Source organism: Streptosporangium lutulentum, assembly GCF_030811455.1.
Taxonomy (GTDB): Bacteria; Actinomycetota; Actinomycetes; order Streptosporangiales; family Streptosporangiaceae; genus Streptosporangium; species Streptosporangium lutulentum.
In genome coordinates, this window is the sequence record NZ_JAUSQU010000001.1 from 2,969,195 (window position 1) to 3,025,996 (window position 56,802).

Annotated in this window: 55 protein-coding genes and 2 pseudogenes (1 of these 57 running past the window's edge); 25 read left to right on the forward strand and 32 right to left on the reverse strand. The window is 67.9% G+C overall.

Going from position 1 to position 56,802, the window contains the following annotated elements:
• Together J2853_RS13230 and J2853_RS13235 are read right to left on the reverse strand one after the other, a co-directional pair.
• A protein-coding gene (locus J2853_RS13230; protein ID WP_307557750.1) for a class I SAM-dependent methyltransferase crosses the window boundary here: on the reverse strand, positions 1–508 show its 5' portion. It extends 95 nt beyond the left edge of the window; the window shows 508 of its 603 coding nt (coding positions 1–508); it begins with the start codon at positions 506–508; the stop codon falls past the left edge of the window.
• 403 nt (positions 509–911) lie between these two features.
• Positions 912–1,100, reverse strand: coding sequence for an FAD-dependent oxidoreductase (locus J2853_RS13235; protein ID WP_307557752.1), 189 nt, complete (start codon positions 1,098–1,100; stop codon positions 912–914).
• An 89-nt stretch (positions 1,101–1,189) separates the two neighbouring features.
• Here J2853_RS13235 and J2853_RS13240 point away from each other — a divergent pair, with 89 nt between their 5' ends.
• The 4 genes and pseudogenes from J2853_RS13240 to J2853_RS47865 form a co-directional block, all read left to right on the forward strand.
• A complete protein-coding gene (locus J2853_RS13240; protein ID WP_307557754.1) occupies positions 1,190–1,792 on the forward strand; it encodes a helix-turn-helix domain-containing protein in 603 nt (200 codons plus the stop codon).
• A 260-nt stretch (positions 1,793–2,052) separates the two neighbouring features.
• Positions 2,053–3,534, forward strand: coding sequence for an alpha/beta hydrolase (locus J2853_RS13245; protein WP_307557756.1), 1,482 nt, complete (start codon positions 2,053–2,055; stop codon positions 3,532–3,534).
• Between the two features lie 200 nt (positions 3,535–3,734).
• The gene (locus J2853_RS13250) at positions 3,735–3,998 is read left to right on the forward strand and encodes a hypothetical protein (RefSeq protein ID WP_307557758.1); all 264 of its coding nucleotides are present in this window, start codon (positions 3,735–3,737) and stop codon (positions 3,996–3,998) included.
• Positions 3,999–4,889: 891 nt separating this feature from the next.
• Positions 4,890–5,114, forward strand: a pseudogene (locus J2853_RS47865) (transposase); the annotation flags it as partial.
• Positions 5,115–5,159: 45 nt separating this feature from the next.
• On the opposite strand, the gene J2853_RS13255 reads toward J2853_RS47865, so the two are convergent.
• Entirely contained in the window at positions 5,160–6,284 is a 1,125-nt protein-coding gene (locus tag J2853_RS13255; protein ID WP_307557760.1) for an IS30 family transposase, read from the reverse strand.
• Between the two features lie 97 nt (positions 6,285–6,381).
• On the opposite strand from J2853_RS13255, the gene J2853_RS13260 reads away from it, so the two are divergent.
• The 3 genes from J2853_RS13260 (at position 6,382) to J2853_RS13270 (ending at position 11,118) form a co-directional block, all read left to right on the forward strand.
• A complete protein-coding gene (locus J2853_RS13260; RefSeq protein WP_307557762.1) occupies positions 6,382–7,266 on the forward strand; it encodes an IS3 family transposase in 885 nt (294 codons plus the stop codon).
• A gap of 200 nt (positions 7,267–7,466) precedes the next feature.
• Positions 7,467–10,406, forward strand: a complete 2,940-nt coding sequence (locus tag J2853_RS13265; RefSeq protein WP_307557764.1) for a M20/M25/M40 family metallo-hydrolase — start codon at positions 7,467–7,469, stop codon at positions 10,404–10,406.
• Positions 10,407–10,797: 391 nt separating this feature from the next.
• Positions 10,798–11,118 (forward strand): site-specific integrase, encoded by a 321-nt coding sequence (locus tag J2853_RS13270; protein ID WP_307557766.1) that lies wholly within the window; start codon positions 10,798–10,800, stop codon positions 11,116–11,118.
• Positions 11,119–11,376: 258 nt separating this feature from the next.
• Here J2853_RS13270 and J2853_RS13275 read toward each other — a convergent pair whose 3' ends face one another.
• From J2853_RS13275 to J2853_RS13295, 5 genes are all read right to left on the reverse strand, one after another.
• Positions 11,377–11,739: a nuclear transport factor 2 family protein gene (locus J2853_RS13275; protein WP_189143089.1), complete on the reverse strand. Its 363-nt coding sequence runs from the start codon at positions 11,737–11,739 to the stop codon at positions 11,377–11,379.
• Positions 11,740–12,161: 422 nt separating this feature from the next.
• Positions 12,162–13,568 carry a hypothetical protein gene (locus J2853_RS13280; RefSeq protein WP_307557769.1) on the reverse strand — a complete coding sequence of 469 codons (1,407 nt, stop codon included), beginning with the start codon at positions 13,566–13,568 and terminating at the stop codon, positions 12,162–12,164.
• A 224-nt stretch (positions 13,569–13,792) separates the two neighbouring features.
• Entirely contained in the window at positions 13,793–13,996 is a 204-nt protein-coding gene (locus tag J2853_RS13285) for a hypothetical protein (protein ID WP_307557771.1), read from the reverse strand.
• A gap of 809 nt (positions 13,997–14,805) precedes the next feature.
• Positions 14,806–15,036 (reverse strand): hypothetical protein, encoded by a 231-nt coding sequence (locus J2853_RS13290; protein WP_307557773.1) that lies wholly within the window; start codon positions 15,034–15,036, stop codon positions 14,806–14,808.
• Positions 15,037–15,372: 336 nt separating this feature from the next.
• Positions 15,373–16,038 carry a maleylpyruvate isomerase family mycothiol-dependent enzyme gene (locus J2853_RS13295; protein ID WP_307568667.1) on the reverse strand — a complete coding sequence of 222 codons (666 nt, stop codon included), beginning with the start codon at positions 16,036–16,038 and terminating at the stop codon, positions 15,373–15,375.
• A gap of 148 nt (positions 16,039–16,186) precedes the next feature.
• Here J2853_RS13295 and J2853_RS13300 point away from each other — a divergent pair, with 148 nt between their 5' ends.
• Positions 16,187–16,360: a hypothetical protein gene (locus tag J2853_RS13300; RefSeq protein ID WP_307557775.1), complete on the forward strand. Its 174-nt coding sequence runs from the start codon at positions 16,187–16,189 to the stop codon at positions 16,358–16,360.
• A gap of 9 nt (positions 16,361–16,369) precedes the next feature.
• Positions 16,370–17,104 carry a hypothetical protein gene (locus tag J2853_RS13305; protein ID WP_307557777.1) on the forward strand — a complete coding sequence of 245 codons (735 nt, stop codon included), beginning with the start codon at positions 16,370–16,372 and terminating at the stop codon, positions 17,102–17,104.
• 229 nt (positions 17,105–17,333) lie between these two features.
• Here J2853_RS13305 and J2853_RS13310 read toward each other — a convergent pair whose 3' ends face one another.
• Positions 17,334–17,756 (reverse strand): integrase core domain-containing protein, encoded by a 423-nt coding sequence (locus tag J2853_RS13310; RefSeq protein WP_307557779.1) that lies wholly within the window; start codon positions 17,754–17,756, stop codon positions 17,334–17,336.
• A 144-nt stretch (positions 17,757–17,900) separates the two neighbouring features.
• On the opposite strand from J2853_RS13310, the gene J2853_RS13315 reads away from it, so the two are divergent.
• The gene (locus J2853_RS13315) at positions 17,901–19,088 is read left to right on the forward strand and encodes an ISAs1 family transposase (protein WP_307557781.1); all 1,188 of its coding nucleotides are present in this window, start codon (positions 17,901–17,903) and stop codon (positions 19,086–19,088) included.
• Here J2853_RS13315 and J2853_RS13320 read toward each other — a convergent pair.
• From J2853_RS13320 to J2853_RS13330, 3 genes are all read right to left on the reverse strand, one after another.
• Positions 19,064–19,396: a DDE-type integrase/transposase/recombinase gene (locus J2853_RS13320; RefSeq protein ID WP_307557783.1), complete on the reverse strand. Its 333-nt coding sequence runs from the start codon at positions 19,394–19,396 to the stop codon at positions 19,064–19,066. The genes J2853_RS13315 and J2853_RS13320 overlap by 25 nt on opposite strands.
• 326 nt (positions 19,397–19,722) lie before the next feature.
• Positions 19,723–20,958, reverse strand: coding sequence for an IS701 family transposase (locus J2853_RS13325; protein ID WP_307554052.1), 1,236 nt, complete (start codon positions 20,956–20,958; stop codon positions 19,723–19,725).
• A gap of 70 nt (positions 20,959–21,028) precedes the next feature.
• Positions 21,029–22,126, reverse strand: coding sequence for an IS630 family transposase (locus J2853_RS13330; protein WP_307554255.1), 1,098 nt, complete (start codon positions 22,124–22,126; stop codon positions 21,029–21,031).
• Between the two features lie 150 nt (positions 22,127–22,276).
• Between J2853_RS13330 and J2853_RS13335 the strand changes: the two genes are divergently transcribed.
• Positions 22,277–23,512 carry an IS701 family transposase gene (locus J2853_RS13335; protein ID WP_307554052.1) on the forward strand — a complete coding sequence of 412 codons (1,236 nt, stop codon included), beginning with the start codon at positions 22,277–22,279 and terminating at the stop codon, positions 23,510–23,512.
• A gap of 153 nt (positions 23,513–23,665) precedes the next feature.
• On the opposite strand, the pseudogene J2853_RS13340 reads toward J2853_RS13335, so the two are convergent.
• Positions 23,666–23,950 (reverse strand): annotated as a pseudogene (locus J2853_RS13340) (transposase); the annotation flags it as partial.
• Positions 23,951–24,678: 728 nt separating this feature from the next.
• Complete coding sequence (locus tag J2853_RS13345) at positions 24,679–26,052, reverse strand: IS1380 family transposase (protein WP_307556262.1); 1,374 nt, start codon at positions 26,050–26,052, stop codon at positions 24,679–24,681.
• 631 nt (positions 26,053–26,683) lie between these two features.
• Here J2853_RS13345 and J2853_RS13350 point away from each other — a divergent pair.
• A complete protein-coding gene (locus J2853_RS13350) occupies positions 26,684–27,166 on the forward strand; it encodes a molybdopterin-dependent oxidoreductase (RefSeq protein WP_307557785.1) in 483 nt (160 codons plus the stop codon).
• A gap of 236 nt (positions 27,167–27,402) precedes the next feature.
• Complete coding sequence (locus J2853_RS13355; RefSeq protein WP_307557787.1) at positions 27,403–28,176, forward strand: SDR family NAD(P)-dependent oxidoreductase; 774 nt, start codon at positions 27,403–27,405, stop codon at positions 28,174–28,176.
• 61 nt (positions 28,177–28,237) lie between these two features.
• On the opposite strand, the gene J2853_RS13360 is transcribed toward J2853_RS13355, so the two are convergent.
• Both J2853_RS13360 and tal read right to left on the reverse strand, forming a co-directional pair.
• The gene (locus tag J2853_RS13360; RefSeq protein ID WP_307557789.1) at positions 28,238–28,480 is read right to left on the reverse strand and encodes a hypothetical protein; all 243 of its coding nucleotides are present in this window, start codon (positions 28,478–28,480) and stop codon (positions 28,238–28,240) included.
• 81 nt (positions 28,481–28,561) lie between these two features.
• On the reverse strand, positions 28,562–29,665 hold the full coding sequence (gene tal / locus J2853_RS13365; RefSeq protein WP_307557791.1) for a transaldolase: 1,104 nt from the start codon (positions 29,663–29,665) through the stop codon (positions 28,562–28,564).
• Between the two features lie 591 nt (positions 29,666–30,256).
• On the opposite strand from tal, the gene J2853_RS13370 reads away from it, so the two are divergent.
• A complete protein-coding gene (locus J2853_RS13370) occupies positions 30,257–30,430 on the forward strand; it encodes a hypothetical protein (RefSeq protein ID WP_307557793.1) in 174 nt (57 codons plus the stop codon).
• Positions 30,431–30,450: 20 nt separating this feature from the next.
• Here the strand turns inward: J2853_RS13370 and J2853_RS13375 are convergent, their stop codons facing one another.
• Together J2853_RS13375 and J2853_RS13380 are read right to left on the reverse strand one after the other, a co-directional pair.
• Positions 30,451–30,687 carry a GNAT family N-acetyltransferase gene (locus tag J2853_RS13375; protein WP_307557794.1) on the reverse strand — a complete coding sequence of 79 codons (237 nt, stop codon included), beginning with the start codon at positions 30,685–30,687 and terminating at the stop codon, positions 30,451–30,453.
• 45 nt (positions 30,688–30,732) lie between these two features.
• A complete protein-coding gene (locus J2853_RS13380) occupies positions 30,733–31,068 on the reverse strand; it encodes an ArsR/SmtB family transcription factor (RefSeq protein WP_307557796.1) in 336 nt (111 codons plus the stop codon).
• 288 nt (positions 31,069–31,356) lie between these two features.
• Here J2853_RS13380 and J2853_RS13385 point away from each other — a divergent pair, with 288 nt between their 5' ends.
• From J2853_RS13385 to J2853_RS13410, 6 genes are all read left to right on the forward strand, one after another.
• Positions 31,357–31,998, forward strand: coding sequence for a protoglobin domain-containing protein (locus tag J2853_RS13385; RefSeq protein ID WP_307557798.1), 642 nt, complete (start codon positions 31,357–31,359; stop codon positions 31,996–31,998).
• Between the two features lie 159 nt (positions 31,999–32,157).
• The gene (locus J2853_RS13390; protein WP_307557799.1) at positions 32,158–32,907 is read left to right on the forward strand and encodes a haloacid dehalogenase type II; all 750 of its coding nucleotides are present in this window, start codon (positions 32,158–32,160) and stop codon (positions 32,905–32,907) included.
• Between the two features lie 292 nt (positions 32,908–33,199).
• Complete coding sequence (locus J2853_RS13395; RefSeq protein WP_307557800.1) at positions 33,200–33,493, forward strand: putative quinol monooxygenase; 294 nt, start codon at positions 33,200–33,202, stop codon at positions 33,491–33,493.
• On the forward strand, positions 33,490–34,260 hold the full coding sequence (locus J2853_RS13400; protein WP_307557802.1) for a DNA-3-methyladenine glycosylase family protein: 771 nt from the start codon (positions 33,490–33,492) through the stop codon (positions 34,258–34,260). The genes J2853_RS13395 and J2853_RS13400 overlap by 4 nt, the downstream gene beginning before the upstream one ends.
• 113 nt (positions 34,261–34,373) lie before the next feature.
• Positions 34,374–34,772, forward strand: coding sequence for a RidA family protein (locus J2853_RS13405; protein ID WP_307557804.1), 399 nt, complete (start codon positions 34,374–34,376; stop codon positions 34,770–34,772).
• Positions 34,766–35,161: a carboxymuconolactone decarboxylase family protein gene (locus tag J2853_RS13410; protein WP_307557806.1), complete on the forward strand. Its 396-nt coding sequence runs from the start codon at positions 34,766–34,768 to the stop codon at positions 35,159–35,161. Before J2853_RS13405 ends, J2853_RS13410 begins: the two co-directional genes overlap by 7 nt.
• Before the next feature lie 480 nt (positions 35,162–35,641).
• On the opposite strand, the gene J2853_RS13415 is transcribed toward J2853_RS13410, so the two are convergent.
• The 3 genes from J2853_RS13415 to J2853_RS13425 form a co-directional block, all read right to left on the reverse strand.
• On the reverse strand, positions 35,642–36,829 hold the full coding sequence (locus J2853_RS13415) for an ISAs1 family transposase (RefSeq protein ID WP_307557808.1): 1,188 nt from the start codon (positions 36,827–36,829) through the stop codon (positions 35,642–35,644).
• Positions 36,830–37,043: 214 nt separating this feature from the next.
• On the reverse strand, positions 37,044–37,205 hold the full coding sequence (locus J2853_RS13420) for a hypothetical protein (protein WP_307557810.1): 162 nt from the start codon (positions 37,203–37,205) through the stop codon (positions 37,044–37,046).
• On the reverse strand, positions 37,202–37,606 hold the full coding sequence (locus J2853_RS13425) for a hypothetical protein (RefSeq protein ID WP_307557811.1): 405 nt from the start codon (positions 37,604–37,606) through the stop codon (positions 37,202–37,204). Before J2853_RS13425 ends, J2853_RS13420 begins: the two co-directional genes overlap by 4 nt.
• 239 nt (positions 37,607–37,845) lie before the next feature.
• Between J2853_RS13425 and J2853_RS13430 the strand changes: the two genes are divergently transcribed.
• Positions 37,846–38,925: a hypothetical protein gene (locus J2853_RS13430; RefSeq protein ID WP_307557813.1), complete on the forward strand. Its 1,080-nt coding sequence runs from the start codon at positions 37,846–37,848 to the stop codon at positions 38,923–38,925.
• Between the two features lie 425 nt (positions 38,926–39,350).
• On the opposite strand, the gene J2853_RS13435 is transcribed toward J2853_RS13430, so the two are convergent.
• Both J2853_RS13435 and J2853_RS13440 read right to left on the reverse strand, forming a co-directional pair.
• Positions 39,351–40,364, reverse strand: coding sequence for a histidine kinase dimerization/phospho-acceptor domain-containing protein (locus J2853_RS13435; protein WP_307557815.1), 1,014 nt, complete (start codon positions 40,362–40,364; stop codon positions 39,351–39,353).
• Position 40,365: 1 nt separating this feature from the next.
• The gene (locus tag J2853_RS13440) at positions 40,366–41,046 is read right to left on the reverse strand and encodes a response regulator transcription factor (protein WP_307557817.1); all 681 of its coding nucleotides are present in this window, start codon (positions 41,044–41,046) and stop codon (positions 40,366–40,368) included.
• Between the two features lie 76 nt (positions 41,047–41,122).
• On the opposite strand from J2853_RS13440, the gene J2853_RS13445 reads away from it, so the two are divergent.
• A complete protein-coding gene (locus tag J2853_RS13445) occupies positions 41,123–41,539 on the forward strand; it encodes a hypothetical protein (protein ID WP_307557819.1) in 417 nt (138 codons plus the stop codon).
• 151 nt (positions 41,540–41,690) lie between these two features.
• Here J2853_RS13445 and J2853_RS13450 read toward each other — a convergent pair whose 3' ends face one another.
• Both J2853_RS13450 and J2853_RS13455 read right to left on the reverse strand, forming a co-directional pair.
• Positions 41,691–42,395: a phosphatase PAP2 family protein gene (locus J2853_RS13450; protein ID WP_307557821.1), complete on the reverse strand. Its 705-nt coding sequence runs from the start codon at positions 42,393–42,395 to the stop codon at positions 41,691–41,693.
• A 13-nt stretch (positions 42,396–42,408) separates the two neighbouring features.
• On the reverse strand, positions 42,409–45,039 hold the full coding sequence (locus J2853_RS13455; protein ID WP_370879526.1) for an FtsX-like permease family protein: 2,631 nt from the start codon (positions 45,037–45,039) through the stop codon (positions 42,409–42,411).
• Between the two features lie 70 nt (positions 45,040–45,109).
• Between J2853_RS13455 and J2853_RS13460 the strand changes: the two genes are divergently transcribed.
• A protein-coding gene (locus tag J2853_RS13460; protein WP_307568558.1) for an IS3 family transposase occupies positions 45,110–46,320 on the forward strand; the annotation gives its coding sequence in 2 pieces (ribosomal slippage) (positions 45,110–45,419 and positions 45,419–46,320; 1,212 coding nt in all).
• Here J2853_RS13460 and J2853_RS13465 read toward each other — a convergent pair.
• From J2853_RS13465 to J2853_RS13475, 3 genes are all read right to left on the reverse strand, one after another.
• Positions 46,281–46,697 carry a hypothetical protein gene (locus J2853_RS13465; protein WP_307557824.1) on the reverse strand — a complete coding sequence of 139 codons (417 nt, stop codon included), beginning with the start codon at positions 46,695–46,697 and terminating at the stop codon, positions 46,281–46,283. The genes J2853_RS13460 and J2853_RS13465 overlap by 40 nt on opposite strands.
• Positions 46,698–47,113: 416 nt before the next feature.
• Positions 47,114–47,908 carry a phosphoenolpyruvate carboxykinase (ATP) gene (locus J2853_RS13470; RefSeq protein WP_307557825.1) on the reverse strand — a complete coding sequence of 265 codons (795 nt, stop codon included), beginning with the start codon at positions 47,906–47,908 and terminating at the stop codon, positions 47,114–47,116.
• Complete coding sequence (locus J2853_RS13475; protein WP_307557827.1) at positions 47,883–48,251, reverse strand: hypothetical protein; 369 nt, start codon at positions 48,249–48,251, stop codon at positions 47,883–47,885. The genes J2853_RS13470 and J2853_RS13475 overlap by 26 nt, the downstream gene beginning before the upstream one ends.
• Positions 48,252–49,038: 787 nt before the next feature.
• On the opposite strand from J2853_RS13475, the gene J2853_RS13480 reads away from it, so the two are divergent.
• Positions 49,039–51,015: a WD40 repeat domain-containing protein gene (locus tag J2853_RS13480; RefSeq protein WP_307557828.1), complete on the forward strand. Its 1,977-nt coding sequence runs from the start codon at positions 49,039–49,041 to the stop codon at positions 51,013–51,015.
• On the opposite strand, the gene J2853_RS13485 is transcribed toward J2853_RS13480, so the two are convergent.
• Positions 50,994–53,009, reverse strand: coding sequence for a PQQ-binding-like beta-propeller repeat protein (locus J2853_RS13485; protein WP_307557830.1), 2,016 nt, complete (start codon positions 53,007–53,009; stop codon positions 50,994–50,996). The two genes, J2853_RS13480 and J2853_RS13485, sit on opposite strands and share 22 nt — an antisense overlap.
• A 72-nt stretch (positions 53,010–53,081) precedes the next feature.
• Between J2853_RS13485 and J2853_RS13490 the strand changes: the two genes are divergently transcribed.
• Complete coding sequence (locus tag J2853_RS13490) at positions 53,082–54,101, forward strand: hypothetical protein (RefSeq protein WP_307557832.1); 1,020 nt, start codon at positions 53,082–53,084, stop codon at positions 54,099–54,101.
• 73 nt (positions 54,102–54,174) lie between these two features.
• Here the strand turns inward: J2853_RS13490 and J2853_RS13495 are convergent, their stop codons facing one another.
• The 3 genes from J2853_RS13495 to J2853_RS13505 are packed head-to-tail and all read right to left on the reverse strand — an operon-like array spanning position 54,175 to position 56,773.
• Positions 54,175–55,323 carry a DegT/DnrJ/EryC1/StrS family aminotransferase gene (locus J2853_RS13495; RefSeq protein WP_307557834.1) on the reverse strand — a complete coding sequence of 383 codons (1,149 nt, stop codon included), beginning with the start codon at positions 55,321–55,323 and terminating at the stop codon, positions 54,175–54,177.
• Positions 55,320–56,066, reverse strand: a complete 747-nt coding sequence (locus J2853_RS13500; protein WP_307557836.1) for an amidohydrolase family protein — start codon at positions 56,064–56,066, stop codon at positions 55,320–55,322. Before J2853_RS13500 ends, J2853_RS13495 begins: the two co-directional genes overlap by 4 nt.
• Positions 56,063–56,773, reverse strand: coding sequence for an amidohydrolase family protein (locus J2853_RS13505; protein ID WP_307557838.1), 711 nt, complete (start codon positions 56,771–56,773; stop codon positions 56,063–56,065). The genes J2853_RS13500 and J2853_RS13505 overlap by 4 nt, the downstream gene beginning before the upstream one ends.
• Positions 56,774–56,802 lie beyond the last annotated feature (29 nt).

Sequence of the window (56,802 nt, forward strand, 5' to 3'; positions counted from 1 at the left end):
CGTCCCAGATGGGGTCGAGGAGTTGGGCGATGTCGTCCGGCTGGTAGTAGTCGGCGGGGTCGAAGCCGTCCTCCTGGCGCGAGGCCAGATCCGAGAGGGCGTGGGTGGCGAAGAGCAGCGTACCGCCGGGGGCGACAGCATCCACAAGGCCGCGCAGCGCCGCGTGGCCTGGCTGGCGACGGAGCGGGAAGTAATGGATGGACACCAGGTCGAAGGCATCTGCGGGGGGCGGCGTGGTGGTGAGGTCGGCCCGTGCCCACGCCACGCGGCCCTTGATGTCGGTGTCAGCGGCGGCGGCACGTTGCAGGGCGGTCTCGGAGACATCGACTGCGGTGACCTGCCAGCCGCGCCGGGCGAGCCAGAGTGCGTCGACGCCTTCACCGCATCCGACGTCGAGCGCTAGGCCCGGTGGCAGGTCGTTGACCTCGGCGACGAGCACTCCGTTGGGGTTGCCGCTGAATACCTGGTCGTGGCTGCGGTACATCTCGTCCCAGCACTGGACATCCATGGCGCTCAGTCCTCTCGTTGGTTGCTTGGTGACGGTCAGCGTGGGGTGCGCTCAGGCGGCTGTCGTCGGCGTGGGTTCGCTGCCGGGGTACGGCGGCCGACGCCGGCTCGCCGCTCGGCCTGGCGATCGGGTGCGAAGTACACCGCGGCCAGGAGACTGACCGGGGGGATCCGCGCGGTGCCGGCCCCCGGCGTGCCAGAGCCGTTGGTCAGAGCGTGGTACCCGCCGCGGGGGGTCACAGGCCGTGACGCCGGTCGCCCATGATCTGTTCGCAGACGCGAGTTCGAGTCGACGAGGTTGCCTGCGACCCACACGCCGGGAACCGGAGTAAGACCGGTCGCATCGGCGGCGATGTACGCGCCGAGCCCGCTCGGATGCGGGGTGGGCGCAAGACCGAGCGCGGTCAGGAACTCCGCACGCGGCACCGGCCGGGGCGCCACAGCCGGCGCCCGCAACGGGAGCCGTTGTCGATCACCAGCACCGACCTTCGGGCGCGCCCGAGCATGAGCGCCGCGCTCAACCCGGACGGGCCTCCGCCGACCACCACTACGTCGTACTGATCATCGTTGTTGACCTGGGAATCCAGGGTCATCGTGACCACCTCCGAAGCCAAGGTGCACCCATATCGGCAATCGGGCAAAGTTCTTTGCAGAAAATGCAAAACGCAGGCATAGTGAACGAATGAGCGACGACTTCGACGCCGTGCTGGCCGCAGTCGGCCCCCGGCTGCGCGAATTGCGCCGTCGCCGCGGCGCCACCCTGACCGCCCTGTCAGAGACCACCGGCATCCCGATCAGCACCCTGTCCCGACTGGAATCCGGGCAGCGCAAACCGGGCCTGGAACTCCTGCTGCCCCTGGCCAGGGCCTACCAGGTGCCGGTCGACGAGTTGATCGGCGCTCCGGCCGATCTCGACCCCCGGATCTATCCGCAGCCCTTCACCCACAACGGCATGACCGTCGTGCCGCTGACGCGCAAACCCGGCGGGCTGCAGGCGTTCAAGCACATCCTGCCCGCCGGCCTGACCGACGGCCGCGAACCCGACCCCCGCTCACACGAGGGCTACCACTGGCTGTACGTCCTACGCGGCCGCCTACGCGTCGTCCTCGGCGACAAGGACTTCATCCTCGCCGAAGGCGAAGTCGCCGAATTCGACACCCACCTCCCGCACTGGTTCGGCAACGCCGACGAACACCCCGTGGAATTCCTCAGCATCCTCGGCCCCCAGGGCGAACGCGTCCACATCAAAGCCAGCTACCGCCCCGACAACCCCCATCCCCTCTGAACAACCCCCGCAGGCACCTACCACCTAGGGCGGGACCACAGCTCATTGCTCCACGCCATTGCCTGCCTCCCCCGTCGTCTTCAGGCTGCGGGCTTTCCACCACGCGTCCCTGACACAAGTCCACACCATGACGTAGGGACACAGTCAAAGCGCGTGACGTCTCGAACCGCTCGGTGGCCGGATCGCGTGGCGCTTCTTGACCGTGTCCCGAGGACACGCTGTTAGCTCGGTGTCGCAAACGGCACGATGAGGGGAGTTACATGACCATGCATCGCAGCGCGGCACGAAATCTGGCGGTGATGGCCGTGATCGGCGTCGCCAGTGCGTTGACTGCGGCGCCCGCCACGGCCAAGCCCACGACGCAGGTGAAGTGGGGTGCGTGTCCGAAGGAGGTCGTCGCCGAGGCCGCACCGTCCACGTTGGACTGTGCCACCGTGCCGGTGCCGGTGGACTACGCCGATCCGGCGAGCGGCAAGATCGACATTATGATCTCCCGGCTGGCCAGCAAGAATCCGGGCAAGCGGCGTGGAGTCCTGCTGCTCAACCCGGGTGGTCCGGGCGGGCCCGGATTGGCGTTCGCCGGGTTCCTGGTGAAACGGGGGCTGCCCACGAGTGTGACGGACAGCTACGACCTGATCGGCATGGACACCAGGGGGATCGGGCATTCGGCACCGGTGAGCTGCGGATTCACCACCAACGGGCCGTACCTCGGCAACGTCCCGCCGTACGCGGTCGACGATGCGGCGGTCGTCAAGCAGGCGAAGGTCGTCAAGGGAGTGGCAGAGCAGTGCGCGAAGAACGACCGCAAAGGCTACCTTCGCCACTTGACGACGGCGAACACGGCTCGCGACCTGGACCGGATCCGCGCCGCGCTCGGTGAAGAGAAGACCAACTTCCTCGGATACTCCTACGGCTCGTCGCTGGGGGCCGCCTACGCGTCGCTGTTCCCGGAGCGCTCCGACCGGATCCTGCTCGACAGCAACTACGGCGACACCCACCTCGACTCCGACGACATGCGCCGCTACGCCCTGGGCATGGAGCAGACCTTCCCTGCCTTCGCGAAGTGGGCGGCGAGGCGGCACGACAGCTACGGCCTGGGCCGCACGCTGGAGGAGGTGCGGGCGACATACTTCAAGATCGCCGAATACCTCGACAAGAAGCCGACGCCGGGCGGCGACGGCGGCACCTTCCGGGCCGCCACGTTCGCCGCTCTCTACACGGAGTCGCAGTACGCCCCGACGGCGCAGCTCTGGCAGACCCTGCTCACCGGCGGTCAGCCAGCAGTCCAGCCCAGCCGGCCGGGCCCGTCGCCCTTTGACAACACCTGGACGGTGTTCCTGGCCGTGACCTGCAACGACGTCGACTGGCCCGAGGACGTGAAGACGTATCGCCGCGCCGTGGCCCAGGACCGCGAACGGTACCCGCTGTACGGCGCGGCCGCCGCGAACATCACGCCGTGCGCCTACTGGCCCCACGAGCCGGCCGAGGCCCCGGTCAAGATAACCGACGAGGGCCCGACCAACATCCTGCTCGTCCAGAACGAGCGCGACATTCCCACCCCCCACCACGGCGCTGAGATGCTCCGCGAGAGGTTCGGCGACCGCGCCCGCTTGGTGAGCGTCGACGGCAGCGGCCACGGCGCCTACGTCCTCGGCGACAACGCCTGCGCGTGGAACACCGCCACGAGCTACCTGGTCGACGGCAAGATGCCCACGCGCGACATATCCTGCCGCGCGTCCTGAGGCGTGATCGGGGTACGGCAACGGCTCGCGAGTTCGCCCAGATCACCGGCTGGATCGCCAGCGATGCCGGACAGCATGACCGCGCGCGGGCAACCTACGAGTGTGGTCGTTGCCGCTGGATGCCGCCGACGCCCCGAAGCGGGACACCACCTACACCCTCGTCGCCCCCTCCAAGAGCACCCAGCAGCAACGCAAGGTCCATGACAGCCGCTGATGCCGCCTTCTTGCCCTCCAGCATGGCGAGGGCAGGAAGCGCCCTGGCCGCTGCGCTGAGTTCCTGCAGCCGCTTCGGGTCGGCATACGTCGCCGAACTACTGGCCAACCAGTACGCGAACCACACGCACAGGCTCGCAGCGGCGGCGACAGACCACCCTCGTGGCCTATCCAGCCAGGCTGCCAGCGCCGCCAAGGCGAAGAACCCGAGCGTGATCATCAAACGCCAGGCCACGGCGCGCCTGCGGTAGGCGTTCATCGCAGGGCGACGCATTCAGTGCCGGGGCCAGTCCACAGGGTCCTGCCTCGGCGGTGATCCACGTGGGGGCAGGCAACGTCGCCGTGCCGATGCGGGAGATCTCACGGGTCTGCTCACCGGTGACCGGACCCTCCGCGCGGGCGACCCACGCGTGCTCAGGGGCGATCGAGGATCTTGTCATGCTGGGAACTTTGACGCCTGACCCGATGGCGCTCTTCCGCTCCGCACCAAGAGCCTGCGGATCGCAGACGACGCCAACTCGCCCACGTAGAACCCTCGCCGAAGACCCCCCCCCCCATCGCCGGATCACCTTCCACTCCCCTGCCCCGGCCATCAGCCGCACCTGCCACAGGACACGCACGGGGTGGCCTGGCCTGCTCCTCCAGCGCTTGCAGAAATCAGCACCGTGAAAACCCCTCCCCCTCCCCCTGCTCGGAGGTCGTCCGATGGTCAGCCCCCCTTCTCCCCACCCTCCTCGATCGGCCGGCGCCCCGGCTCATGCGCGGTACCGTGCGGCCTGGATCGTTGGGCGCAGACGGCGTCTGCTCCAGCAGGCTGCCCTCGCCATGGTGGTCTTGGCCATGGCGACGTGGCTTTGGAACTGCTGGGCGGGCCTGGCCCTCGCCGCGCTCGTCGCCCTGGCCGACGCGCTCCACCGATGGCGCTCCCACGAGGCGGTGCGGACCTGACGCAAAGGCGCGGCCGGGGAGCGACACCCGAAAGCTCCACGTCTATTTCACCGGCATCGCGATCCATCCCGGTTCCTGTCGCAGTACCACTCTGGCGGCATCAAATCCCAACTGTCCGGATCGACCCTGAGGTGCCCAGCAGATTCCGGACAGTCGGCTGCATAAGCTGACAGAAGTCTGGAAGAGGTAGGTACGTGACAAGGCGCCGCAGGCAGTTCTCGCCTGAGTTCAAGGAAGAAGCCATCCGCATGGTGCTGGAGGGCGATCGCACGGTCGCGGCTGTAGCCCGCGAGTTCGGGATCAACGCCGGCACCCTGGGCAGCTGGGTGAACCGGCATCGGATCGTGCACAGCCAGGACCAGCAGCCGGTCTCCGGACCGGAGCGAGCCCGGATCCGGGAGCTGGAACGGGAGAACGCCGAACTGCGCGAGAAGCTGGTGTTCTTGAAAAAAGCGGCCTTAGATTCAAAGAGTCAAGGCAACACATTGGGCCGGGGTTCGGTAGCCGAGGCACTTGCGGGGGCGGTTGTTCAGTCGGGCGGCCAGGGCGTCGAGGTCAGCTTGGCTGTACAGGCTCAGATCGATGCCTTTTGGTAGATATTGCCGGATCAGTTTGTTCGTGTTCTCGTTTGTGCCCCGCTGCCATGGGCTGCGCGGTGCCGCGAAGAAGACGTCGACGCCGGTCGCTTCGGTCAGTAGCTGGTGGCTGGCGAGTTCCATACCGCGGTCCCAGGTCACAGTGCTGAGCAGGCGAGCATCCATCAGTGAGAACGCCTGCTGCAGGGCAGGGATGACCGTCGTGGTGTGACGGCTGGGTAGCGCGACCATGGTCAGGTAGCGGGACTTGCGGTCGACCAGCGTCGCGACCTGGCTGTTCTTGGCTCCGACGATGAGATCGCCTTCGAGGTGGCCGAGCTCGGTTCGGGCGTTGGCTGCGTCAGGCCGTTCCTCGATCGGCCGTGCCCCGATGATCTGGGAACGCCACTGGCCCTTGACCGTGTTCTTCTTGTTTTTGCGGATGGGACGGCGCGTGCGCAGCTTGGTGCACAGCTCACGCGGGATCACTTTCCAGCGAGTCGTGTAGATCGCGCGGTAGATGCTTTCGTGGCTGATCCGCATGAGCGGGTTGCCGGCGTGCATCAGCCGCAGATGTCCCACGATCTGCTCCGGGGACCACTCGTTGTCGAGCAGTTCGATCACCAGCTGGCGCAGCACCGGGTTGTCCTGCAGGGCGGACGGTTTTGGGCGACGTGCCTGCTCTTGAGCGCGTTGCTCGGCGGCGACCGCACGGTACTTCACTCGGCCGCCGTTGCGGGCGACCTCACGGCTCACCGTGGATGCCGGGCGGCCGATCGACATGGCGATCGAACGTAGTGAGGCTCCAGCCTCGATGCCGCGAGAGATCGATTCCCGGTCCTCGGCGCTCAAACGGTCGGCCCGGCGCACCCGCTCGGCCGGCGCGATGCCGCCATGGTGCTTCAGCACCGTGAAAACCGACCCCGGGGGCTTGCCCAGTGCCCGGGAGATCACGCTGATGGAGTCACCGGCGCGCCACCGCCGCCACAAGTCTTCTTTCATCGCATCCGACATTCCCGGCCGACCCATCCGAGCCACGATCCACCCATCCACTAGCAGCGTTGCGTTGATCGTTTGAATCTAAGGCCGCCTTCTTCGCGGCCGAGAGTCGATGACGCTCGCCAAGTACGAGCTGATCGATGCGGAGAAGGCCCACCACGCGATCGCCCGGATGTGCGTCTGGCTGCAGGTATCTCGTTCGGGCTACTACGAGTGGCGCGAGCGGCCGGCCTCGGCCACCGCGCAACGCCGCGCGCTGCTCACCCAGTTGGTCGCCGAAGTCTTCGCTGACTCGCACGAGACCTATGGCTACCGGCGGGTGCACGCCGCCCTGCTGCGTCGTGGCGAGCGCTGCTCGGCCGAACTGATCCGCGCCTTGATGCGCGAGCTGGGCCTGACCCCGGCCCAGATGCGGGCGTTTAGGCCCACCACCACCGTGCAGGGCGACTATCGCGGCATCCCCGACCTGGTCGGGCGTGACTTCACCGCTGAGCGGCCGGGCGCCAAGCTGGTCGGCGACATCACGTACATCCCCACCTGGGAGGGCTTCCTGTACTTGGCCACGGTCATCGACTGCCATAGCAAGGCGGTTCTCGGCTGGGCGATGGCTGATCACTACCGCACTGAGCTCATCAAGGACGCGATCCGGATGGCGGCCGGCACTGGGTTGCTCCAGTCAGGCGCCGTTTTCCACTCCGACCGCGGCTCGAACTACACCTCAGATGAGTTCGGCCGGTTCCTGACCGGCTTAGGAATCCGTCGCTCGGTCGGCCGCACCGGTGTCTGCTATGACAACGCGATGGCCGAGTCGTTCTTCGCCGCGATCAAGAACGAATGGCTCCACCGCTTCGTCTTCACCACCCGAGCCAAAGCGAAACGGCAGGTCATCCGCTACATCGAAGGGTTCTACAACCAGCGGCGCCTGCACTCGGCGCTCGGCTACCGGACGCCGCTTGAAGTGCTCAACGAGTCCCTTTCATCCCAACCAGCCGCATAGGCTACGCCCATAAGGCGGCTGTCCGGAATCATCGTGGCCCCCCACATGCAGATCAGCCGCTATGTCACGGCTTCACCTCCAGTTCTGCTGGGCGCACGAGATCACCTCATTGACAAGCTTGGGAAGAGCCTGAAAGGGTCTCGCGTACAACGAAGATCATCCGACGTTTTTGGGTCTGACCCTTCAGGGAGATCACGGTAATGCGGAAGAAGCCTCTTGCACTGACACTTGGCATGTCATTGCTCCTGTCCATGGGTGCAGCGGCTAACGCGTCCGCGACCGGCTTCGGCGAGAAGCGCTTCCAGCCGAGTGTCACCTACGATCTGTCGGTGACCGATGCCGAGCGCAACGCGATCCACGCGGAAGTCGAGGCGTTGGCTGGACGCGTCAACAATGCGCGGGCAGGGGACGGCACCTACGACCCGCTCAGTCTGATCGGGGCGATGCTGGACGGGTCGAGCTACGACTCCATCTCCCGAGGCGGCACGGCCGCGACGGCGTACCCCTTCCCGGTCAGCAACACCGAAGCCAACCAGAACGAGTACGACCGCAAGGTCGCCAAGCTCGCCTGGGTGGTCAAGCTGGCCACCGACCTGGGTTTTCCGGTGGTCGTCCAACGCCAGCCCGACAAGTACGTCTACGCAGAGATCGGTGACCCGGACGCCCCGGAGATGGTCATGGCGTTGAGCCACCTCGACTCGCCGACGGCTTCCGTTTCGCCGGCCCAGCTGGCGCGCTGGCGGGACGCCGATGGCAACCTCGGCACTCCTGGTGCGTACCACTCGCCCTATGTCCAGGACGGCTGGGTCTACGGGGCGGGCATGCAGGACGACAGCGGCCCGACGCTGGCGACGCTGCTCGCGGCCAAGGCGCTGCTCGAGGCGGGGTTGCCCCTCGACCGACGCATCCGCATCGTCATGGGAATCTACGAAGACGGCGGTCCCGGCACGCCCTCGACGACGAACACCGCCACCTTCCAGCCCATCCCGTACAACTCGAACCCGAGCTTCTACGACAACTGGGCCTACAAGAACCTCAACCGGGAGGAAATCCCGATCGCGGCCTACACCTCCGACTCGCGGTTCCCGGTCATCGTCGGCAACTCCGGATCGGTGACCCCGTCGGTGTCGATGAGCTTGTCCGCAGACAGCACCAAGGCCTTCCGGCTGACGGATGCCACAGCCGGCGTCACCCTGCGTGAAGGCGATCCGACGCTCAAGGACATCGCCTACGGCAGCACCACGCAGATCGCCTCCCGGGCAACCTTCACCCTCGACGTGGCGGGGGTCCGCTCCACCGAGCGCGACCGATTCGTAGCGGCGATCACCGCCGCCGCGACCACGAAGGGTTGGCTCCCGGCTGCTCCCCGCACCACCCCCAAGGTGCAGACCACGATCACCGGCGACTCGCTCACGCTGGAGATCAACACCGATGTGGCGATGGAGATGCCGACCCCGCAGTATGGCAAGAATGCCGTCGTGTGGGGGATGTTCCTTCTCTCCAAGGGACTCGGCGCACTGAGAATCACGGCCGCCGACATGCAATTGAAGAAAGCCGCCGACGGCATCGCCGACCTGTTCTTCCGCGACGGTGTCGAAGGCGAAGCCTATATCGGCAAGTACATGGGCATCCCGGCGAGCCTGTTGCGCAACCCGAGCAACGGCACCCCGAACCTAACCTTCGCCCTCATGGGAGGCATCAATTCGGAGACCCCGACGAGCCTTTACACGGACGCCTCCGGCAGCCTCAGCATGCCGATGTATGTGCGCAGCATGCACGTCACCGCGGCTGACTCCAGCCAGGCGACGACGGCGGTCACGGCCGCCTTCCAGGCGAAGGGGTTCACCATCGACAACCTCGGCTCGCCCGTCGGCGCCGGGTTGTACGTCACTCACGACAACCCGCTGACGGCTCTTCAGTTCGGGAGCTACCAAGCCTCGGTCAACCGCAACCCGAAGGAGTTCGCGGATCCATATTCCCTCAGGAACGTGGTCTATCCGCAGGGCACGACCGGCGGCACCCTGGCCAGCAGCTTCCGCAATAAGATGACCGCCTTCGGCGCGGTGATCCCGGGTAACGAGCGCTGGTGGCACACGGCCAACGAGCGGATGAAGGTCGACTCGGCAGTGCAGATGACCAAGATCATGGCCGATGGCATGCTGGAGATGGCCCGGTACTCCGGGCCCGCCGGTGCCAAGTTCATGTGGGCAGGCATCCCGGGGCTGAACTCCGACCGGGCGGACCTCGACCTGCTCGACGTCACGATCGGAACCTACAAGGACGCGTCGGCCGCTGTCGGCAGGAGCCAGTTGGGCACCCAGGCCCTGCTCGGCGCCACCTCGTTCAACATCCCGATGTGGAACGGGCGCGGCAACTCGGCTCCGACGGCCTCGGCTTTCGCACTGGGGCACGCCCCGGGAGGGGTCTACCTGCCCCTGACCGACACCGAGTACCTGAACACCACGTACGTGTCGCCGATGCGCCTGGAGTTCAAGGTGGAGCGCCCCGACTACATGTCGGACGCGGCTTGGGCGAAGTTCGTGGCCGGCGGCTACGGCGACTTCCGGTTCAACATTCTCGTCGGCGACGCGGTTGTGCCGCTGGCCGTTCCTGCGGGGCAGAGCGCGGACAAGTACTTCTCCTCGCGCATCTCGGCCAACAACCCCGACGCCATCTACCTGTCGGTCAACCTCGCGATCACCGATGCCCCGTACACCGGGGTGCAGGGCATCCTCGCGGATTCCAAGACGGACCTGTACACGGTCAATCCGACGTACTTGGCCTCAAACCCAGATCCGTTCCCCGGGCGCGGAGCCGTCGAACAACGGGGCTTCTTCCTGTTCGGTGATGGGCACAAGAACGCGGAGTTCTCTTCGCCCGACGCGGTCTACGTGACAGTCGACAACGCGGTCATCGATGCCAAGCCGTCAGCGGTGGTGAAGAAGTTGAAGGGCAACAAGAACGAGTTGACCATCACGGTGAAGCAGACCCACATCGACGGTAGCAAGTCTCCTGTGACGGCCACGTTCACCATCAACAACAACGCTGCCGGCACTTACACCGTCGGCGATTACAAGGTATACGTCGAAACCAAGGGCAACACCCAGGTGCGGTCGATCTACATCGTGGGACGCGCGTGAACCGGAAGTTCAGCGCGCGCACGAGAGGGCATGCGCGGTGGCAGGATGCCTCGACTCGGGGTTTGCGGCCGCCGGGGTGCGAGGCACATTGACAGCGGAGTGGAGCCATTGAGGTGATCTCAGCAGGGTCGATCCAGACGGCTGGGATTTGATGTCGCCAGAGTGGTATTGCGACAGGAACCGGGATGGATCGCGATGCCGGTGAAATAGACGTGGAGCTTTCGGTGGAAGAGGTCTCACCACAAGTCTTCTTCAGCCAGAAAGCTCCACGTGATCACCTATCGAGCCGGCTCGACGTTCCTCGGGAACCGGGTTCACCATCTCTCCACGCTGCCGGCGACTGGGCACCCGCACGGGATCTCGGGCGCTGTCCTGCTTTGCGCAGGCGGTCATGGGACCGCGCTGGTTTGGCGAGGGCACCGACCGGGCCGCCCTCGGCCGTGACCACGGGGTTTCCCGCGCCACCGCCTACCGCCAGAGCATCAACCTCATCGTCAAACGCGCCGCCGCAGCAGCGCACCTGGAGAAGGCCGACGGCTACAGCGCGCACGGGCTGCGCGCCGGCGGGGCGACGTCCGCGGCCAAGGCCGGGGCCCCGATGTCGGCGATCACCGCACACGGCCGCTGGGCCGAGGGCTCCCCCGTGGTGGCCGGCTACATCCGCCAGGTCGACAAATGGAACGACAACCCCATGCGCGGAGTCGGCCTCTAGACGAACCTGTAGGGTTTCAACGATCTTGTCACCGATCTGGCACATGTGCCAGATCGGTGAGACAGCCTCTCTGTGAGAGGCTGTCTCTGAGTACTGGCTTTGATCCTTTCGTGCATGGGCCGGAGCTGGGATACCAAGATCCAGTCCTTGATCTTGCCGGGATAGCCTGGCTTCCAGCATCGGCCTGCCCCCCGGGGGCGGCCGAACCTCGCCGGCGACCATCCGGCCGGCCGGTCGTCGGACAACGTGTCGGCTATGTCAATCGGTCGTGCTGGCGTGCACGGCGATGATTCGCCAGCCGTGCGTCTCGCCGTATAGCCAAGTACGGGTGTAGCGCATCCTGGCCGCGAACGGCGCACCGGAGACGGTCCCTTCGACGGTGCCGAGAAACCACGTCACCCCGGTGCGCCCATCGGCGAGCACGGTCAACTCCTCCTCGGCCACCCTCGTCACCACCTGCGCCCGAGTGCGGTGCAGCTCCAGATCGTCCGCCTTGGTCGCAACGTTCGCACCGAAGGTAAAGATCAGCCGATCATCCAGCAGCCGATCCAGCGCCTCGACATCTCCAGCGAGCTGCGCGGCCTGGAGTCGGCGCTCGGCGTCCCGCAAGTCCTCCATCATGAGGTCCACCCTCCCAGCCGGCGCCGTATCCGCGCCAGGACGTTCACGCTCGGCTGATCTTTGCAGTCCGATCCAGGGACTCCGATCGTCGGTGAGTGGGTGCCGGGTTTGGAAGGCTTCCCGACAGGCCGTTGAAGTGGTGCGCGGCGGCCCGGAAAATCAGACCGTCGCAGGTGAGGAAACCGCCATGATCGTGAGATAAGTGGGCCGCCACATCAGTGAGACAGTGCGGAAACCCGCAGGTCACGCAAGATCAAGATGTCACGAAGACTGAGACCCTACAGAACCGATAGGGCCTCAGCCGCCACGGCGAAACCCTGGTGATCTTGGCAGCAAGGTGACAGATCTGCCCCGGCGGCCCGCCGACTGTGCCGGAGTGTTCCAGTTGGCCGGTCGGGCTGTCTGGGGAGGGACTGGAGCACTCAGCCGCCGTCCAGCCGACCTTCAATCCAGGTCGGACATGTCGAGTACGAAGCGGCACCCGGCACAGACCCTTGCGGCGCCGTGAGCGATCCCGCCGTCAGGATCAGGGGGAATGTCGCGTGCCGCTGCTGGGCGGTGTGCACATCGGTGATGACGACCTCGACGGTCTTGGTTTTGCTGCCGACGGGAATCGTCACGGCGACTGCGGTGCTCGTCTGCACCTGGCCGTCGACGCTGATGTTGTACGGCGGCTGACCGCCCGTGACATCCACGACCCATTTGGGGCTCGCGGGGACCGGAGTGGGATCGACCACCAGCACGGGTGCTGGGCCAGGACCAGGAGAGTCGGGGATCTCAACTCGGCGGATCATCGTACCGAAGTCGTCGTAGACGGTCACCGTCCCGGCTTGGGGACTGTCGGGTTTGACCACGTCGAGCCCGAAGATGCCGGAGACCCCGCCCTCGGGCCCGATGCCGATCAGCAACTCGCGGGCCGACACGTCGAACGCGAGGCCCGTGGCGCCACCGGGCTGCAGGAAGACCCGCACGTCGGGCAGATAGAGCCCGCGGAAGTCCTCGCCGATGCCGAACTTGGCCATGAGCTCGGGCGGCGTGGCCGTTCCGGAGAGGTCGACCAGCACACTCGCGAACCCGAAGCCAAACCAGTCGGCTGGTCCGAGCAGGGCGTAGGACGGGTTCATCCGCAGCGGTTCGCCGTACCCGGCCCCGGCGGGGTCGTCGATGTCGTGAGCGGCCCACGAGTCGAGCCCGATGGTAAACAACGGGTCGGTGCCCGGGCCCCCCGCTGTCTGCGCGAACGACAGCTTGATCTTGGGCATCACAAGGGTGACTTCGGGCGTTCCGGAGTCCGGTGCCAAGCGTCCGTCCGGCAACAGTTTCGCGCCGGTGAGGAACGGCAGATGGAGCGTGGCCGCGTCCATGAGCAGGTCGAGGTGGAACACTGTGCCTGGGGCGTCGGCGGCGGGTGTGCCGGGAGCCGGCTGCCCCTGCCCGAGGCTTGACAGTAGGTTCTGCACCCCCGGGTCGCCGAGACCGCCGGCCAGCACGGCATCCGCTGCGGGAGACGACTGGCGCGGGATGCTGAGCCGGAAGGTGATGGCGATGTCGGCGAAGTCCCAGTACGCCCCCGGGGTGCGGACCGTGTTGTGGTCCACAGCGAGGGCGCCCTGCCAGCTGATCGTCGCGGGCGGCGTGTAGACGGGAGGGTTGGCCGCGACCTCGGCGCTGAACCGCGCGATGCCGCTGACCACAACGCCGTTGTCGTCGAAGGCGCTCTCCACCTCGGTGACGAACAGCACCGACAGCAGCTCATGAAACGGCTCCCCGATGGCCGCGCCGCCGAGCACGTAAGGGCTGACGATATCAATCAGCGAAAACGTTGCCATCTACCGCTCCCGGATAGGGACCTCGACGTCGATAACCGATGCTGCCGGATCGTCTCGATAGTGTTTTGGGGCGATCATGACACTGGCGGGGGCCACGGGCAAGACGCAAGGCCACGTTAAGGGCTTGCCGCTGAATAAGCCGTAGCTTCCGGGTGGAGTTGCCCCGGATCGGCAGACACATCAGGGCTTTCAAGAACCAGAGTTTCCCATCTGCAGTCGCCCGGTCAGACATCAACGGCGGCCGAGATCAGCTGATCGGCACCGCCGGGCAGGCCAGAAGCCGGGTCAAGCGAGTGCCGGTGCCGGAAAAGGACGACTGATGGGTCGCCGTCCACCTTGGCATATGCCTCGTAGCCGGGGAATGCATTTGTCGCTTCACGCAACGAGACCGTCCGGCCCTCCGGGTCGATGGTGAAGAAGAAGTTCATATCGACGTCCGGACCAAAAACAGCGGATTTTTGGCTGCGCCATCGTATAGGAAGTTGGCGCAGAATTCGTTGGGATTGTCGACGACACCTCCCTGCGGGTCCGGGAAGGTTTTTCTCACGTTGAAGTGGTGGGAAACCAACCCGTCAGTCGCCGCGATGGCCGTCTGGAGCACCTCACCGGTTTGGCAGACGACCTTATGGCTCTCGCCGCGTTGGTGGAATTCCGTCGTCTGTAAATGATCTTGAAATCAACCGGACGCCTTTACGATGTAGATTAATAAGCTGATTTTGTTCAGCCACGCCTACGTGGAACCCGATGGCGCTCTTCCGCTCCGCACCAAGAGCCTGCGGATCGCAGACGACGCCAACTCGCCCACGTAGAACCCTCGCCGAAGCCCCCCATCGCCAGATCACCTTCCACTCCCCTGCCCCGGCCATCAGCCGCACCTGCCACAGGACACGCACGGGGTGGCCTGGCCTGCTCCTCCAGCGCTTGCAGAAATCAGCACCGTGAAAACCCCTCCCCCTCCCCCTGCTCGGAGGCCGCCCGATGGTCAGCCCCCCCTTCTCCCCGCCCTCCTCGATCGACCGGCGCCCCGGCTCATGCGCGGTACCGTGCGGCCTGAATCGTGGGGCGCAGACGGCGTCTGCTCCAGCAGGCTGCCCTCTCCGTGGTGGTCTTGGCCATGGCGACGTGGCTTTGGAACTGCTGGGGGTCCCGGTAGCTATCGAGCAGAATCCAAAGAACCTGCTCCTGACCTGCGGTGACGTGGTGCTCCACGCTGAGGCAGAAGGACGATCCGCCCTGGCTATCGGCGTTGAGGGTTAATCCGCGAGTGAGCGAGATCGAGGTAGAGGGCGCGCAGCACGATCGCGGCCGCGCGGGCGGCGGCCCCAAAGGCCACCACCGCGCCTGCGCATTGGGCCGCCGTCATCGCCGGGCACGGGATCAGGCCCGCGATCATCGCCGCGCGGGCGGCGAGGGCCAGGCCGACGACGGCCGGCGCGATCCAGCGGCGCCGCACCAAGCGGGCGATCATGAGGACGGTTCGCGGAGCCGGGCGCGCTGCTCGGGGGTCAGCTGCGCGAGCTGGGCGACGAAGGTGGCCAACGCCCTACGTCAGCTCGGCTCGTGACCTGACCTACAGCGTGGTCGACGCGCTCGGGATAGTCCTACCGGCGCGGGTTGACGGACGGCTGCCCAGGCCGGCCTGGGACAGAGCCGTGTCCTGGACACTCGGCTACCGGCTGCACGCCGTGGTGGTCAACCGCGCCCATACCATGCCCTCCAGCCTTTGCGAGGCGTTGCGCGATGGTCGCCCCGGCCGATCCCTGCGACAACCAGAGAACCCATTGGGCGAGCTTCGAACTCTGGGTCACCTCATGTCGCGCCGATCGCGCAGGATTTCGACGCCGTCGCCGTCAAGTTCATCGCAGTACACCGAGCGCCCGGTCGTCGCCATCACCAGTGCCAGGGTGGTGCCGGACACCAGCGGCCCGGAGCCGGTGGTGAAGGGGCCGTCGGTGGCGACGAGTCGCAGGTCGGCGATCCGTCTCCTGGCGGCGACGACTTGGTCTGAGCCCCGGTAGTACTCGGCTACCCGGGTGAGGGTCTCGATCGGGTAGCCGTGGCGAATGCCCAGCGGTCGCCGCACGTCCTCGGCATGCACGATCGTTTCTCCCAGCAACGCCATGACGGGGAGAGGTGGCTTGGTGGTGCTTGTGATGACGCGGCGGAACTTCTCAAGCGTCTCGGCTGGTGTCGCGCCCAACTGCTCGGCCAGCCGCATGGCGACCTGCTTGTCGAAGTCGAAGCGGCAGCGGATCACGCCCGCCAGCCACCGCACGCCGTTGAGGCTCGCCGATGCGGTGAGGTGCGCCAGCACGTCGCGCACGGTCAACCCCGTGCACAGCGACGGCGTTGCCCACCGCTCGTCGGCCAGATCCGCCAGGTCGGCCGCCAGGGCCGCTCGCTCGGCATGCACCAGCGGCCAGATGCCGGCTGCGCGGATGCCCCTTCCTTTCGGTGTCGGATCGGTCATGCCGGACGGCCTCTTGTCGAAGGTCACAGGAGTCCTCGAATCTGGGTGGTATGGACGGTCGGAGGTGAAGACTTCCGCAACAGGGCGAAATCATCGCTTATGAGCGGGGATTTCGGGGCACTTTGCTGACCTGACGCAATCCCCGGACATGCCGTACCGGCCCTCTGTGATCGTCGCGGCCGGTTCTGCTCGCAGCGCGGCACCCGCAGTGCACCAGGCCGTACGTGAGCGCTTGGACACCACCGGACTGACCGCGTTGTTCACCATCCACCCCACCCTGGCTGAGGCCACGCGCTCCCTGCAGCGGCCCACCAGCACCTAACGATGGAACGTGATCGCTTCCCGCATCTATCGGTTGGGGCGGCCAGAGCCGACGACCGAGACCTTCGGCGGCTCGGAGAGCACGGCTGTCGCTCATAAGGTGTTCTGCGCCGACAGCCCCGCGGTGCTGGCCGAGACCGGTAGCCCTCCGGCCAAAGAGCGCTGCATTCTGCTGTTGTTCACCATGAACCGCGCCGCCGTACCCGTGGCCGAGCAGGCCGCGACGGCCTGGCTGGGCTGGCAGGTCGCCTTCGGAGATGACGAACTGGCTACCGTGTCCACCGTGTTCACCCGCCGGTCCGCACCCGTACCCTCTACCTTCGAGAAGGTGGAGACCACCAGCACTACGACCGTTGATCCCGCCGAACTGCGCGAAGCCATGGTGGCCAGGTTCACCGACTCCGGCCACCTGCGCTCCCCTGAGGTCATCGAAGCGTTCCGGAAGGTGGAGCGTCACCGGTTCATTCCCGACGCCGACGTCGAGGCTGCCTACGCCGACGACGCCGTGTCGGTGAAGCACGACGAGACCGGCGAGATGATCTCTTGCATTTCCGCGCCGTCCATCGTTGCCCTCCAGCTGCAGCAGCTGGACGCGCAGCCCGGCCACAAGGTCCTGGAGGCCGGGGCGGCTACCGGCTACAACGCAGCCCTTGTGCGCCACGAGGCGCCACCATTTCCGTGTGGGGATGAGAGATCCCCGCCGTCGTCCTGTCGCAGCAGGCCGACGAAGCCGAGGGCAGTCTGACCGCGGAGACGCGCGGAAGGATGGCAAGCGGCCCTGACAAAGCCGGGACGTATTGGTACTGCCAGACAGTACGGGTTCGGCAAGCAAGATGAGAAGCCGTACGAGAGGAACCAGTGCTTGAAGCCCCGTAATCGTTGTACCGGCTCCAACCTGGCGGATATGGGCCGGGTGCAGTGCACGCCACCGGAGGTCTCGGTGGCGACTTGGGCCGCCCCGGTGAAGTTGGAGGCTAGATCGCTTGGTTCTCGATCGCCAGGCCGCCGTCGGCGGTTGATCGGTGGAACGTCTCCTCGTACTCGGCCGGAGGAACGTTCCCGCAGTAAGAATGTAGCCTTTCAGAATTATACCAGGCAACCCATTCCATGGTGGAAATCGTCACATCCATGACGCCTTTCCAGCCGCCATGGAACTCGATTAGCTCCTTCTTGTAGAGACTGTTGAGCGACTCCGCAGCGGCATTGTCATACGAATCGCCTTTGCTGCCCACAGAACGAGCCGCACCGACCTGGTCGAGCCGTTCGGCGTAGCGGATAGAAGTATATTGAACGCCTCTATCGGAATGGTGAACAAGGTCATCGATGACGCCTCCACGCGCCCAGATCGCCATTTCCAGGGCGTCGAGTGCCAGATCGGTGCCCAGGTGGTCGGCCAAGGCTGAGGCGTTCTCGGCTGCTGAGACGGTCGCAGCCCTGCAGCGGGCTGGCAGTAGAGGCCACCCCGATGCGGAGATGACAAACGCGACCCCTGATGATCGTCGGTGTCTAGCCAGTCGATCAAGAACAGGGGCCGCGTTCGCGTGCCATCATTCCCGATCAACGTGCTCGCCCGCCACTTGGAGCACGTCCCCGCTTTCGACCCATCGACCGATCTGCCCGCGCTGGCCGAGGTACTGGGCACCCTGCCCGACCCACGCAGCCACCGCGGACGTCGCTACCGACTCGGCCCACTGCTGGCCCTAACCCTGCTCGCCGTACTCAGCGGAGCCACCTCCATAGCGGCGATCAACAGATCCATCCACGGATACGACCCGGACATCCTGTCTCGTGCCGGGCTCCCCGGCACCGTTCGCCTGGCCGCCAGCACCCTGCGGCGACTACTCGCCCGCCTGGACGGCGACGCCTTCGACACCGCGACCGGCACCTACCTGGCCACCCTCGCCGCCGGCGGCCCGCCCGCCACCGACCACCCCGAAAGCCGACCACCGCTGACCGGCCTGGCCATCGACGGCAAGACCCTACGCGGCAGTCGCACCGCCAACGGCACGGTGCACCTGCTGGCCGCCTTGCGCCACGACACCCAGACCGTCGTCGCCCAACGCCAGGTCACCGCCAAGAGCAACGAGATCCCTGCAGTTGCGCCCCTGCTGTCCGGCCTGGACCTGTCCGACGTGGTAGTCACCGCCGACGCCCTGCATACCCAGCACGCCCATGCCCGCCAGATCATCGACTCCGGCGGCCATTACCTATTCATCGTCAAAGGCAACCAGCCCACCTTGCACCGCCGGCTCAAGGCTCTGCCCTGGCGCCACGCCCTGCTCAACGACCGCACCGATACCCGCGGCCACGGCCGCCGCGAGATCCGCCGCCTGAAGATCTGCACCGTCCGGCCCGGCCTGCCCTTCCCCCACGCCGCCCAGGCCATCCAGGTCAAACGCCGCCGCACCGACCGCCGCACCGGCAAAACCACCATCGTCACGATCTACGCGATCACCAGCCTGCCGCCCGGCCGCGTCACCCACGCCCACCTCGCCACACTGATCCGCGGCCACTGGAGTATCGAGGCCCTGCACCACATCCGCGACGTCACCTACCGCGAAGACGCCTCACGCGTTCGGACCGGCACCGCCCCACGGGTCATGGCGAGCCTGCGTAACCTGGCCATCGGCCTGGCCCGCTTGATCGGCTGGACCAACATCGCCGCCGCCATCGACCACTACCGCAGCCACCCCACGGACGGCCTTCAGCTACTCGGTCTCACAACATGAGAACGCTTCGGCCCTGGGTGGTCGGCGACCTGCCAGCCGACGATCCGACGGGAGTACAGGTCCTGGACGAACGCGGTGTACACCCAGCCGGAGGCGGTGGCGACATAGGTGATGTCCGCGACCCATCGCAGGTCCGGCCGGCCCGCGGTGAAGTTGCGTTCCAGCAGGTCACCGGGTCGATCGGCGCCGGGGACGGTGGTCCGGGGCCGTTTGCGCGACCAGGTCGCCCCGCACAGGCCCAGCTCGCGCATCAGCCGCTCGACCGTGCACCGGGCGACCGTGACGCCCTGGCGGTTGAGCTGCCCCACACCTTCCGCGCCCCATATAGGCCACGTCCCGGGCCGTTCCACACTTTCAGGATCTCCTTTTTCACCTCTTCGTCCCGGACCGCACGAGCCGACGGATTCGACTCCCGTTTCTTCGCCGCCCAGTACGTGGACGGCGCGAACTCCAGCACGGCACAGATCGGCTCCACACCGAACCGTTCGCGATGGGTATCGATGAACTCGACTAGTAGGGCTTGGTTAGGTGGGGACGGGCTGGGCGTGTCTGGGTAACGCTCGGCGGCAGGTGGGGCAGATTCCGGCCCAGCACGCCAGGAGTAGTTGCAACTCGGCGATGATCCGGTAGGTGCTCAAACCGCAGCCGGCACTTTTGGGTCGAGCCGCTCCAGGGTGCAGAAGGCGTGTGCGACCGAGGCCAGGGTCACGTGATGGTGCCAGCCACTCCAGGTGCGGCCCTCGAAGTGGTCCAGACCCAGGCCGGTCTTCAACTCCCGGTAGTCGTGTTCGATGCGCCAGCGGATTTTGGCCAGGCGCACCAGGCGCCGTAGCGGGATGTCTGCCGGGAGGGTGGACAGCCAGTATTTGGTCGGCTCGCTCTCACCAGGTGGCCATTCGGCCAGCAGCCAGCACACCGGCAGATCCTCGCCCATGTGCGCGCGGCGGATCCGTAGCCCCGCCGGCCGTACCCGCAGCGCGACAAACCGTGAGCGCAACGGCCCCTTGGACCCGGCCCGCCAGGTCACCGCGTGCAGCGCGCGCCGTCCGGCGGCGGTCACGATCTGCTGGGCTGAGCGCGGCTTGTCTCGATAACGCGGCACCGGCCGCCGCCCAGTCCCCGCATACGGCGCGACCGTCCGGCCGGCATCGATGCCCAGCAGCGCGGTATCGGAGCGCACCCCCACCACGTAGCCGATGCCACGCTCGGTCAAGCCCAGACGAAAGGCCCCGTCTTGGCCATAGCCCTCATCGGCGACCACCAGCGGCGCCTCCAGCCCCCAGCAACACAGCTCATCGATCATGTCCAAAGCCAGCTGCCACTTGGGCACATGAGTGATGTCCGCGGGGATCCGGGCCCGTTGCCTGCGCGCCGCCACCGCGGCCGAATCCTCCGTGCGCGGTGAGGCCGCATCCCACCCCTCGGGCACGAACAGCCGCCAGTTCACCGGACAGGACGCGACGTCGGTGACCAGGTGCACACTCGGGGCGACCTGGCAGTTAGCGGTCTTGCCCAGCGCCCCGCAGTACTGCGGGGCCACTCCCGGCGACTCCTCACCATCCTTGACAAAGGACACATCATCGACCACCCAGGCGGCCGGGTTGATCGCCGTGTCCATCCGCCAGGCCAGCTCGGCCAGCACCAGTTGATGTGACCAGGGGGCGTCGGTGAGAAACTGCTGCAGCCCCTGGCGGTCCACGCCCAGCCGGGCCGCCATCGGCTCCATCGATTTACGGGCCCCGTCGGTCAGCAGGCCGCGCACATATCGTTCGCCCCATCGCCGCTGATCAGCACGGGCGAAACAGGAGAACACCTCGGCGGCGAACGTCTCCAGTCGCGCCCGCACGGCCTCGAGTTCTTGAGGGGTCATCTTCCCTCACCCCCAACGCAGGTGACATACCGTCTCCTACCCGAGGTAACCAAGTCCTACTAGTGGCCCGTCACGCAACCTTGGCCGGGTAACTGGTCCAGCTTCTGATGGGTGAGCTGGCGGCGAAGTTCGTCTTGGGCCGGGCTTGGGCGTTGCGCCAGCGCACATAGGCGCCGATCGCCGCGTTCTGCTCGGCATGGCTGCGGTGATCAGTGCCATTGAGGGCGTAGTAGCGCAAGGCGGCGAATTCTGACTCGATCCAGTTCAACCACGAGCCATAGGTCGGCAGGAACACCAGCTCGACATCGTTGGCAGCCGCCCAGGCGCGGACCTCGCGGTGCTTGTGCGGCGAGTAGTTATCCATGATCACATGCAGTTTTTCGCCAGGCCAGCGCGCCCGGAGCGTCTTGAGGAAGGACAAGAACTCCCGCCAGCGTTTGCGTTTGCGGATGCGGTAAAACAGCTTGCCGGTGGCCAGATCCAGGGCCGCGATCATCTGCATGACGCCGTCGTAGCGATGGTAGGTGGCCCGCAGCCGGGCCGGTGAACCCTGAGGTCGCCACCGTTTGCCCTTACGCGGCAGCAGATTCAGCGGCCCGAGCTCATCGACGCAGATCACCCGCCCATCAGCGGGCGGGCTGTCATACAGCTTCAGCACGCGTCGCATCTTGGCGATGAAGTGCGGGTCGGTGGATGCCTTCCACGTCGTGGTGGTCTGCCAGCTCACCCCGCCCTTGCGCAGGATCCGCCGCAGATGCTCGCGGCTGATCGCCGCCACCACCCCTCGGGCGATGAGGTGCTCGGCCAGCGTGCGCAGGCTCCAGGTCGACATGCCGGCGATGCCCCACTCAGCGGGGACCGTCTTGGCGATCAGGCAGATGCGCTCACGCACCCGCTCACTGATCGCCGGGGGACGGCCCCCGCTCCATTTTGGGTCCAGCGCGTCAAACCCCCGCTCGTTGAAGGCGTGGATGACATCACGGACGTAGTCGTCACCGACCTGCATCAACGAGGTGATGTCCGGCACCGACTGGCCCTGGCCGGACATCATCACCACGATCGCCCGCCGCAACTTGATCGGATCCTTCGCGGTCCTCGTGATCCGCTGCAGTCTGCGGCCTTCCTCCATCGACAACGGCCGGACGAACACCTCTGGTCGGCGCGCCATGACCACCTCCCTATCTTGCGGAAGCAGCCAGCCTGACGGGTTCACCCCAGGAGATCAATTACCCGTCCAAGGTTCAGTGACGGGCCACTAGTAGGACTTGGTTACCTCGGGTAGGAGACGGTATGTCACCTGCGTTGGGGGTGAGGGAAGATGACCCCTCAAGAACTCGAGGCCGTGCGGGCGCGACTGGAGACGTTCGCCGCCGAGGTGTTCTCCTGTTTCGCCCGTGCTGATCAGCGGCGATGGGGCGAACGATATGTGCGCGGCCTGCTGACCGACGGGGCCCGTAAATCGATGGAGCCGATGGCGGCCCGGCTGGGCGTGGACCGCCAGGGGCTGCAGCAGTTTCTCACCGACGCCCCCTGGTCACATCAACTGGTGCTGGCCGAGCTGGCCTGGCGGATGGACACGGCGATCAACCCGGCCGCCTGGGTGGTCGATGATGTGTCCTTTGTCAAGGATGGTGAGGAGTCGCCGGGAGTGGCCCCGCAGTACTGCGGGGCGCTGGGCAAGACCGCTAACTGCCAGGTCGCCCCGAGTGTGCACCTGGTCACCGACGTCGCGTCCTGTCCGGTGAACTGGCGGCTGTTCGTGCCCGAGGGGTGGGATGCGGCCTCACCGCGCACGGAGGATTCGGCCGCGGTGGCGGCGCGCAGGCAACGGGCCCGGATCCCCGCGGACATCACTCATGTGCCCAAGTGGCAGCTGGCTTTGGACATGATCGATGAGCTGTGTTGCTGGGGGCTGGAGGCGCCGCTGGTGGTCGCCGATGAGGGCTATGGCCAAGACGGGGCCTTTCGTCTGGGCTTGACCGAGCGTGGCATCGGCTACGTGGTGGGGGTGCGCTCCGATACCGCGCTGCTGGGCATCGATGCCGGCCGGACGGTCGCGCCGTATGCGGGGACTGGGCGGCGGCCGGTGCCGCGTTATCGAGACAAGCCGCGCTCAGCCCAGCAGATCGTGACCGCCGCCGGACGGCGCGCGCTGCACGCGGTGACCTGGCGGGCCGGGTCCAAGGGGCCGTTGCGCTCACGGTTTGTCGCGCTGCGGGTACGGCCGGCGGGGCTACGGATCCGCCGCGCGCACATGGGCGAGGATCTGCCGGTGTGCTGGCTGCTGGCCGAATGGCCACCTGGTGAGAGCGAGCCGACCAAATACTGGCTGTCCACCCTCCCGGCAGACATCCCGCTACGGCGCCTGGTGCGCCTGGCCAAAATCCGCTGGCGCATCGAACACGACTACCGGGAGTTGAAGACCGGCCTGGGTCTGGACCACTTCGAGGGCCGCACCTGGAGTGGCTGGCACCATCACGTGACCCTGGCCTCGGTCGCACACGCCTTCTGCACCCTGGAGCGGCTCGACCCAAAAGTGCCGGCTGCGGTTTGAGCACCTACCGGATCATCGCCGAGTTGCAACTACTCCTGGCGTGCTGGGCCGGAATCTGCCCCACCTGCCGCCGAGCGTTACCCAGACACGCCCAGCCCGTCCCCACCTAACCAAGCCCTACTAGCGCGGCAGTCTGGGATCGAGTTCCCGGGCGAAATACGCCGAGGCGGCCTTCAGGATCTCGTTCGCCCGCCGCAACTCGCGATTCTCACGCTCGAGTTCGGTGATCCGCTGGGCGTCAGAAGTCGATGTCCCCGGGCGCTTCCCGCCATCGACCTCGGCCTGGCGCACCCAGGTCCGTAGCGCCTCGCGGTGCACCCCGAGCTGGTCTGCGACCCGGGCCAGCACGCCCGCCCCCTCACCGGCCGCACGCAGCTCGAAAACCATACGGACAGCGCGTTCCCGCAGCTCAGGGGCATACTTCCTCGGTGGTGCCATAACTCCTCACCCTTCCAGGTATCGGAGCCTCCAACTAACTCGGGGTGGCCCACTGTCATGCCGATGAGCCTGGCCAGCCACTGTTCGCCGAACATGGTGGCAAGCCGCGAGAACGGCGGACTCGAGGTGATCAAGGGGCGGATGTTCTCGACCTCGTAGTCTTCGAACTTGAGCCGCCCGATCACCATCAGGTTGAGCGCCAGCCCGAAACGAAGCGTTGAGGCCCCCACCATCTGGAGATTACCGACGGCTACGGGTTGCGTTGTCATACAGGTATCCCTTCGCATGGTGCGTCGCGAATGTCCTGCGCATGGTCAGTTTACGCCGGGCGGTGTTCACCCAGCGCGCTGAGCAGGACCTTGGACAGGTGGATTCGAGTGAGGCATCCGACTCGATCGGGCCCGTGGCGCTCGCCGGTCGAGATGAAACGTATTCGACCGGTGAGCGTCTCATTCGTCCACGATAAAAGCGGAATTCTTCGATACCCGTCAAAGTGTCTGGTGGGCGGTGGCCGCGCGCTCGCCTCGCCGGGAAGCGCCAGGAAAGACGCGGCCGGCAGCGGCGTTAGCCTCGATCTTTCGTGATCTTCGTGTGGTCGGCTGAAGCATTTGGCTGAGGCGTGATTTCGCTTCCTGGTCAGCGTGGTGGCCCGGCTGTCGCGCCGGGTGGGCGGGGTTCCACGAGCCCGTGGGTGTCCTTTCTTGGTCGGTGGAGCGGCTTGATGCTGGTCAGGGCGGTGCCGGCAGGGCTTGCAGGCGGGTGACGGCGGCGATGATCTGCGGTGCCCAGGGCCATCGGGCGGCGATGCGGAGCCGGAGCCGCCGGCCGCCGTGGACCAGGCGTCCGGCGACGGCGAACAGGCGCAGCCGCAAGCGTTTGGGCTCCCAGCGGCGGGCCGGGCCCTGCAGGGCGAGCATCTGCATCCAGGCCATGAGGTCGCCGGCCAACGCGACGATCTCGCACCACATCTGGTTCTGGGTGAAATCGTGCAGCGGCAGGTTGCGCAGGCCGGTGTCCTTGGCGCAGCGGATGCGGTCCTCGGCGCGGGCGCGGCGACGATGGCGCAGCTCCAGATCGGCGAGCTGGCCTTGCTTGGTGTTGGTGACGAAACAGGTGAAGCGGTGCCCGCCGGGGTCGGTGAAGCGCAGCCGCGCACCGGGGTGCGGGCGCTCCCTGCGGACGATGACGCGCATGCCCTTGGGCCAGGAGGTCAGGTTCGCCAGGCCGGTGATCTCGGCGACCCAGGCGCCTGCTCTGACCTGCCCCTCGGCGTCGTAGGCGGGTGTCCACGCGCTGGCGGGCAAGCGACCGATCGCGGCGCCGATGTCGTCGGTGATGGTGAAGCCGATGGAGTATTTCAACCACCGGCCTGGACGGGTCAGCCAGGTGAGGAACTCATGAGTGCCGCCGCCTGAGTCGGTGCGGATCAGAATCTGACGGCGTCGGGCCCGGGGCAGTTGGGCCAGGGCCAAGACGGTGGCGTTGATGTGGTCGGTGGCGGTGTTGGAGCCGGCGTTGCCCGCTCGCAGCACCAGGGCCAGTGGCTCACCGGCTCCGTCGGTGCCGTGGTCGGCGAAGGCGGTCATGGGGTGGAAGCCGAAGGTTTTCTTCCAGGTCGGGGTGGCGTTTTCCTTCTCAGAGTGGGCGATGACGATGGTGGCGTCCAGATCGATGGGGATCAGCTGGCCGTCGGCTCCGGGCGCGGCTGACGCGGCGAGGGTCCAGGCGTGTTCACGGGCGATGGCGCGTGCGCGTCGAATCGCTTTCAGGGCTTTGGCGGTGTCGGTGGCGAGCCGGTCGATCAGCCGGGAGACGGTCGGGTCAGAGGCGATGGGGCCGAACAGTTCCGGCTGAGAGCGCAGTATCGCGATGTCGGCCAGGCAGTCGCCTCCCAGGGCGAGGCTGACGGCGAGATCAGCGATGATCTTTCCGGGATCGTGGATCGCGCGGGCCGGTCGCCATCGTTGCAATTGCTCCGACAGGGCCTGGTCCAGGCCGGTGACGCGCAGCGTTTCCAGCAACAGCAGCGCGCCTGATTGGGAGATGAGCCCGGAGCCGTCGGCGGACATGACGATCTTGGGTCGCGAAGCGATAGTCTTCACGTGAAAAGTGCCTCTTGAGCTGGTGTGGACGGGACCTTAGACAAGTCCGATCATCCCAGTTCAAAGGCACTTTTCTCATGTAAACGATCAAGGCTGGCGATATTCACCGTGAAAGCCCGAGGTTAGCCGAGCGCCATCGCCCGCGGTTGCCGCGGATAAGGATCAGGCGGAGGCCCGGTGGCGTTCCGGCCCGCCGAGGGTGACCATGATCGGCCTGAGGCGACCACGCGCTGGAATCACACCTCACGTGACGGCCATCGTGTGGCGCGCCGCAGGCAGGAAACGTCACATGGCCCGCCCCGCAGGGTGGTGGTGCGACCCGCCTGCCGTCGCGTGACCGCCCCTGCGGTCGCTTTGACCGGTGTCGAAGGGTTTCGCCGGTAGCGTTGCCATCGCCTGGCCGCCCGCTGCCGGGAAGCTGGCGGCGGGGGTGCCGCGAGGTATATCCGATAGGCGAATGTCGGCCGATTCATTTGCCGGCGCGCTGCTGTTCACACAGAGGGGGTGAACGCCGTGGCCGTCATATCACGAGGATTCTCCGGGCGCCGCCGTGAGAACCAGCCGGACCTGCCACCAGGACAGTATCTCACCGAGGGGCTTCCCGGTCTTGTCGGCCGGTCCCACACCGCGCGTGCCCACCGAGGAGTGGGAGTTCACCATCACCACCGAGGCCGGCCGGGAACACCGGTGGGACTGGGCGGGGTTGCTCTCGCTGCCCCTTCAGCGGTTCACCACCGACCTGCACTGCGTCACCAAGTGGTCGAAGCTGGGCACGGTGTGGGAGGGCGTGTCGCTGGACGATCTTTTCGCCGAGGTGGAGAGCACCGCCGATTACGCGCTGACGCACTCCTATGGTGGCTACATCACGAACCTGCCGCTGGACGACCTGCTGGAAGGCCAGGCGTGGATCGCCGTCCGCTACGACGACGCCGACCTCGCTCCTGAGCACGGCGGGCCCGCACGGCTGCTCGTCCCGCATCTGTATCTGTGGAAAAGCGCCAAGTGGGTACGCGGCATCCAGCTACTGCACGACGACGAGCCGGGCTTTTGGGAGAGCGCCGGCTACCACAACTACGGAGACCCCTGGCGCGAGCACCGGTATTGGGGAGACTGACGCCGCCGGCAACGCCGGGGAGGTCGATTCGGCGGGTCGTCACCGCGAACCGCCACCGATTCCGTAAACATCACCGCACGCATTCTCCGGCGGACCGTCGCGGAGAAAAGAGCGACGTCTCAACGAGGAACGAACTCCTGCTCATGAGGACCTGAGCCACTACGGCTCGAACGGTCCTGGTCGTCGTCTTGTCACGTGCACAGGGCGCGATGAGTCATCCGAAAGGGGAAAATTCCATGACTGAGAATTTCGAGGGCCGCAAACTTATCGTGATCGGCGGCAGTAGCGGAATGGGCCGTGAAACGGCCGTCGAGGTCGTCGCACGCGGCGGCAGCGCCGTGATCATCGGCCGCGATGAAAAGCGCGTCGCCGAGACCGTCGCCGAGCTGTCAGCCACCAGGCAGGCATGGGGCATCACCGCGGACCTCGCAGACCGCGATCAGGTCGTGGCGGTGCAAAAGCAACTGGCCGACGAACACGACGACGCGACGCTGCTGGTCAACGCGGCAGGGTTCTTCATCCCCAAGCCCTTCCTCGACTACGGCGGCGCTGACTACGACGCCTACCTGGAGCTGAACCGAGCGACGTTCTTCCTGACGCAAACCATCGTCCGCGGCATGATCGCGGGCGGTAGCGGTGGGGCGATCGTCAACGTCGGCAGCATGTGGGCGCACCAAGCGATCGCGGCCACCCCGGCGACCGGTTACTCGATGGCCAAGGCCGGCCTGCACGCGCTGACGCACAATCTGGCCATCGAGCTGGCCGAGCACAACATCCGCGTCAACACGGTCGCACCCGCCGTCGTCGCCACCCCGCTCTACGAAGGGTTCATCGCGCCCGAGCAGATCGACGAGACGCTGCGGGGGTTCGACGGCTTCCACCCGATCGGCCGAGTCGGCACCGCCCGCGATGTCGCCGCGACCATCACCTTCCTGCTGTCTTCCGACACGAGCTGGGTGACCGGCGCCATCTGGAACGTCGACGGCGGCGTGATGGCCGGCCGCAACTAGCCGAGCCCTTCGGCCGCATCACCGTCACCGATGCGGCCGGACAACCACCGCGACCGGCACGTCACAGCACATCCTCCGCGCGTTCCGGTACCACCGGTACCGGAACGCGCGGAGGAACGATGTGTGTGAACACCTCCGAGACCGCGTCCCGGCTGCTGCGTGAGCCGTACCGGGTGACGCGAGAAGGATGCACCAGGGCTGGTTTTCCGGCTTGCCCGCTCGCAGACAACGGGAAATCGGGCATCGACGTCGCATCCAGCGAGCCGCTGCCGGCGAGGCTCTCCATCGATTGTTGGTCGGCCACGGCCGCACGACCGACATGGTGCGGTTGGTTATCAACGGTACAGAGCGGCCTCGGTCTCAGCGAATGGCACGCTCAGCGCGTTCACGCCTTCTTCAACTCGGTGGCCACGGTGTCGAGCAGTTCGTTCCAGGAGGCCGTGAACTTTGCCACGCCCTCGTCTTCCAGCACCCGCACCACATCGTCGTAGTCGACCCCGGTCTCCTTCAACGCGGCCATCACGTTCCGGGCGTCCTCATAGAACGGGCGGATCGTATCCCCGCTCACCTCGCCGTGGTCGGCGATCGCTTTCAGGGTCTTTTCCGGCATGGTGTTGACCGTGCCCGCGGCGATCAGATCATCCACATAAAGGGTGTCGGCGTAGGCGGGATTCTTGGTGCCGGTCGAGGCCCACAGCGGCCGCTGTGGATGGGCGCCGGCGGTACGCAGCGCCTCCCAGCGCGAGGTGCCCATCACCTCCTCGAACGCGGCGTAGGCGAGCCGGGCATTGGCCACGGCCGCCTTGCCCTTAAGCGCCGCGGCCTGCGCGGTGCCGATCGCATCCAGTCGTTTGTCGACCTCGGTGTCCACCCGGCTGACGAAGAACGATGCCACCGACTCGATCGCCGCGACCGGCAGGCCCTTGGCGTTGGCGGCCTCCAGCCCGGCCAGCCAGGCGTCCATGACCGCGCGGTAGCGCTGCAACGAAAAAATCAGTGTGACGTTGACGCTGATGCCCTCGGCCAGGCATGCGGTGATTGCCGGCAGGCCCTCGACGGTGGCCGGGATCTTGATGAACAGGTTGGGCCGGTCGACCAGCCACCACAGCACGCGCGCCTCGGCGATGGCCTTCTCGGTTTCTCTGGCCAGGCGGGGATCGACCTCGATCGAGACCCGGCCGTCCACGCCGGCCGAGGCCTCATAGGCCGGGCGCAATACATCGCACGCCCAGCGGATGTCGTAGGTGGTGATGGAACGCGCGGCCTCGCCCACGTCTACTGCGCGTATTTGCAGGTCGTGCAGCTGGGTTGTGTAGGCGTCGCCCTTGCTGAGCGCCAAGGCGAAGATCGTGGGGTTGGACGTCACGCCCACCACGCTGTGGTTTCGGACCAGATCGGCCAGGGTGCCGGTGCGCAGCCGATCCCGGTTGATGTCGTCCAGCCAGATCGAGACGCCGTGGCCGGAAAGTTTCTTGAGGATCTCACTCATGGTTGATTTCCCGTTCTTTTGCCCTGGTCGGCTCGTGGCCGGGCGAGGTCGGCGTTCGCTCGCTCAGCGGTGCGGCCGAACTGCCCGAACGGGAGCCGATGCGGTGAAGACACCGAAGCACCCCCGGTGGAGCGTTTCCCCGTCGTCATCGGCGAAACGCAGATGGGGGATTTCCGCCGGGTGAGGGTGAGTGCGGGTGGCTACGTGAGCGGCCGGGAGTGAGCGCCAGGCGCGACGGCGAACCTCCCACATCCGCCTCACGTTAAAGCCCCGACCCGGCTCGCGGCCGGTATCCGGCATGTTGGTTCGACGATGGTCAAAATAGGATGAATCTAAGGTAATCGCATGAAAGAACCACCAGCCGGGTGGGCACCTTCCCCGCATTCCCTTGGCGGAGACGTCGACATCGCCGCTGTCGGGGCTCTGGTCGCCGATCCGGCGCGATGCCGAATTCTCCTCGCGCTCGCCGACGGCCGATCTTTGCCGGCAAATCGTCTCGCCGCCGATGCCGAGTCAGCGCGGCCACGGCCAGCAGCCACCTCGGCAAGCTCACCGCGGCGGGCCTGCTCCTGGTCGAGGCCCGCGGGCGCTATGGACTCCAGCGAGCAGCGCCTTCATCTGTCCGGAGCACTCGGACGCGAGCCACTCAACCGCTTCATCGAACTGGGCTGGATCCAGCGCTCCGACGACAGCCGCGCCGTGATCATCACCCGGGCCGGCCGGCAGGGATTTGACGAGAGCTTCGGTATCGGCCCCGGCACATGACCATCCAGAATCGGAAGACATCACCATGAAGACCGTTCTCGCTGTCGTCTCGGTTTGGCCCGGATGTCGTCGAGAGCGCCCCGGGCGAGGGTGGAACCGACACCCCGCCGCCGAAACTCCGGCTCGACGATCGCGTGGGTGAACACGACCCTCGGACCCGCGTGCTCGTAGACGATCGCGCCGACCACCCGGTCGGCGATCAACACATCGTAGGTGCGTGCCTCGGTGTTCTCCTGCACGGTGATCTCGGCGGTCATGCCATGTTCCTTTCGCGTATCGAGGCCGTCAGCTCGCAGGTGGCGTCATCTTTCCTGGCGTAGCGAGCCGATCGGCAGGGTAGGCGCGAGCTGCTGCAGGGCCTCGATGAGGCGGGCGACGGCGGGCGCGGCCAGGCGGTAGTAGCGGTGGCGTCCACGGGCCTCGACGGCCAGAAGTCCCGCTTCGGTCAGTTTGCCCAGGTGGCTGCTGGCCGTGGCGGGGCTGACCCCGGCTTCGGTGGCCAGGCGGCCGGCGGGCAGGGCCCGGCCGTCCTTGAGGGCGAGCAGGATCCGGCATCGCCCGGGGTCGGCGACCAGAGAGCCGATCATCGCGATGTCGGTGTCTCCGCCCACCTGGAGTACGGATTCCGGCTGTCTCATATGGCCAGATTAAGCCTGTCTCTATTTGACGGTCATCGAAGCGTTTGGCCGTTAGCGTCGGGGTATGACAGCCGTTGCGAAGGCCGAGCGCCTCCTCAAGGGGAGGGATCGCGACCAGCCCGTGGCCTGGGGGCTACGGGCTGGTCGCGATTGTGGGCGTGCGCGTTTGCGCGGATCGAAAATGCGGCGTCAAGCGTCAAGATCGAGACGGCCGCGTCGTGACCCTTCGAGGTGCGATCTGCGGCGCCATACCGAGCAGTCGCCATACCGAGCAAAGGGACCTTTGCCATGAGTGATCACACGATGAGTGACCACACCCCGACGCCGAAACTGGTCACCGAGCATTCCGAGGAGATCCCGGGCTACACCTACGGCACCGGTGAGGCCGCCGTCTCACCGTTGACGCTGGAGGACCTGGAGCGGCTCAAGGCCGTGGTGGGGCTCACCCCCGACGACGAGCAGGCCCTGATCGAGGCCGCCCGGGTGCTGGCCGACCAGGCCGACGACATGGTCACCGCCTACCGCAAGCGGCTCGGCGAACTGCCGTTCATGCGCGCCTACTCCGGCTACCCCGACGGCACGCCCAACCCCGCCTACGGCGCCGCCTCCAAGCCACGCTTCGACCGGTTCATCATCGACGCCTGCACCCGGCCGCTGGATCAGGACTGGCTGAACTACCAGCACGAGATCGGGCTGCGCCACACCCGGGACAAGAAGAACAAAACCGACCACGCCGACTCCCTCGACCACATCCCGATGCGCTACCTGCTCGCCTTCACCGCCGTCGTCATCGCCACCGCCCGCGACTATCTCGCCGCCGGCGGCGCCTCGGCCGAACAGGTCGACCGCATGCACGCCGCCTTCACCAAGTCCGTGATGCTGCACGTCACCGTCTGGACCCGGCCTTATGTGGCCGCCGCCGACTGGTGAATGAACGCCTCAGAGCCGCATACCGGCCCCGTCACCGGGGGCACGGGCGAGGACCGGAACGCGGATCGCGCAGCAGCCGATCCGGCCGACCAGACAACCAGACACCCGAGAACGGGCGGTTGACCGCCTGAAGATCACTCAACAGGGGGAAGCGAAACCATGAACCGCAACCTGGCAACAGCCACAGCCCAGCGGAGGTCGAACGGCGCCGAGTGGATCGGCGGGGAGCCGTCGGTGCTGGTGTTCGACGTCAACGAGACACTGATCGACTTCGAGTCGATGAACCCGCTCTTCGAGAAGATCTTCGGTGACAAGCGGGTGATGCGCGAGTGGCTGGGTCACCTGATCATGTACTCGATGACCGTCACCCTGTCCGGTCTGTACGAGGGATACTTCACCCTGGGCCAGGGGCTGCTCAAGATGGTCGGCGACATCCACGGGGTGCGGGTCTCCGACGCCGACATCGAGGAGATCCGGCAGGCGATGCTGACCATGCCCGCCCACCCCGACGTGGAAGAGGGGCTGAGTCGGATGAAGGACGCGGGTTTTCGCCTGGTGACGCTGACGAACTCCCCGTCCAACCCCGGCGGGCAGAGCCCGCTGGAGCACGCCGGTCTCGCGCACTTCTTCGAGCGGCAGTTCACCATCGAGACCGTCCGCGCCTACAAACCCGCCCAGCAGGTCTACCACCTGGTGGCCCAGGAACTGGACGTTCCGCCGTCCAGCTGCTTCATGGTCGCCGCGCACGTCTGGGACACCGTGGGAGCGCAGAGCGCCGGCTACACCGCAGGTCTGGTCACCCGGCCGGGCAACGCGCCCCTGCCGGTCGCCTCCCTGCCGCAGCCCAACCTCATCGCGCCCGACCTCCCGGCCCTGGCCGGGCAACTCATCCAGGTATGGCGCTCCTGAGCCGCACGACGGCACCGACGCGGCCACCGGCGAAGGTCGCACGGGTCATCTCGAGACTCTGAACCGCTCCCATCGGGTTGCCCGCCGTGCGTGGCGATGGTGCGCACTCGAGCCGATGCGGCACCCGATGTTTCGAGCGGGCTCGAAGTATTACGACGCTAGCGTGGTCATACAGAGATAAGCCGCCGAAGCGGCAGCACATCGCACGCGCGCCGCTTTGACCGGTCACGGAGGAGGCATGCCGTCGACGGCCGCCTCACCAGATCCCGACCGAAGGAAGGAAGGCAGAGCCATGTCCGAACTGCGAGTGATCGCCCGCCTGACGATCTCCGCTGGGAATCAGGACAAGGTCCTGCCGTTGCTGAGGCAGATCACCGAGGCCGTCCGCAGCGAACCGGGCAACATCTCCTTCGTGCCCCACAGGCAACTCGACGACGACCGTGAGGTCGTCGTACTGGAACGGTATGTCTCACGCGAGGCGTTCGCCGCGCACCAGGCGGCACCGCACTTCCAGCGCATCGTCGTCGATCAGATCTTCCCGCTGCTGGATGAGCGCGTCGTGGAGTCCTACGACGTCGCCGAATGACCACGACGCCGGACGGCGACACAGGAGGAGTCATCATCAGCGCGTTCGAGCACCAGTACCGCTACCTCGCCGAGCGCGAGCCGGTCTTCGCGCGCCTGCTCGACGAGTACGGCCGGCCCGATCCCTTCGAGTGGCACGACGGCGGACGCACCGGATCGAGTCACTTCGCCGCGATGGCACTGCACATCATCGGACAGCAGATCTCCGCCACCGTGGCGTTCGTCGTCTTCGACCGGATCGCCGCGGCCACCGGCACCATCCCCTCCCCCGACGGCGTCATCGGGCTGGGCGGAGAACGGTTGCGTGCATGCGGCCTGTCCCGGGCCAAGGCGGCCTACATCCTGGACCTGGCCCAGCGGCAGAAAAGCGGGCTGATCGACATCGAGAACATGACCTCCCTCGACGACGATAAAGTGATCGCCGCGCTCACCGCGGTGCACGGCATCGGCCTGTGGTCGGCGCAGACATTCCTCATCCACCAGCTCCACCGGCCCGACGTCCTACCCGCCGGCGACGGCGGCGTCCGCCGCGCCATCCGCGAGGCCTGGAAGCTCGACGAACTGCCCGCCATAGGCCAGGTGCGCGACATGGCAACCGGATGGGCGCCATACCGGTCCTACGCGGCCGCGCTGCTGTGGCGATCCCTGCGGCCCGCCGGCGAACCCTCCGACCCCAAAGCCCGCGCCCTGAGCCGCGAGGCGAAGACGACCGGTTCACGCACATCATCGGCGGCACCGCCGCCGCGGTCTCATCCGGGGCAGGCGTGATGGGCCGCCACTTGGACGAACCACAGCACACCGCGATAACCACACGTCTTCCCCGGACTCCCCGGGCGAGCGCATCATCGAGTGGCCCGTATCGGGTGAAGAAGAGAGCAGTGATGAAAAGGGAAATCATCCGGGTCGAGCCCTTGTCAACCTATCTGGAACGATGGAAGGCGCCGACCTCGGCCGTCACCCGAAGCGGCGACACCCTTTATGTGTCGGGCTTTCCCCCGTTCGACCCCGACACCGGAGAGGTCGTCCAGGGCGCCTCCATCGAACGCCAGACCGAGCTTGTCTTGGAGCAGATGAAACTCTGCCTGGAGACGGCCGGGTCATCGCTGAACAACGTGCTCAAATGCAACGTGTACTGCACCTCGGTCGAGAAATTCGCCGCGGTCAACGCGATCTACGCGCGGTACTTCCCCACCGCTCCACCCGCCCGGATCTTCGTGGCCGTTCCCGCCTGGCCGGGAACCTTCGACATCGAGATCGACTGCGTCGCCGCGGTGTGCTGAGCTGGACCCTGGACCCTGGACGCCGAGACCGCCACGGCATCGCTCTGGCGGTCTCGGGGGTCAACGACTGCGCCTACTGCCGATCAGCCCACTACTACGCCGCCGCGACCTTCTGCCACATGCTGGCTAGCGAAATCGCGCGGTGCGCCCGCGGCCGATCAAGCAATGACAAACGACAAGCCGCGGTCAGCTTCGCCAAGAAGGTGACCGAAACCCGAGGCAAGGTAGCCGACGCCGATCTCGCAGCTGTACGACAGGCCGGCCACACCGACTCGCAGATCATCGAGACCGTCAGCCTGTCCGCCCAGTTTCTGCCGACGAACTTCATCAACAACGTCGCCCGGACCGACCTCGGCTTCCCGGCTCCCCCGGCCGCCGAGATCGGCTGAATTTCTCGCCGGCTCACCCGGTGAACTCCTCACCCGCCCATAACGAACGCTCCTATGAGAACGCAGCCCGCGGGAAACCGCAGCGCGATCTGTCCCCCAGGCAGAGGAGCTCAGCATTCTTTACAGGCGAAGGGCTCAAGCGCTCTTGAGGCGGCTGCGGTAGGCGCGCTGAGACACCTGGGACGTACACCCTGTGTGCGAGTAAAACCCCGCGCAGTTGCGGGTCTCATCGAAGAAACCCGCAGGACAGGAGAGGTTCTTGCCTATCTTCATCCGAAACCAGGCGCCACGGAAGGCGAGGTCGGCGGCGGCGAACAGGGCACCGAAGGCCCCGAGAACGCCAGCCTGAGATGGCACGAGAATGCAGCCTTCTGCCGGCGACGATTAGAAAAAGCACCAGTGCCGGGGACGTCCGCGCACGGCGCCGGGAAAGCAGGCCTCGCCGATCTACCTGACGTCCGGCCCAGGGCCGAAGCGTTCTCATGTTGTGAGACCGAGTAGCTGAAGGCCGTCCGTGGGGTGGCTGCGGTAGTGGTCGATGGCGGCGGCGATGTTGGTCCAGCCGATCAAGCGGGCCAGGCCGATGGCCAGGTTACGCAGGCTCGCCATGACCCGTGGGGCGGTGCCGGTCCGAACGCGTGAGGCGTCTTCGCGGTAGGTGACGTCGCGGATGTGGTGCAGGGCCTCGATACTCCAGTGGCCGCGGATCAGTGTGGCGAGGTGGGCGTGGGTGACGCGGCCGGGCGGCAGGCTGGTGATCGCGTAGATCGTGACGATGGTGGTTTTGCCGGTGCGGCGGTCGGTGCGGCGGCGTTTGACCTGGATGGCCTGGGCGGCGTGGGGGAAGGGCAGGCCGGGCCGGACGGTGCAGATCTTCAGGCGGCGGATCTCGCGGCGGCCGTGGCCGCGGGTATCGGTGCGGTCGTTGAGCAGGGCGTGGCGCCAGGGCAGAGCCTTGAGCCGGCGGTGCAAGGTGGGCTGGTTGCCTTTGACGATGAATAGGTAATGGCCGCCGGAGTCGATGATCTGGCGGGCATGGGCGTGCTGGGTATGCAGGGCGTCGGCGGTGACTACCACGTCGGACAGGTCCAGGCCGGACAGCAGGGGCGCAACTGCAGGGATCTCGTTGCTCTTGGCGGTGACCTGGCGTTGGGCGACGACGGTCTGGGTGTCGTGGCGCAAGGCGGCCAGCAGGTGCACCGTGCCGTTGGCGGTGCGACTGCCGCGTAGGGTCTTGCCGTCGATGGCCAGGCCGGTCAGCGGTGGTCGGCTTTCGGGGTGGTCGGTGGCGGGCGGGCCGTCGGCGGCGAGGGTGGCCAGGTAGGTGCCGGTCGCGGTGTCGAAGGCGTCGCCGTCCAGGCGGGCGAGTAGTCGCCGCAGGGTGCTGGCGGCCAGGCGAACGGTGCCGGGGAGCCCGGCACGAGACAGGATGTCCGGGTCGTATCCGTGGATGGATCTGTTGATCGCCGCTATGGAGGTGGCTCCGCTGAGTACGGCGAGCAGGGTTAGGGCCAGCAGTGGGCCGAGTCGGTAGCGACGTCCGCGGTGGCTGCGTGGGTCGGGCAGGGTGCCCAGTACCTCGGCCAGCGCGGGCAGATCGGTCGATGGGTCGAAAGCGGGGACGTGCTCCAAGTGGCGGGCGAGCACGTTGATCGGGAATGATGGCACGCGAACGCGGCCCCTGTTCTTGATCGACTGGCTAGACACCGACGATCATCAGGGGTCGCGTTTGTCATCTCCGCATCGGGGTGGCCTCTACTGCCAGCCCGCTGCAGGGCTGCGACCGTCTCAGCAGCCGAGAACGCCTCAGCCTTGCACCTGCGGCGGGGATTTATCGATGAACCGGTAGGAATTGAGCGTCTCCAGCACCGCATGGCGCTCATCACGCGACAGCGCGTTGGGCGGGGCCGGCCGCGGCGCGGCCACCGGGGCGGGCCGGGGATTGCGCCGCCGAGTGCAGTGTCGCCCGCGAGATACCGGTCAGCCGGCAGGCGTTCGTGGTGTCGAGCATCCGCTCCAGCTGCTCGAACGCCTCGTTGATCACGCGTCCGGCTTCGCCGGCGTGCTGGGCTCCTCGCTCTCGGACAGCAGTTCCAAGAGCTCGTGTGCTTTTCCCAAGATCGCCAGCGCCTTCTTGGTCCTGGCCAGCTCCGCGGCGAGCTTCTCATTCTCCCGCCGCAGCTTGTCGGCTTCCTTCTCCGCCGGGCTCTTGGCGTCTTTGCGCACCGGCGGCTTGGGCTCCAGCGCCTGCAGGGCCCCGTGGTCGCGGGCCAGCCGCCAGTCCAGGATGTGCGTGGAATACAGCCCCTCGCGGCGCAGCAGCGCACCCTTGGCGCCCGGCTCGGTCAACGCGTCGTACTCGGCCACGATCCGCAGTTTGTAGTCCGCGCTGAACCTCCGCCGCCTGGGCCGCTCGGCCCGCGGCCCTTCCGGCTCCGAACTCACACTTCCATCATCACGCACGCCGGCACCCAGGTCGGCAGCAGTCAAAGTCACGATCGTCAACGGTCCTGTCTCGCCCTATTCGAAGCTCAGAAGGGTACTTCATCCCCATGTCTCACCCGAGCCTGCCAAAGAGGGAACCGGCAACGACCCCATCGCCACGGACGGCTCTTGGCCCTACGCTCATCCAGCTGAGTACGAATACTCACGCGCCGTTCTGGCGGCCTTTATACGCTTCGATCATGTTTCTGAAGCTGGCCACCACCGGACAGTGGCTCGAGTGGACAGCCGCCGTCGCGGCGGTCGCAGCCGCCGCTGGCCTCTGGCTCTGGTGGACGGCCCCTTGGGACAACGGCAACGACCGCTGGAAACTGGTGGCCGCCCAGTCATCGGTCACCTACGGACAGGTCATCGCCACCGGCGAGCACGACGCCTGGGCTTTCGGCTGGGACATCCTCGGCATCGGCGCCTGGCTTCCGATGGTCGACGGCCCGCACCGTCCCACAGCCTTCCACTGGGACGGCGACCGCTGGACGAAAAGCGACTTCCTGGGCAAACTCGGCGGCATCGGCCCGGTCGCCGCGTCCGCCCCCTCCAACGTGTGGGCCCTGGCCGGCGAGGACAACACCTCCGTCCTGCGCTGGGACGGACGCGCCTGGACGATCGTACAGAAGCTGCCCGCTACGGCCGGGAGCCTCGCCGTCACCGCTGACAACGACGTGTGGGTCTTCGGCGACCACACGGCCTGGCACTACAACGGCGCCACCTGGTCCGAACAGAGTGTCTCCTTCCGCGCCTTCCGGGTCAACGCCCGCTCCGCCTCCGACATCTGGGCCCTCGACGGCGACGCCCCCTGGGTGCACCACTTCGACGGCAAAGTCTGGACTCGGGTCAACCTGACCGCGGCGCTACCGAAGGCCCCGCCCCCGTCCGACGATTCCCCGCCCGACCCGACCGGCCCTCGGCTGACCGCCATCACCGCCGATCCGTCCGGCATCTGGATCACCGGGGAGATCGGGGCGTCGTCGTTCCTGCTCTACCAGACCGGTTCCGGCTGGCGCAGCGAGGACACTTCCGCGAAGGCCGGTCGCATGGTCCGTGACCTCCCACCTGTCCCCGACGGCAGGGGCGGCCACTGGTTTCTCGGCTCCACCGACATCAACGGTTACGACTCCGCCCTCGCCCACCGCGACCCCTCCGGCCACTGGACCAGCGTTCCATCCGGCGGTGAACTGACCTCGCTGTCGGCCGTCCCCGGCGGCCCGCTCCTGGCCACCGGAGTGATCGGCAAAGCTTCAGGCGTCTTCCGCAACCTTCCCTGAAGAGCACCCTGCAGAAGCAACCAGTCGGACATGACTTGACAGGTTAGGCAGATCGGATGTCTGCGATCTTCGCGTTCGTAGCGCGACGCTCTATCCACTGAGCCACACGGGCGTTGAGGCGAAGCTACTGGGTCACCCCGACAGCCTCACCCCGGTAACGCGACGCCCGAGCACCCATCTAGGCAGGCGAACCACGCCAGCGGCTCGCACCGGACCTGAACCGAGAACGGAAGCTGCTGGCTGGCCGCCTAACCGGTGGCGCTCCGGACGCTACCGGCCTTCGGGGAGGATCGGGCTGGGTGTCTCATTCAATCTGAGGCATTCGGCGTTTTGTCTCACGTATCTGAGGCATGATCGTCGTTCTTGCTTCACTGCGAGCAACCTGTGTAGAGACATCAGCGCTGCTCAGAGCTTCACCAGGGTGGCTACTGCGGCGGTTCCGCGGGCGGCTCAGCGGCCGTCCGGCGCTCGCGTTCCTGCTGCAGGCGCTCTTTCAGGTGGACGGGTGCCAGAGGCAGCCGCTGGAGCCGGGTGAGTGGTGCGTCCTCGTCGTTCTGGGCGAGGAGCAGCAGGTTGTCGGCGAGCCGGGTGAGCCTTCTGGTCTCCTCCGCGGCACCTGCCACCGCCAGGGTGAGTTCGGCCCTGCTGCGGCCGGGCCGGGTGGCGAGGTCGAGCTCCGCCTGCAGTACGGCGAGCGGACTGCGCAGTTCGTGCCCGGCCTCGGCGACGAAACGGCGTTGCCGCCACAACGAGGACTGCAGGCGGGCGAGCAGGTCGTTGAAGGTCAGGGCGAGCGCGGCGATCTCGTCTCGGGTGCGCGGCACGTCGAGGCGGGCCGCCGGGTCGCGGACGTGCATGTCCGACGCCGTCCGGCGCATCCGCTCCACCGGGCGCAGGGCCGTACCCGCCAGCAGCCAGACGCCGGCCGCGCCGAGGAGGGCCAGGCCGGTCGCGCCCACCGCCAGATCCTGGCGCACCCGGGCCAGCGCGGCCGTCGCCGGCTCCAGCGAGCCGCCGACCAGGACCACCCAGACGCCGGAGGAGCGGGCCACCGTCTGGGTGAGAAGCCGTAGCGGTTCGCCGTTGAGATCCCGGGTGAGGTGGCCGGGGGCGCGCCGGGCGGTATCCAGCTCGGCGGGGGTGAGCAGCGGTCTGCCTCCGATGGATTCGGACGCCACGGCCAGGGCTCCGCCCGGGGTGAAGACCTGGGTGAACGTGGCTCGCGATGAACTGATCCGTTCCGGCTCGTCCTGGAAGTCGAGGGCGGCGCCGTTCTCGGACACGATCTGGGTGACCTCCTCCGCCCGGCTCTCCAGGGCGGCGTCCATGGAGGCGATCAGGCCGGTCTGCATCTGTCGTTCGAACACCACCTCCCCGCCCGCGGCAAGAAGGATCGTGGCGAGAAGGTAGGCCAGCAGCAGCCGGATCCGGATCGGCACGCTAACTCCCGCACGGATCGCGCAACCGGTAACCGGCGCCGCGCACGGTCTCCAGATCGGCGCGTGCGAACGGCCGGTCGATCTTCCGTCGCAGCAGCCCGACGTACTGGTCGACGACGTTCGACACGTTGTCGTAGGCGAAGTCCCACACGTGCTCCAGGATCTGGGTGCGGCTCAGCACTACGCCGGGGTGCCGCAGGAATAGCTCCAGGACCGCGAACTCCTTGGCCGCGAGCTCGATCTCCGTCTCGCCGCGCCACGCGCGCCGTGACGCCGGATCCAGTCGCAGGTCCCCGACCTGGAGCACCGCGGGCCGCTCGTGGGCGCCACGCCGGATCAGGGCGCGGATGCGGGCCGCCAACTCGGGGAAGCTGAACGGTTTGGCCAGGTAGTCGTCGGCTCCGGCGTCCAGGCCTTGGACCCGGTCCGCCACGGCGTCGAGGGCGGTCAGCATCAGCACCGGCGCCCACCGCTCGGCGGCGCGCAGACGCCTGCAGACCTCGAATCCGTCGAATCCGGGGAGCATCACATCCAGCACGATCGCGTCGTAGTCGTGTTCGGTCGCCCGCCACAGGGCGTCCTCGCTGTGGGTGGCCACATCGACCGCGTAGCCCTCTTCTGTCAGACCGCGCCGTAGGAGAACGGCCATCTGCGCGTTGTCCTCGACGACCAGTAAGCGCACGTCACACCTTCCCTACATCTATGCGTGGCTAGCGTCGCCACACGTCAGCGACATCACGAAGGGAAGTAACCGCACTATGAGAAAGACCCCGATCACCGTAGGCGCCCTGATCACTGCCTCGATCCTCACCCTGGGGGTCGGTTTCGGCGCCGCCTCGTCCGCGGCGGCGCAATCCCCCGCCGGCACTGCCGTGACCGGCACCCGGCTCCATCCGGTCCAGGTGGCGCCCACGCCCGATCCCGCGGACTCGACCGAACCCGCGGAATCCGCGGAGCCCAAGGGCGACACCTCCGAGGGAGCAACCGAACAGGGCGAGACGGGCGAGCAGGCGGACTCGACCGAACCCGCGGAGTCGGCCGAGCCCAAGGGCGACACCTCCGAGGGAGCGACCGAGCAGAGCGAGACGGCGGACGGCACGAACCAGAAGGGCGAAGCGGGCGAGCAGGAGGACAGCACCGCCCAGGACGCCACTCCCGAAGGCTCCGCAGGGTAGGACGTCACCCCTCGGTGCCGGTCTGACGGTGAGACCGGCACCGGGAAAAAGCCCCGATCCTTCCACCGGCCGCCGGTCTTTCCCGGCGACCCTGGATCGAGCGGTGCACCCGGTGGCCGGATTGCGGCGCCGGGTGCACCCGCGCGGCGCATCACCGCGAACCCTCCGTGGCCGCGGAATGCTCCTGGCCGTCGCCGGGGGAACGTGCCAGACACCGCCGCCACAACGCGATCACTGTGAGAGCTCCAGCAGGCGCGACCAGGAGGGAACCGATCACGTCGCTCGGATAGTGCACCCCGAGATAGAGCCGGGCCAGTGCCTGCGCCGTCACCAGGACCACGCCCACGATCACCACCGGACGGAACCAGCGACTGCCGTAGGCGAGGACACCGAGGGCCATGACCATGGACACCGTGATGGACACGTGCCCGCTGGGATAGCTGTCGTGGCCGTACTGGAGAACGAGCTGGTGGTCGAGGGGCGGACGTGGCCGGGCCACCACCGCTTTGAAGATCGAATTGGCGCCCCAGCCCGCTGCGATCACCGAGGCCGTGACCACGGCGGTGCGGCCCCGTCCGACCGCGATCAGCACGGCCGCGAGCAACGCGATGAGGCAGATCGCCGCCATCGTGGAGAAGGCGAGGTCGAGCCCCCGGGCGATCACCGTCAGCCATGGCGTGCGGACGGTTTGCACCATCTCGTCGAGGCGGAGGTCGGTGCGTGTCCAGCCCGGTGCCCTGGAGAGTGTGCCCAGGGCGGCGGCGGGAACCAGCAGCAGGACGGGCAGGCGGAGCGCTCCGAAGATCGAGGGAGCGGACGCTCTCTCCCGGTGGCCGGCTGTCTGGGGCTGCTTCATGAGGTATCCCCGATCACAGGTCTCGCAGGACGGTCAACGGCGGGCGCCGGGCGGCTCGTACGGCCGCCGTCCCCGCGCCCGCGATCCCTAGAACGCCGACGGCGGCGACGCCACCGAGGTAGGTCCAGGGCACGGACAGCGCGCTCGGCGGCGGGTCGAAGACGCCGGTGAGGACGCTGACCAGCATCTGCGACAGCGCCCAGCCGCCCAGCCCTCCGAACAGGGCGGTCCCGGCCCCGACGAGAAGGACCTCTGTCCAGACGAAGGCGCCGAGCTGGCGGGAGCGCGCGCCCAGGACCGTGGCGAGGGCGAAGGTACGGCGCCGCTCGGTGAAGCCCATGATCAGTAGTAGTGCGGTCGCGGCGACGGCGAGTCCGAGGGCGAAGGTCAGCTCGATGGTGGTGAGGCCGCCGAGATCGACGGCGGTGAGGCTGGAGCCGATCACCCGCCGGGTGGTGTCCAGGTCGGTGATCTGCGGCTGTGGGCCGAGTGCGGAGCGGAGCCGGTCGGCGACCGTGTGGGCGGACGTGCCGTCGGTGGTGACCAGGAAGGCGCCGACGGTGTCGGAGCCGGTCTGCGCTGCCACGTAGGCGGCGTTGGCCACCAGGAAGCTGTCGCGCGGAGCGGTGGGGAACTCGGCGGCGATGCCGGCGTAGTGGAAGTCGACGTCGTGGAACTGCTTGGTGCGGCCGTCCTGGAGGCGGAGCCGGAGCAGATCGCCGATGTGCAGCTGGAAGTCGTGGACGGTCTCCTGACTCACCAGGATCGCGTCGGGCCGGCGGGCGAGCCGGTCGATCAGCTCGCGGGCGGTGCCCCCGATGAAGTAGGCGTCCTCCAGCCGGGTGGTGCGCGGCAGGGTCGCGGGGCGGATGCCGTACAGGTCCTGCAGGTCGGCGCCGACGTAGGCGAATCGGTGCTGGAGCGGCTCCACCGCCGCCACGCCCTGGACGGCGGCGATCTGACGTTCCTGCGACGGGGGGATCTGAGCGCCGGGCGATTCGCTGACGGTTACGTCGGCGCCGTTGGTGAGCTGCGCGTCGGCCAGCGCCTGCCGGCGGTAGGTGGCGTCGAAGGTGGCCGTGGAGGTAGCGAACATCACGGCCAGCGCCGCGATCGCCACCGTCCTGGTGACCAGCCGCCGCTGCCGAGACAGGGTGGCGGCGACGGTGCCGGCCAGACCGGAGGCGAGAGGCCGGGCAAGCCTCCTGATCAGGCCTCGCGAGCCGAGTGTCAGATAGGTGAGCCGCCAGATCAGCAGGCCAGAACCAGCCCACAGCAGCGCGGGGCCAGCGAACGCCCAGTAGTCGACCGAGATCTGCGGGACGCCTTCGGGCACCAGGACCAGCTGGTAGCCGCTCTGGCTGGTGACCAGGAACACCGCCGCCGAGCCGAGCAGGAGCCAGCCGTCCAGGCCGTACCTCATCCACCACGGCGACCGGGGTGCTCCGATGGTGCGGCGGGCGGAGGCGACGGTGATCGTGCGGGCGTCCCGCACCGCCGGGAGCAGGGTCGTCGCCCCCGCGATGAGCAGACCGGCGATGGCCGCGAGCGCTCCCCCGCCCGCCACCGTCACCGCCGTCGCGCCGAAGCCCGCCGAGCCGAAGGCGAGCAGGCCGATGGTCGCGGCCAGACCCAGCCCGGCGAGCACGCCGGCCACGCCGGCCACGATCGCCTCGGCCAGGGCCAGCCGGACCAGCGCGCGGGTGCTCGCTCCCCGGGTGCGGAGCAGGGCCTGGTCCGCGCGGCGCCGTACCGCTCCCGACCCCGTGATCGCGGCGGTGAGCAGGGCGGCGAGCATCGCGCCCGGCAGGCCGAGGAAGAGAAAGAGGATCTGGGCGTAGAGGGCGTCGGAGCGGGCGGCGTCCAGGGCCGCGCCGAGGTTGTCACCGACCAGTCCCGCACCGGCCAGCCACACCTCCAGATTGCGGGCCGCTCCGGTGACCTGCTCGTAGGCGGCCGCGGGATCGTTGGGCAGGCGGTGAGACAGCCGGGCGTGGAACTGCTGGCGGGGCGGCGCGCCATAGAGCTTCTCCAGCTGATCGGCCGGCAGCAGCAGCACGTTGTCCGGAGGGGCCTGGGGCTGGGCTCCCGGAGGGGCGCCCATCTTCTGGAACAGGGAGTCCGCTTCGGGCAGGTCGACGATGCCGTCCACTCGGACGGTGGCGTCGGGCTTCCCGGCACGGTGCAAGGTGATCGTGTCGCCCGGACCGGCGTGCAGGTTGGCGGCTGTCTGCTGGGCGAGCAGCGCTCCTTGCGGGAATCCGGTGAGGGGCCGCAGCTCACCGGGAAAGACCCCGGTGTAGTCGGCGGGCAGGCCGAGCACCTGTCCGGCACCGGTGGTGAGTACCTGGCCGCCCTGGCGGGATTCGAACCCGGTGACGGCTGCGAAGCCGACCGGGCGGACGGCCTCGATTCCGGGAGCGTGCTGGAGGGCTTGTGCCACAGCGGTGGGGTCGGCGCCGGGTTGGACCTCGATCTGCCAGTCCACCGGAACCCGCTGGACGGATCGTGCGGTCATGGTGGATTTGGCCGCCGAAAGGAAAACGCCCAGCGAGGCCAGCAGCGCGACGGCGACGGCGATGCCGGCCGCCGCCGCGATGAGCCGTCCGGTGCGGCGCGCCAGCAGGCCACGCAGCCAGATCAGGGGCCTTCACCCCGAGGTGTGGACATCTTGAGTGCCAGATCATAGAGATCTGGAGACCAAGGAGTTCCTCGTGGCCATGAAGGCCTACTCAGTTGAGTTCAAGACAGACGCCGTCGCGTTGTATCTGTCGGACCCGTCGCGGACGTACGCGTCGGTGGCCAAGGACCTGGGCGTCAACCGTGAGACGTTGCGCCTGTGGGTGCACCAGGCGCGGTCTGCCGGCACTGCTCCGAAGACGGGCTCGGTGAAGAGGCCGCCGACGGGATTGGTAACCTCCGGCAACGTGCTGGAAGAGGAGAACAAGCAGTTGCGGGCCCGGATCCGGGAACTGGAGCTGGAGCGCGAGATTTTGCGGCGGGCGGCCAAGTATTTCGCCGGGGAGACGAACTGGTGAGTCGCTTCCAGTTCGTTGCCGATCACCGTGACGCCTTCGGGGTGAAGCGACTGTGCCGAGTGCTGGAGGTCTCCCGGTCGGGGTTCTATCGGTGGGTGGCCGCCACACCGGCGAGGGCGGTGCGGACGGCGGCCGACGCTGCGCTCGCGGCGGAGATCAGGCAGATCCACGCCGACTTCGATGGCACCTACGGCAGCCCGCGGGTGACTGCCGAGCTGCGCGATGCGGGCCGGCGGGTCAATCACAAGCGGGTGGCGCGGATCATGCGGGTCTTCGGCATCGTCGGGCTGCATCTGCGTAAGAGGGTCCGCACCACGGTGCCCGAGCCCTCCCATCAGAAGATGCCCGACCTGATCAAGCGGGACTTCACCGCGGCCGCGCCGAACCAGCGGTACGTGGGCGACATCACCTATCTGCCCGTCGGTGAGGGACAGTTCTTGTATCTCGCGACGGTGCTGGACCTGCATTCACGTCGCCTGGCTGGTTGGTCGATCGCCGATCACATGCGCACCGAGCTGGTGACCGACGCGCTGCGGGCAGCCGCCGCCACGCGGGGTGGTGACCTGGCCGGGGCGGTCTTTCACTCCGATCACGGGGCGCAATACACCTCCGCCGACTTCGCCGCCGTGTGCAAGGAGTTCGGTGTTCGCCAGTCGATGGGCGCCGTCGGGACAAGCGCGGACAACGCTGCCGCCGAGGCGTTCAACGCCACTCTCAAACGCGAGACGCTGCAGGGCGCCAAACGCTGGTCCTCGGCCCGCCAGGCTCGCCTGGAGGTCTTCAAGTGGATCACTCGCTACAACACCCGAAGGAGGCACTCCAGCCTGAACTACCTCAGCCCGATCACCTACGAGCAGCGGTCCGATAGGGTCCTGCTCGCCGCATGACAGCTGGTGTCCACATTTTGGGGCCAAGGCCCCTTTCCCTGCACCTCGATCACTTGGCGGGTCTTGTCGAGTTCGGCGCGCAGCCGCTCAACCTCGCCCTCCAGCGTGTCGATCTTCTTATCGCGTGGATCGGCCTTGGGGCGGCCGACCGGCCGGGCCAGAGCCTCGCTCGCGCCATGGTCTCGGGCTGTCTTCCAACTGGAGATCAACGACGAGTACAGGCCTTCCCGGCGCATCAGCGCGCCCTTGCCGGCCTTGTCGAGCTGGTCGTACTCCGCCAGGATCCGGGCCTTGTAGGCCGCGGTGTATCGGCGGACCGCAGCCCGCTCACGCACCTGCGGGTCAGGGATTTGCGGATCCAGCTTGCTTGCTTCCACGAAGGGATGTCTCCTTCCCCGCCCTCGATACAGAGTTTTATGCCTACTTGCTACCTCTGTCCATTTTGGCAGGGAGGGGACACCGCCTGGTCGTCGAAGCGTTCGAGGTGCGGCGGCAGGTGGGCGCCGGCGGCCTCGCCCTGGTCCCGGGAAAGGGCCCGTGCGGGCGGGTATCTGCTCGGCCAGGTCCTCATGGGTGAGGGCTTCGGCCAGCACGCACACCAGTTTGTGTTCGATGGCGCTCTGCAGCAGGCATCCCCAGCCGGTGGACGCTGGCAAAAGGAGCGAGAGCTGCCGCCGGTCGGCGCAGCGTGGGCCGGGCCGACACAGCAGGGTCAAACCAGCACGTGCCGCTGACTCATCGGCGGCGCGGCTGTCGCCGGGTACGGGGGCGGGCCTCAGGCGGGGCTCGACGGTCACCGGATCACCGTCAGCAGCGTGTCGAGCTGCTCGGCGATGGCCCGCGGGTCTCCTCCGGCTTGGATCCGGTAGCAGGGCACCTGCTCGGCCAAAGCGGCGACGGCAGCATCTACGCGCTGCGGGCCGCCAGGGGCGGGAAACAACCAGTGGTTGATGCGGGAGCTGACGCCACCGGTGAGATCGCGCATGAACAAGCGGGTCGCTGCCAGAGTATGCGCGACCTCGTGCGGTGAGACGGCAGTGGCGCGCGCGCCAGTACGAGCGGGGTCCAGATGCGGCCACACCATCAGGTGCGGGCGGCAAGAGGCGGCGAGAGCTCCACCGTGCAGCAGCCGCGGAAAGTCCTGCGGCGGGATGCTGACCTTGTCGGGCCAGCGCCACAACTGCTCGGCGGTCAGGTTTTGGGCCGGGGCGGGGATGAGGTCGGCCAGTTCGGGGATGGCGCTGAGCATACCGACGCCGGCGCGTATCCGGTCGGGCCAGGGGTAGGCGGTGAGCTGGGTATTGCCGGGCTGGATGAGCAGGCGATCATTGGTGACGTAGTCGGCGCCCAGGTGCCGCAGCGCCGCCAGCAGTGTGGTGCTCTTCCCGGCGCCGCGGGGCCCGCAGATGATCACACCCTTTCCGGTGATGGACAGGGCGGCGGCGTGCGCGTACACCGCACCATCCGCCAGGAGTTGCCCGGTCATGGCTTGGCGGGTCAGCCGGTGACACCAGAAAGAGGCCGCCTGCGGGCTCGCGCAGTAGACGGCCACCTCGCCGAGGTCAGCGGATGCGCAGATGAGCGTCATCTGATCTTCGACCCAGTACAGGGTGGCCGTGCTCGCCGGGCAGGACGGCGGCGTTCAGGTTCGGGCCGATCCCCCGGCGCGGGGCTGCAGAAAACAGTGCGTTCAGCCGTGTGGTATTCAGCTGCGGTGCGTGGTGCACGCTCAGCTGCCGGGCTGCGGGTGGGCGCGGCCGCGGGCGCGCGTAGCACCACAGCAGGTCGCGGGCGTATGCGGCGGCCGCAGCGACATTGGTGGTCAACCGCACAGAGGCGTCGGCTTGGATGAAGGTGTCGCTGATGGGGGCTGCGCCGCTGGCGGGGTACAGATCGGCGGTGAGGTAGCTCAGAGGCGTCGGCTCGCTCACGGGTGACTCTCCTGGAGCGGCTGGGTCGCCGTCGGCCCGAGCACGAGCTCGGGCTTCGGACCGACGGCGGGCGCGGGCTCAGTGAGGGTAAGACGTTGAGGTAGCGGAGCGTTTGGAAAGGCGTGCGCGGCTGCCCGCTGCAAGAGCGCGATGCCTTCGCATGTCGCGTGGAGGTGCCAGGCCGCCAGGTCGCCAGCGGTGAGGTGCTCGGCGAGCCAGGGCTGTGAATCGGCGTCGACTGGCTCACCCCACCAAGATGGCCGATCGGTGGGGCTGGCGGGCTGCGGGTTCTGTGTCCGGACTCCGGTGAGAGCCGGGACAGCTGCGCCGCCCACATGCCCTGACAGTACTGCTGCTCCTCGATACGGGCCTGGTCGTGCTGCTCTACTGCGGTCGCGAGCCGTTGACGCAGCTCGGCCGCCACCCGATCGACCTCGGCGCGCACCTGGGCGAGCTCGGCGGCGGCCTCGGCGCGGACGGCGGCGGTCTCCTGCCGGACCGCGGTCAGGGTCGTCTGGGCCCCAGCATGTGTTCATCCCCCGCTGGTGGGCCACCCCACCCGGCGCGGCCCGGGGACAGTGGGAGCTACGCGATAAGACCCCGGAAAGCTATTTGGCCGGGCTCCACCTGCGAGGCGCAATCTTATGGATCCGAAGCCTGCGGCCCACCTAAGATCCGAACTTCGAACAGGCCCTAATGATGCGCCTTCACCTTAAGATCTGACCGCCTCTTGCCAGTGAGCCTCAATGGAATTACGGTCGGGACCGTTAACTAGCATGGAGGCATCGTGAGACTTCGTCTGGCGGCCGTGGCCGCCGCCCTCTTACTCATTCCCACTCCCGCCCTGGCCGAGCAGACCGCCGCAGCGGCTCCTCCGGCCGGCTGCGGCTTTCAGATCCTCGGGCCAATGCCGCTCGTCGGCGCCACGACCGCGGGCACCGCACTCGACGCCGATTATCCGGACGGTCCGCGCGTCTACTCGGTGACCTCCAGCGCGTCCGGCCCGGCGCTGCTGGGCATCCGGAACGCGCTCGACGGCACGCTGATCGCCGAGCGGCCGCTGCCGCTCGCGCTGGGCTCGTGGGCGGTCACCGTCGCCCCCGACCACTCGGTCTACGTGGGCTCCTACAACGCCACCGTGGGTGCGATGGGCCGCCTGTTCCGCTACGTTCCGAGCACCGACCAGGTGATCGAGGCGGGCATCGCCGTACCCGGGGAGACCTTCGTCTGGACGGTGGAGGCCAGTCCGGACGGGAGGTACGTCTACGGCGGCACCTCCCCCACGGGCAAGCTGTTCCGCTATGACGTGGCCAGTGGGCAGACCACCGACCTGGGCAGCCCGGTCCCCGGTCAGCAGTTCGTCCGCGACCTGGCGACCGGCGACGACGGCACGCTCTACGTGGGCATCGGCTCCCAGACCATGAAGATCGCGGTGGTGGGACCGGACGGCGTCACCAAGAAAATCATCGACGCCCCGATCGAGGGCGCCGGCTACGCCTACGACCTCGACGTGGCCGGGCGTTACCTGCTGGTGCGGTTCGTCACCACGCTGTCGACCAACCCGATGGGAATCTACGACCTGAAGGAGGGCCGCTGGACGCACGTCATCGACGACGTCGACAGCCTGACCGTGGGCGGCGGTGTGCGCGGGCACGAGGCCTATCTCTTCCAGAACGACGAGCTGGTCAAGGTCGACCTGAAGAAGGGCCGGGTCACGAAGCTGGGCTTCACCGACTTCGGCGGCGGTGCAGCGCGCACGCTCGGCTGGGTCGGCCGCACGCTGGTCGGCACCGCCTCGACCGGCAAACTGTGGACCTACGACCTCAAGCGCGGTAAGGCCACGACGTTCGAGACGACGCTGACCGGGCAGCCCGTCAGCGTCCGGTCGATGGCCGTCGGCCCCGACGGCCGCATCTACGGGGGCGGCTTCTTCACCGGCGGCCTGGCCGCCTACGACACCGCGACCGGCCAGACGCAGTTCTGGCCGAACGTCGGTCAGAGCGAGGGCATCGTCACCCACAAGGGCAAGCTGTACCTCGGCGTCTACCCCGGCGCGCGGATCTACGAGTTCGACGGCGCCGAGCCCAAACTGCTACTCAGCCTGACCGAGCAGGAGCAGGACCGGCCGTTCGCGATGGTCTCGGCGGGCGACCTGCTGGCCTTCGGCACCGTGCCCAAGACCGGCGCGGCGGGTGGCGCGCTCGGCCTCTACGACCCCGCCACCGGCAACACGGTGATCAGGCGGAACATCATCCCCAACCACAGCATCATCGGCCTGGCCTACCGCGACGGCGTCGTCTACGGCGCGACCTCCGCCTTCGGCGGGCTGGGCCGCCCGCTCGACACCGCCGCATACGTGTTCGCCTACGACATCGCGACCGACACCGTGAAGTGGAAGACCGCGCCCGTGCCCGGTGACCTGGCGCTCGGCTCGATCACCTTCGACGAGACCGGCCATCTGTGGGGCATGACGCCCGACGCGGTGTTCGAGATGGACCCGGCGACCGGCCAGACGCTGCGTACGGCCAAGCACCAGGAGTATCCCTGGGCCGCGCAGACGCAGGTCTGGCTGGACACCAGCATCGAGGCCCACGCGGGCGCGATCTGGGCCAAGGCGCAGGGCAAGGTCTACAAAGTCGACCGGACGACACTGGCCTTCAGCCTGATCGCCCGGCCGATCTCCCTCATGGTGAAGGCGCCCGACGGGCACCTCTACCTGTCCCGCAACGAGAACTTCTACACCTACCGGATCTGCGGCTCGTAACGCAGGAGCCTCGGCCCCTCGGCGAAGTAGACGTCCCCGGACCTGTGCACCGCGAGCTGGTGCACAGGTCCTTCCCTCAATACGGTGTGCCGCCCCGTCAGCGGGTTGAGCGAGAACACCGATGAGCCCGCGTGCGTGCCGTACAGGGTGAGGTCGCGGAGGTTGTAGACGAGTTGCCCGGCGGCGCTCTTACTGTCCGACAGCGTGACCCGGGAGACGACCTTGCGCAGCAGCGGTCTGACCGCGAACACCTCGCCGCCCGCGATCCCCCACAGCCGGCCGAGGGCGTCGAAGGTCAGTCCTGAGATGGCGGGCTTGCCCGGCGCAGGCGTCATCTCCCACAACAGGCGGTTCTCCCGGACCGACCAGGCGAACAGTTTGGCCTCCGTCTGCGTCGGCGGGGTCGCCGTCTGGCCGCTGTAGATCGAGGTGCCGCCGTAGACGACGCCGTCGCGGTAGGCCAGCGAGACGATGGACTGGTCCTTGACCACGTTGCGCTGGGCGGTCTTCAGCACGCCCTTCTCCGGGTCCCACAGGGCGAACACCCCGCCGAGCTGGCCGAGGTCGGGCATGGTGCCGACGGCAAGGTACTTCCCGGCCGAGACCATCGCGCGGGGCCTGATCTGCTTGTCGGCGGCGAAGTCGAAGAGCCTGGCGGGGTTGGGTGCGGGCCCGGCCTCGGGGCTGGGCGAGTATTCGGTGCTGTTCCACGGCAGCTTGGGGTCATAGGCGTAGACGCGGGCCTCGGGATAGGCGCCGACATACAGCTTGCCCTGGTGCGAGACCATGTCCTCGCTCTGGGAGAAGGTGTGGAACTCCTGCGTCTGCCCGGTCTTGGGGTCGATCGCGGCGAAGCCGCCGTTGAGGAAGCCACCGGCGTACATCCGGTGGTCGGGGCCCTCGGACAGGGCGGTGATGTCGATCGGCTCGCCGCGTACGGCGGTCTGCACGAACGACTTGGCGCCGGTCTGCGGGTTGTAGCGGAACATCAGGCCGCGCCAGAGCATCCCGACGATGCTCCTGCCGGGGTAGTCGGGCAGGCCCAGCTCGGCCCAGCCGATGCCGCGTGAGTTGGCGACGCGGCCGGTGATCGGCATGCCGGTGCCGGTGACGGCACGGGTGCGCGGGTCGTAGCGGACGAGCTCGCCCGATTTGATCATGTAGACCCGGCCCTGCTCGTCGGGCGCGGAGACGTCGAGGCCGTGGGCGGCGTCGAGCGTGTCGACCCATGCGCCCGCGGCGATGTCCCACACGTGCATGGGGCCCGGGCTCGCACTGCCGAACCGCACGTACAGGTAGCCGTCGATGGCGTTGACGTCGTAGGCCCACTGGCCGGCCGGGTCGAAGCCGTCGGGCAGTGGGAGCTGCTTGGAGACGCCGCTGGCGGCGTCCACCTCGAACAGGGCAGCCGGGGCCTCCATGCCCGCGTAGATCTTGCCGCCCGCCGTGGAGACGCTACGGACGTAGGCGTGGGTGGGAGACAGCCTGCCGTAGTCGCGCACGCCGGTGGCGGGGTCGTAGCCGAACAGCCGCCCGCCGGGTGAGGTGCCGCCGTAGACGGTGGCGCCCTGGCCGGGTGCGACGGTCCAGATGAAGTTCTCCGAGGCGACCGGGCGGCCGAGGTCGCGCACGCCGTCCTGCTCGGTCCAGCGGTAGAGACGGCCGTCGCCGTAGCCGCCGACGTAGACGCTCCCGTCGGGAGTGACGTCGACGGCCCAGGAGCCGCCCGCGCCCGGCAGGTCGTAGCGGGCCACCTCGGCGCCGGTGGCCGGGTCGATGGCGTTGAGATGGGCGGGGACGCCCGAGGAGGCCGCCCACAACACGGTCTTGCCACCGGGACCGGGAGCGACGACACCGCCGATGAGCAGGACGTCCTGCAACGGGACGCCCAGCTCGGTGATTTTGCCTCGGGCGCGGGCCTCGGCGGGTCCCTGGAGCGCCAGCACGGCGGATGCCGCGACGACGATCGCTAAGAATTTCCTGATTAGGGTCATGACCGGAAACCTAGAAACAGCTAATCTTTCCGTCAAGGGTTAATTTCGGTAACGACCGAATTGGAAAGACTCATGCGTCTGCTTCTCCTGTCCCTGCTCCTCCTCCCGTTCCTGGCCGCCCCCGCCCAAGCCGCCGCGCTGCCCGGCGGCAAGGCCTACTTCGTCGTCGCACTCGGCCACCTGCGCGCGACCTCGCACTCGAACTGGGTCAGCCTGGGCAGCTACACCTTCGGCATGAACGGCTCGGTCAGCGCCGTCGTCTACCACTGGTCGCAGACCACGCCGGTGCGGCGCGCCGGCACCGGTACCGTGCCGTCGGGCGACTGCTCGCAGCCGGTCAGCACGGCCGCCCCCACTCTGGTCCGGCCGTGCGAGGTTCTGACCGCCGGCGGGTTCATGGGCGCGCCGAACCAGTCCAGGACGGGCACCTTCGGCGTGGCCGACGGCGTCGTCACCATCAACTGGACCGACACCCAGGGCGGATCCCAGCAGTGGTATGTCACCGACGGCCCCGGGATGGCGGGCCTGACCTACAAGTACGACACCAAGGCCCAGCAGTACGGCCAGGGCTACGGCTTCGGCAGCAACAGTCCCTTCACCGAGCGCCGGGCGATGAGCAGCGTGCGATCCTTCCCCGGCACCCTCAAGCAGGACCTCAAGACCTGGGCGCATGACCAGCTCGGCTCCTCCACCGGCCAGACCTGGACGCACACCGCCTACACCACCTGCACCACGACGACCTGGTGCCTGACCTATCGCCAGCCCAACTCCTCCGCCGTCTGCCAGGAGAGCGGCTGCCCCGGCTACGGCGGCACGCCGGGCGGCGGCGGTGACAGCTCGCTGCAGAACTACGTCGTCAAGGTTTCCAGCTACGACCGGCGCGACACCTACTGGCACTGGTGCACCTGCCTGGCCAAGGTCCGCAGCGAATCCTGCTACACGGGCAACTCACACGTGAAGCCGATGCTGCAGATCATCGACGACGACGGTGCCTTCCACGGCTGGGTCGGCGCCGAGGCCTCCTTCTCCTCCGTCGGCGCCGTCTCCGGCGACATGCTCGGTGTCTTCCGCATCACCCACTTCCGCCCCTGACGAATAGAAAACCTCCGTCACCGGGCGGCGCCGACCACGACCGGATGCTCGCGAGCCCCGTCCAGGCCGGTCATCACCGGGCCGCGAGCACCTTGGCCAGCGCCTCGGCAAGGTCTACGGGACCGGAGGCGTCGTCCATGAGCATCTGCTGGCGCACCCACACCACGCTCCGCGCGGCCTCCTCGGCCGCCGGGCACGGCTCGACCCGCGCCCCGGCATCGGTGAGGGCGGCCATCGTGCCGAGGGGCGGGTAGCCGCCGTCGAGCGGCACTCCCTCGGCCGCCATCGCCGCGAGCAGGAACTCCCGCTCAACGGGGGCCTCCACGCGCAGCATCAGCAGGTGGCGTGAGTCGCGGGTGGTCCCCGCGGGCTGAGGCAGCACACTCACGGGGAGGTCACCAAGGTCGAGCGCGGCGACGAAGGCCTCACGCCGCGCGATCTCCTCCTCCAGCCGCTCCAGCCACGGCAGCAGCAGCGCCGCCTGGATCTCGGTGAGGCGCAGGTTCCAGCCGACCTCCGGGTGGCCGTACCACTCACCGCCCAACCGCCTGCCCACGTTGCAGGCCGACCAGATCGCACCGTGCACGGCCTCGTCACGACAGACGATTACGCCGCCCTCGCCCGCGGTCATCGCCTTGCTCGACTGGAAGCTGAACACCCCGGCGTCGCCAAGTCCGCCGACGGGCCTGCCGTGGTAGGTCGCCCCGTGGGCCTGGGCGCAGTCCTCGACGACTTTCAGGCCGTGCCGCACGGCGACGGCGTTCAGCGGGTCCATGTCCACCGGGCTGCCGGCCAGGTGGACCGGCATGACCGCGGCGGTCCGGCCGGTGACGGCTGCCTCAACCGCCCCGGCCGACAGGTGCAGGTCCGCCGGTTCGACGTCGACGATCACCGGAACGGCTCCGGCCAGCAGCACGGAGGTGGCCGAGGCGACGAAGGTGTAGGCCGGGACGATCACCTCGTCGCCCTGACCCACCCCCAGTCCACGCAGTGCCGCGAACAGGCCGAGCGTGGCGTTGGCGACCGTGACCCCGTACGGCGCGCCGGACCGGCGGGCGAACTCCGCCGCCAGGTCCGCGCAGAGCGTGCCCTGGGTGGCGCCCCACAGGCCGCTCTCCAGAACCTCGGTGACCAGCTCGCGCTGCGCGCCGGACAGCGGAGGCGGCCACGAGGGCCACGGCTCGGTGCGCACGGGCGTGCCACCGTCGATGGCGAGTTTCATGCTGACGTTTCTCCGGTGTGGCGGACGAGACGGGGGCCGAGGACGCGGGCGAGATTGCCGCCCTGGATGAGCGCCCGGTGGGGTTCCGGGAGCGGGGCGAGCGCGACCCGGCCGAAGCCGACGCGCTGGTCGAGGAAGCAGGCGTCGGTGCCGAACACGACCCGGTCGGCGCCGGTGAGGGCGGCGAGGCGGGCGATCCAGCGACCGGTCATCTTCGATCCGCAGATCTCCAGCAGGACCGACGGGTGGCCGGCCACGACCTCGGCAGCACCGCGGAAGCCGTACGGCCAGAGCCCGGCGTGCCCCATGAGCAGCGGCACCTCCGGGTGGCGGGCGGCGACGGTGGCGAACATCTCCGGGGAGTTCCACGGCGAGTCGGTCTGGCCGTGCGCGAGCACGGGCAGACCGAGCTCCCACACCGGCTCGTACAACCGGTCATCGAGGCGGCATTGATGCACGTCGGGATGGAGTTTGACGCCCCAGACGCCGGGCGCGTCGGCCAGCGGGGTGCGGTGGTGGGGGTTGTAGACCTGCCAGACGCCGAACCTGCCGGGGTGGGCGGCGGCGGCCGCGAAGGCGCGGCGGTTGCCCTCGACGGCGTCGGGTCCGACCGCGAGCAGGTCGCTGATGCCGGTCGCGGCGATGCCGACCTCGTCCATGGTGGCGATCAGGCCCTCGGCGGAGGGGTCAGGGATGAGGAAGTCGGGCCAGCTGCCGATGTGGCCGTGCGCGTCGAGAATCACAGCAGGCCCTCCAGCGATCCGGCAACGATCCGGTCGACGTCGTCCTGGCCCAGGTCGAGGTGGTCCAGCAGGTAGCGGGGCCCGCAGTCGTCGGCGACCGGCGCGCCGGTGCCGAACACGAGCCGGGCCGCGCCGAAGCGCTCGGCCAGCCACTCGACACCGCCCTGGGTGTTGACGGTGCCGATCTCCAGCCACAGGCCAGGGATCTCGGTCATCAGCTCGGCGATCACGCGCAGCCGGCGGTAGCCGGGGTTCAGCAGCAGGATGCGCAGATCGGGCAGGCTCCGGGCCAGGGCGAGGAGCTGCGCGGGCGAGGTCTCCTCGAAGTCGACGGCGACGGGCAGGCCGAGCGCGGCCAGCCAACGCAGCGCGGTGGGGCCGGTCAGCTCCCAGCGGTGGCGCTCGGGGCAGAGCCGGACCAGGCGAACGCCCCAGCCCAGCACCTCCTCTACCCCCCCGGGCGTACCGGCCCCCGGCACTCCCGGCACCACCACGGGCACCGGGACCATGCGGGGGTCGTCGAGCTCCAGCAGGGCCTCATTGCCGGCCTGGGGGTCGGCGTAGAGGCTGAGTGTGTGCGTCACGTACGCTCGCTCGATGCCCAGCCGGTCCATGTCGGGGCGGGGGTCTTCCGGCAGGTCGTCGAAGGGCACCCGCCCGATGAGCCGGTGTGCGTCGACCAGTTCGGCCGGTTTATATTTCGGCACAGGCCGAAATCTAACTTCGGACCCTAATG

Bases quoted from the DNA above. Each gene is read 5' to 3' on its own strand.
- J2853_RS13250 (WP_307557758.1), top strand. From the start codon at position 3,735: ATGACAGCCGCTGATGCCGCCTTCTTGCCCTCCAGCATGGCGAGGGCA.
- J2853_RS13240 (WP_307557754.1), top strand. From the start codon at position 1,190: ATGAGCGACGACTTCGACGCCGTGCTGGCCGCAGTCGGCCCCCGGCTG.
- J2853_RS13390 (WP_307557799.1), top strand. From the start codon at position 32,158: ATGAACCGCAACCTGGCAACAGCCACAGCCCAGCGGAGGTCGAACGGC.
- J2853_RS13290 (WP_307557773.1), bottom strand. From the start codon at position 15,036: ATGATCGCCCGCTTGGTGCGGCGCCGCTGGATCGCGCCGGCCGTCGTC.
- J2853_RS13400 (WP_307557802.1), top strand. From the start codon at position 33,490: ATGACCACGACGCCGGACGGCGACACAGGAGGAGTCATCATCAGCGCG.
- J2853_RS13330 (WP_307554255.1), bottom strand. From the start codon at position 22,126: ATGGCGCGCCGACCAGAGGTGTTCGTCCGGCCGTTGTCGATGGAGGAA.
- J2853_RS13405 (WP_307557804.1), top strand. From the start codon at position 34,374: ATGAAAAGGGAAATCATCCGGGTCGAGCCCTTGTCAACCTATCTGGAA.
- J2853_RS13275 (WP_189143089.1), bottom strand. From the start codon at position 11,739: ATGATGGAGGACTTGCGGGACGCCGAGCGCCGACTCCAGGCCGCGCAG.
- J2853_RS13325 (WP_307554052.1), bottom strand. From the start codon at position 20,958: ATGACCCCTCAAGAACTCGAGGCCGTGCGGGCGCGACTGGAGACGTTC.
- J2853_RS13335 (WP_307554052.1), top strand. From the start codon at position 22,277: ATGACCCCTCAAGAACTCGAGGCCGTGCGGGCGCGACTGGAGACGTTC.
- J2853_RS13235 (WP_307557752.1), bottom strand. From the start codon at position 1,100: ATGACCCTGGATTCCCAGGTCAACAACGATGATCAGTACGACGTAGTG.
- J2853_RS13260 (WP_307557762.1), top strand. From the start codon at position 6,382: ATGACGCTCGCCAAGTACGAGCTGATCGATGCGGAGAAGGCCCACCAC.
- J2853_RS13445 (WP_307557819.1), top strand. From the start codon at position 41,123: ATGAGAAAGACCCCGATCACCGTAGGCGCCCTGATCACTGCCTCGATC.
- J2853_RS13495 (WP_307557834.1), bottom strand. From the start codon at position 55,323: ATGAAACTCGCCATCGACGGTGGCACGCCCGTGCGCACCGAGCCGTGG.
- J2853_RS13355 (WP_307557787.1), top strand. From the start codon at position 27,403: ATGACTGAGAATTTCGAGGGCCGCAAACTTATCGTGATCGGCGGCAGT.
- tal (WP_307557791.1), bottom strand. From the start codon at position 29,665: ATGAGTGAGATCCTCAAGAAACTTTCCGGCCACGGCGTCTCGATCTGG.
- J2853_RS13245 (WP_307557756.1), top strand. From the start codon at position 2,053: ATGACCATGCATCGCAGCGCGGCACGAAATCTGGCGGTGATGGCCGTG.
- J2853_RS13430 (WP_307557813.1), top strand. From the start codon at position 37,846: ATGTTTCTGAAGCTGGCCACCACCGGACAGTGGCTCGAGTGGACAGCC.
- J2853_RS13485 (WP_307557830.1), bottom strand. From the start codon at position 53,009: ATGACCCTAATCAGGAAATTCTTAGCGATCGTCGTCGCGGCATCCGCC.
- J2853_RS13375 (WP_307557794.1), bottom strand. From the start codon at position 30,687: ATGACCGCCGAGATCACCGTGCAGGAGAACACCGAGGCACGCACCTAC.
- J2853_RS13450 (WP_307557821.1), bottom strand. From the start codon at position 42,395: ATGAAGCAGCCCCAGACAGCCGGCCACCGGGAGAGAGCGTCCGCTCCC.
- J2853_RS13270 (WP_307557766.1), top strand. From the start codon at position 10,798: ATGGGACCGCGCTGGTTTGGCGAGGGCACCGACCGGGCCGCCCTCGGC.
- J2853_RS13385 (WP_307557798.1), top strand. From the start codon at position 31,357: ATGAGTGATCACACGATGAGTGACCACACCCCGACGCCGAAACTGGTC.
- J2853_RS13265 (WP_307557764.1), top strand. From the start codon at position 7,467: ATGCGGAAGAAGCCTCTTGCACTGACACTTGGCATGTCATTGCTCCTG.
- J2853_RS13300 (WP_307557775.1), top strand. From the start codon at position 16,187: ATGCCGTACCGGCCCTCTGTGATCGTCGCGGCCGGTTCTGCTCGCAGC.
- J2853_RS13285 (WP_307557771.1), bottom strand. From the start codon at position 13,996: ATGAACTTCTTCTTCACCATCGACCCGGAGGGCCGGACGGTCTCGTTG.
- J2853_RS13370 (WP_307557793.1), top strand. From the start codon at position 30,257: ATGGACTCCAGCGAGCAGCGCCTTCATCTGTCCGGAGCACTCGGACGC.
- J2853_RS13255 (WP_307557760.1), bottom strand. From the start codon at position 6,284: ATGTCGGATGCGATGAAAGAAGACTTGTGGCGGCGGTGGCGCGCCGGT.
- J2853_RS13395 (WP_307557800.1), top strand. From the start codon at position 33,200: ATGTCCGAACTGCGAGTGATCGCCCGCCTGACGATCTCCGCTGGGAAT.
- J2853_RS13490 (WP_307557832.1), top strand. From the start codon at position 53,082: ATGCGTCTGCTTCTCCTGTCCCTGCTCCTCCTCCCGTTCCTGGCCGCC.
- J2853_RS13280 (WP_307557769.1), bottom strand. From the start codon at position 13,568: ATGGCAACGTTTTCGCTGATTGATATCGTCAGCCCTTACGTGCTCGGC.
- J2853_RS13295 (WP_307568667.1), bottom strand. From the start codon at position 16,038: ATGACCGATCCGACACCGAAAGGAAGGGGCATCCGCGCAGCCGGCATC.
- J2853_RS13470 (WP_307557825.1), bottom strand. From the start codon at position 47,908: ATGACGCTCATCTGCGCATCCGCTGACCTCGGCGAGGTGGCCGTCTAC.
- J2853_RS13380 (WP_307557796.1), bottom strand. From the start codon at position 31,068: ATGAGACAGCCGGAATCCGTACTCCAGGTGGGCGGAGACACCGACATC.